Source organism: Shewanella inventionis, from assembly GCF_014641855.1.
Taxonomy (GTDB): domain Bacteria; phylum Pseudomonadota; class Gammaproteobacteria; order Enterobacterales; family Shewanellaceae; genus Shewanella; species Shewanella inventionis.
Map to the genome: position 1 here is coordinate 75,770 of NZ_BMII01000016.1, position 48,209 is coordinate 123,978.

Genomic DNA, 48,209 nt, shown 5'->3' on the forward strand with positions numbered 1-48,209 from the left:
TTCGCTGCTAGGATTTAGGGCGTGACTGCGTCACTGCTAGGGCGCTACGCTGCTAGGATTTAGGGCGTGACTGCGTCACTGCTAGGGCGCTACGCTGCTAGGATTTAGGGCGTGACTGCGTCACTGCTAGGGCGCTACGCTGCTAGGATTTAGGGCGTGACTGCGTCACTGCTAGGGCGCTACGCTGCTAGGATTTAGGGCGTGACTGCGTCACTACGAGGACGCTAAGCTGCTCGACTACGTCGTTCCGGTGACGCTGTTAAAGCCGGAACCCAGGTGTTGCTTTAAGGCTTAAAGCAAAATCAAAAGAAACACCTAGATCCCTGATAAAAGATCTCAGGGATGACAACCGGGTAGATTTAGACCCTAGAAGGACGCTACGCTGCTCGACTACGTCGTTCCGGTGACGCTGTTAAAGCCGGAACCCAGGTGTTGCTTTAAGGCTTAAAAGCAAAATCAAAAGAAACACCTAGATCCCTGATAAAAGATCTCAGGGATGACAACCGGGTAGATTTAGACCCTAGAAGGACGCTACGCTGCTCGACTACGTCGTTCCGGTGACGCTGTTAAAGCCGGAACCCAGGTGTTGCTTTAAGGCTTAAAAGCAAAATCAAAAGAAACACCTGGATCCCTGATAAAAGATCTCAGGGATGACAACCGGAAAGAATTTAAATTATAGAAGGACGCTGCGCTGCTCGATTACGTCGTTCCGGTAACGCTGTTAAAGCCGGAACCTAGGTGTTGCTTTAAGGCTTAAAGCAAAATCAAAAGAAACACCTAGATCCCTGATAAAAGATCTCAGGGATGACAACCGGGTAGTAACCTAGAACCTAGAAGGACGCTCCGCTGCTCGATTACGTCGTTCCGGTAACGCTGTTAAAGCCGGAACCCAGGTGTTGCTTTAAGGCTTAAAAGCAAAATCAAAAGAAACATCTGGATCCCTGATAAAAGATCTCAGGGATGACAACCGGGTAGATTTAGACCCTAGAAGGACGCTGCGCTGCTCGACTACGTCGTTCCGGTAACGCTGTTAAAGCCGGAACCCAGGTGTTGCTTTAAGGCTTAAAAGCAAAACCAAAAGAAACACCTGGATCCCTGATAAAAGATCTCAGGGATGACAACCGGGTAGTAACCTAGAACCTAGAAGGACGCTCCGCTGCTCGATTACGTCGTTCCGGTAGCGCTGTTAAAGCCGGAACCTAGGTGTTGCTTTAAGGCTTAAAAGCAAAATCAAAAGAAACACCTGGATCCCTGATAAAAGATCTCAGGGATGACAACCGGAAAGAATTTAAATTATAGAAGGGCGCTGCGCTCCTCGATTACGTCGTTCCGGTAACGCTGTTAAAGCCGGAACCCAGGTGTTGCTTTAAGGCTTAAAGCAAAATCAAAAGAAACACCTGGATCCCTGATAAAAGATCTCAGGGATGACAACCGGGTAGATTTAGACCCTAGACCCTAGACCCTAGAAGCTAGAATCTAGAAGGACGAAGTCCGCTCTCTGGCGAGCATGCGAGTTCCTAGAATCTAGCCACTCAGGCGAGCTTGCGAGTTCCTAGAATCTAGATCCTCTGGCGAGCCTGCGAGTTCCTAGGTCTTAGCCCTTCCATTCATAAATTCTAGTTAACTTGACAACCTCATTGCGCTCTATAAGCTTATGGCTATTAACGTATTGTTTTTGGAGTCTGTCATGAAAAAATTGTTTATCGCCGCCGCGGTGTTAGCATTAAGCGCTTGTAGTACCTTAAAATCGAGTTCAGACTTCGACCCATCGGTATCATTTGAGCAATACAAATCTTACGCCTGGGTAGAAAAAAAGAACGACGAAGTTGGCTACCATCTTGACGGCCTTATGGACCAACGCGTTCGTACCGCAATAGAAAACCAATTAAGCCAGAAGGGCATTAGCAAAACAGATAAACAAAATGCTGATTTGCTCGTAAATTACATTACAAAAGTCGATAAAAAAATCAATGTTGATACATTCAACAGCCACTTTGGTTACAACCCATACTATGGACCTCGCTGGGGGCTAGCAGGCTCAATGCAAACAGAAACCATAGTGCGTGAATACGAAGTTGGCACTTTAATGGTTGATTTAGTTGATAACAAAACAGGTAAGTTAGTATGGCGTGGTACCATTGCCGACACGGTAAGAGAACAAAGCACGCCAGAAGAACGCATCGCAACCATTAACCAGGCCATTGGTAGTGTAATGATGAATTACCCACCTAAATCGGGTCAATAACAGCGCAGTACCTACATAACTAAAACCTCGGTAATCTATCGAGGTTTTTTTATATCTAACAATTATAAACCGTCACCAAGCCTATAAAGGCACCATGATTTTTTCTGCCCCTATAAATCAATGTGTTAGCCATATTGAAAAACGGTTCTTTTAATCAGCGAAGCATTAATGTCTTAAACTGGTGTATTTCTAGGCATTTGAAGGCAAAACGCATTCAAAAGAATGATCAAGTTTGCTATTATCTCGTGTCGTGAATGGGACGTCACTTACTCAGACAATTGAGTAAATTTAAACAAGCGAGTAACAATGAAATCTTGGTATCTACTTTATTGCAAACCACGTGAAGAACAGCGTGCCCAGCAAAACTTGGCTTTACAGCAAGTCGAAAGCTATTTACCTATGATAACCCAGCAAAAAACTATCCGTAACAAAAAGCAAATGGTTACGGTACCGCTATTTCCAAGCTACCTTTTTATCTACTTCGACCCAGAATTAACAAGCGTGAGCAAAATCCACAATACCCGTGGCGCTAACCGCATTGTTGGTTGTCGAGAAGATATGACGCCCATAGACGACAGAATTATTTCGGCGCTTAAACGTCGAGTGAGCGGCCACATACCCGAAGTCGAAAAACCGCTAACAAAAGGCGATAAAGTCAAGTTTGTCGACGGCCCATTTAAAGATCTCGAAGCCATTTTCGATGAAAACAATCCAGACAAACGTTGCCACGTGTTGTTTACCATAATGGGGCAGCAAAAAAGAATTTTAGTAGAACTGACAAACCTTAAACCGATAGATAAAACAAATGAAAACTAGTCAGTTCAGTAAGGGACTAGGAGCTCGCAGGCTTGCCATAGGGTCTAGGTTCTAGGAACTCGCAAGCTCGCCTGAGAGCGGACTTCGTCCTTCTAGAACCTGTAAGCGCAGCGTTCCGTTATCCGTAAACGCTTTACGCTTTTATAGTTTCTAGCAGCGAAGCGCCCTAGCAATCTAGACTCTAATCTTAAGAACCTAGAACCTAGCCGAATGATAGACGAATTATAAGATTTTAGCTCGATGATTTGTAAGACATTGTCCATTAAGCTATCTAGGTTTAGTTTGATATTTAAGCAAAATGAGTCAGAAATTGCTCTGAATGTAATCATTTTGTGTTTTTTAAACGATTCTGAAACATTTTTAATAAATGCCTCGGAGATAACTCAAGCATATTGATGTATTTTTGGGTATAATTGCGCGCCGCTTTGAGCCTCTAAAGCGCCAAAGTGATTAAATGTAATCGTAAAAAATTGAATTTTCGCACTGCGAAGGGCAAGTTGGAAGCCGCAATCCATGGGCGGTAGCGTGTCTGAAAATAATTGTCAGGAACAATTATTAACAGCTTCAGCTGGCCCGAAGGGGAAAATACAGGACGTATTTTATAAAGGCAAAAGACAGAATAGTTTCTGTCTTTTAGTGTACGCCGAAGGGCGTCTCGCCCGCCACGCGGATCGGTAGCGTGCCTGAATAGGACGCTTCGCTGCTAGGTACTAGGGCGTGACTTCGTCACTGCTAGGGCGCTACGCTGATAGGTACGAGGACGTTACACTGCTCGACTACGTCGTTCCGGTAGCGCTGTTAAAGCCGGAACCCAGGTGTTGCTTTAAGGCTTAAAAGCAAAATCCAAAGAAACACCTGGATCCCTGATAAAAGATCTCAGGGATGACAACCGGGTAGAATTAGAACCTAGTACCTAGAAGGACGCAGTCCGCTCTCAGGCGAGCTTGCGAGTTCCTAGTACTTGAAACCGTAAGCGAAGCGTTCTGTAATCCGTAATCCGTCAACGCATTTAGAACCTAGAAGGACGAAGTCCGCTCTCTAGCGAGCTTGCGAGTTCCTAGAACCTAGAACCTAGACCCTCTAGCGAGCCTGCGAGCTCCTAGTACCTACTCTCAAAACCTTTTTTAAATAATATTGGAGATACCTGGTGTTGCATAAAACCAAAAACGTGTTAATTGCTGGCTTATCAGCCCTTATTATTTTCAGTACGCAAGTGCAGGCTGTAACGCCGTCGCCGCAAATGATTGAGCAATTCAAGCAACTGCCTAAATCAGAACAAGAGCGTATCGCCAAGCAATACGGTATCGACCCATCAATGCTGTCGACTTCAGCAACTGCAACCAAAATTGAAAACCCGCAAGTTGTAGAGTCGCGCAGCACAGAAAATAATGTTCTTGACCAATCAGAAGATGAGTCATTAACACAGCAAACTAAAACAGCTGCAACAGTAGACGCTATAGAAAGCCAAAAAGAACAACAACTCAAACCATTTGGTTACGACTTGTTTGCAGGTTCTCCAACGACCTTCGCACCAGTATCAGACGTACCCGTCCCAGCTGAATACATGGTAGGCCCTGGAGACACTATTAATGTTCAACTCTACGGTAAAGAAAATAACAATTACCAACTAGTTGTAGGGCGTGATGGCGCTGTCCAGTTTCCTGATTTAGGTCCAATATCGTTAGTTGGCCTTTCTTTTGCTGAGGCAAGAAACTTACTACAAGATAAAATTGCCCAAAGCATGATAGGTATTAATGCTAACATCACCATGGGTGAACTGCGTTCAATTCGCATTTTTGTCGCTGGTGATGCATACAAGCCAGGTTCATATACGGTTTCAAGCTTATCAACTATCACTCAGGCGTTATTTGTGTCTGGTGGTGTAAATCAAATTGGCTCTCTTCGTAACATTCAACTTAAACGCTCAGGCAAAACAGTAGGCACATTAGACTTATACGACTTACTCATGCGCGGCGACGCATCAGGCGACAAACGCTTACAATCTGGCGATGTTGTGTTTATTCCGTCAACTGGTGGTACCGTAAGCGTAATGGGCGAAGTGCGTCGCCCAGCAATATACGAGCTTAAAAGTAACGAAACCATGGCAGATGTAATCAAAATGGCCAGTGGTTTAAATCCAGGTGCTTACCCTAAATCAAGTGTTGTAGAGCGTTACAGCGACAAATCAGTTAAAACCGTTATCAACGTTGATTTAACTGCAAATAGTGGCTTGTCTACACTAGTTAAAAATGGCGACGTGCTAAATGTAAAATCAGCATCAAATAGAATTGATAATGCCGTAACACTCGCAGGCGCGGTAATTAGACCTGGTAAATACCAATGGAAAAACGCACTTAAAGTTGCCGATTTACTGCCTTCAATCTGGGGCAATTTAACCATCACAGCAGATTTAGACTACTCATTACTTGTGCGCGAAATCAATCAGCGTGGCGACATAGAAGTGCACCGCGTGGCGTTGGGTAAAGCCATTACCGATCCATTTTCTCTACACAATGTAGTATTACAACCTCGCGATACACTGTTGGTGTTCGACTACGAAGATAGAGAAAAACTACTCGAGCCAATCATCACTCAGTTAAAAAACCAAAGCCGTTTTGGTGATGCAGCCAAACTTGTTAGCATTAATGGCAATGTGCGCTTTCCTGGTCAATATCCTCTAACCGTTAATGCAGATGTTAAAGAGTTAATTATAGCTGCCGGCGGCCTAGAAGAGGGCGCTTATACCATGGCTGCAGAGCTTACACGCCAGGAAGTATCGCAAACAGACGGCGTAACAATACAGCATCAACAACTTAGCTTAAACGATGTAATGAACAACCCTTCATCAATTGTTGAACTGCAAAGCCGAGACATCTTAACAGTAAGAACCTTACCAGACTGGCAAGAAACCCGTTGGGTAACAGTTAAAGGAGAAGTTAAATTCCCTGGCACTTATTCAATTCAACGTGGTGAAACCTTAAAAGGGGTTATTGCCCGTGCCGGTGGTTATACCGATAACGCGGCTTTAAAAAGTGCAGTATTTTTACGTCAATCGGTTAAAGACAAAGAACGCCTAGAATTAGCCAAACTTTCAGACGAGCTACGCCGCGAAATTGCAGCAAAAGCATTAACCAAAGACACACCAACAGTGGGTTATGCCGACGCACAATTGATGTTAAAAGAGCTTGAAAATGTTGAAGTGGTTGGCCGCTTAGTAGTGGACTTAAACGCCATAGAACTTGGTATAGACGAAGCAAACCTTGACCTAGAAGACGCCGACGCGCTTTATGTACCGTCAAAAAATCAAACCGTATCGGTAATGGGCCAGGTACAACACCCAAGTACTCACCGCTTTAAAGCCGGTCTCACTTTTGACCAATATTTAGGGTTATCTGGTGGCCCTCGTAAACGTGCCGATGAAGACCGCGCCTATATTATTAAAGCCGACGGTTCAGTAGCCATGCCAAACGAGTCTAGCTGGTTTACCAGCAGCACCCAAATGGAGCCAGGCGACACAATAATCGTACCGCTAGATACCGAATACAAAGACAGCCTAACCTTATGGCAGCAAGTCACAACCATCATCTACAACAGCGCCATCGCAGTAGCAGCAGTAGCAACGTTGTAAGAAGGTTCTAGGGGCTCGCAGGCTCGCCAGAGAGCGGGCTTCGTCCTGCTAGGACGCTACGCTGCTAAGATTTTATAGCAGGCCGTAGGCCGCTCTAGCAGCGAAGCGCTCTAGATTCTAGATTCTAGATTCTAGGAACTAGGTACTAGCAGGCTCGCCAGAGGGCGGACTTCGTCCTTCTAGGACGCTACGCTGCTAAGATTTTATAGCAGGCCATAGGCCGCTCTAGCAGCGAAGCGCTCTAGGTACTAGGTACTAGGTACTAGGTACTCGCAGGCTCGCCAGAGGGCGGACTTCGTCCTTCTAGGACGCTACACTGCTAAGATTTTATAGCAGGCCGTAGGCCGCTCTAGCAGCGAAGCGCTCCAGATTCTAGAAACTAGATACTAGAACATAGCCACTCAATTTCAGAAGGAACTGTTATGCGTTTCGAACAGCTGGAAGTATGGAAAAGAGCTTCTAGATTGTCGTGTGATATTTATAAGTTGACTGAGTCAGTGAGTAACTGGGGTTTTAAAGATCAAATTACACGTTCAGGCTTATCTGTTCCCTCAAATATAGCGGAGGGAGAAGAGCGTGAAACCCTAAAAGAAAACATAAGATTTCTATATTACGCAAAAGGTTCTCTAGGTGAGCTTGTTACTCAACTGTATATCGGAGCAGAAATCGAATACATAGATAAAAAAATGGCTATGTCGATGGTAAAAGAAGCTAAAGAGCTAGCCAAAATATTAGGTACTCTTATTAGACAAAAACAAACAAAGTTAAAAGAAGATAGACCCGAATACACAATAGAGTAAGCAAACGAATCGCATATGCTTTTATAGCCGCGAAACGTCATAGAATCTAGGCTTTTGCTTTTGACACAACCAGCAACAAACGAACACATAGCAGATTTCTGCTGGTATCTTTTGACTTTATAGCAGCGTAGCGCTCTAGCCGCGAAGCGTCCTAGAATCTAGCAACTGCTTCCCAGACAAAATAGAATTATGAATAACCAAAATAATCAATTAAACCCAGATGCACAATTTCAACCCTACACCACCCAACCAATGGGAAGCTTGGCGGACGACGAAATCGACCTTCGTGAGTTGTTTTCTGTCATCTGGCAGGGCAAATGGCTAATCATTGCCATTACCTTTGTGTTTGCAGTGGCATCAGTTGCTTTTGCAATTAGCCAACCCAACATATATAAGTCAGAGGCGCTGTTATCACCGGCCGACGCAGAGCAAGGTGGTGGTGGATTAGCAGCACTAGCTGGTCAGTTTGGTGGTCTTGCATCTATGGCGGGTATTAATTTAGGCAGCGGTGGTGGAGTAGATAAAACTCAAATGGCCATCGAGGTGATGAAGTCACGCCAATTCGCCAGTGAGTTTATTCAAAAGCACAATATATTGGCTGATTTAATGGCTGCCGAAAAATGGAATATGGCAGACAACACATTGTCTTACGATGCTGAAATATACGACGTATCGCAAAACAAATGGATACGCGAGGTTGAAGCACCTTTTAAGCCAGAACCGTCAATGCAAGAGGCATTCAAAGTATTCAGTAAAATCATCGCGGTAAATGCAGCAAAAGACACAGGCATGGTAACAGTATCTGTAGAGCATCTTTCTCCATCCGTTGCCCAGCAATGGGTTAATTGGTTAGTGCAAGACATCAACACAGTAATGAAAGAGCGTGACGTTGCAGAGGCCATTAAAAGCACCGAGTTTCTAGAGTCAAAAATTCAACAAACCAACGTTGCTGATATCCGTTCGATTTTATACAAACTAGTCGAAGAGCAAGCTAAAACAATTATGTTTGCAGAAGTACGCGACGAATATGTATTTAAAACAATCGACCCAGCACTAATACCAGAAGAAAAAGCCAAACCTAAACGTGCGCTAATCTGCGTATTAGGCACCATGCTCGGTGGCATGTTAGGTGTCATGTTCGTATTAATTCGTTATTTTGTAAAAAAAGAAGATTAAAAAATTAGCCTATTGGGACTGTTTTAAGAAAAAACGAAAAACCAAGGCTCTATAAGGGATAGCGACAAATCGACTGTCTCAAAATGGATAAAATGTGTCTCAGCTTGAGTTGAAAGGCTGAGATTGGAAAGTGTGATTATTCAATTCACAACGTCTAAATTAAACTTGTTTTTAGACAGGTAATACATCTTGGAAACATAAAAATGAAAATTTTAGTCACAGGTGGAGCTGGTTTCATTGGCTCTGCAGTCGTACGTCATATCATCAATAATACACAAGATAGTGTTATCAATGTCGATAAATTAACTTACGCTGGTAACCTCGAGTCGTTAGCGAGTATTGAGTCAAATGAACGCTATGTGTTCGAACAAGTTGATATTTGTGACCGCGCTGAATTAGACAGAGTTTTCGCACAATGCCAACCCGATGCAGTTATGCATTTAGCAGCAGAGTCACATGTTGATCGTTCTATCACCGGTCCTGCAGATTTTATTCAAACAAATATCGTGGGTACTTACACTCTTCTTGAAGCGACAAGAGCGTATTGGAACACATTGGCTGAAGCTGCTAAGCAAGGATTTCGTTTCCATCATATATCGACCGATGAAGTTTATGGTGATTTACCTCATCCTGATGAACAAGATGGGCAGAGCTCAAATGAAGCGCTGCCATTATTTACTGAAGAAACATCTTATGCACCAAGCAGTCCTTATTCAGCATCTAAAGCATCAAGTGATCACCTAGTCAGATCGTGGTTACGTACGTACGGATTACCAACCGTTGTGACTAACTGCTCTAACAACTATGGTCCCTATCATTTTCCTGAGAAGTTAATCCCGTTAGTGATCCTGAATGCGTTAGAAGGGAAACCACTTCCTATTTACGGTAAAGGTGACCAAATTCGTGATTGGCTCTATGTTGAAGATCATGCTCGTGCACTCTATAAAGTAGTGACGACGGGTATAGTCGGTGAGACTTACAATATTGGTGGTCACAATGAGAAACAAAATATTGAAGTGGTCAAAACCATTTGCAGTATTCTAGATACCCTAGTGCCTAAAGACACGTTATACGCTGAGCAAATCACTTATGTCACAGACCGACCTGGTCATGACCGTCGTTATGCAATTGACTCAAGTAAAATGAGTCATGAGCTTAATTGGCAACCAGAAGAAACATTCGAAACTGGCTTACGTAAAACAGTTGAATGGTATTTAGCTAACCAAACCTGGTGCCAGCATGTACAAGATGGTAGCTACCAACGGGAACGTTTAGGCATCTAGCTTTTTATTTTTTGGCCCTATTTTTTCTAGAACCTAGGGCCTATTTATCTAGGGACTTATTTATATATGAAAGGCATCATTTTAGCCGGTGGTTCTGGTACTCGCTTGTATCCAATTACAAAGGGAATATCTAAACAACTATTGCCTGTTTACGACAAACCAATGATTTACTACCCAATATCTGTACTGATGTTAGCGGGTATACGTGAAATTTTGATAATTACTACTCCAGATGATCAGTCTTCTTTCCATCGTTTGCTCGGAGATGGCGATGATTTTGGTATTAAGCTCGAATATGCTGTCCAGGATAAACCGAATGGGTTGGCAGAAGCTTTTCTTATCGGTGAATCTTTTATTGGGAAGGAAAGTGTATGTCTTGCATTAGGCGATAATATATTTTGGGGGCAGGGTTTTTCTCCAATTCTTAAAAAAGCGGCATCTAGGCAATCAGGAGCAACAGTGTTTGGTTATCAGGTCAAAGATCCCGAGAGGTTTGGTGTTGTTGAATTTGATGAAAACCAAAAAGCGATAAGTATTGAAGAAAAACCTAGCATACCAAAATCAAATTTTGCGGTTACTGGTTTATATTTCTATGATAATCGTGTTGTAGAAATTGCCAAAAATGTTATGCCATCACCAAGAGGCGAATTGGAAATAACAAGTATTAACCAAGCTTACCTAGAACTTGAGGATTTACATGTTGAGTTATTAGGGCGTGGTTTTGCCTGGTTAGATACTGGAACTTATGACAGCCTATTAGAAGCGGCAACATTTGTTGAAACTATAGAAAAACGACAAGGTTTTAAAATTGCTTGTCTAGAGGAAATCGCTTTTCGGCAAAAATGGCTCACTAAAGATGAAGTGTGTGCAACAGCTAAATCATTAAGTAAAAACAGTTATGGTGAATATTTATTCCAGTTAGTTAAGGATTAATGATGAGTTTGATTAATGTAATAGATTTGAAGTCATTAGGTGACGAACGTGGAGAATTAGTTTCAATTGAAGGAAGTGTAGATTTATCATTTGAAATTAAGCGTGTATATTTTTTATATAACACATCGTCTAATTGTGCAAGAGGTTTCCATGCACATAAAAATTTAAAGCAATTGGCTATATGTGTTAGTGGTCAGTGTGATTTTATTCTAGATGACGGAAATAGTAGGGAAACCGTAAAACTATCTTCGCCTACTAAAGGCTTACTCATTGATAATATGATTTGGCGAGAAATGCACAATTTTAGCCATGATTGTGTACTAATGGTACTAGCTAGTGAGTTGTATAATGAGTCCGATTATATTCGGGATTATTCAGGTTTTTTAAATAGCAAGAGTTGTAATAAGGAGACGAAATGAAGAAAATTATGATCGCGGGTGCTGGCGGAGCTCCTTCTGAAGGTGTTATCAACTCATTGCTTAAATCTGGGAATGAAATTATATATGGATTAGGCTCGGAACCAACAGATTTAATTCTTTCCAATGCGGAAAGAAAATTTTTTGTACCTTACGCTGATACAATTGAGTACAAACCTGCGCTTTTGAAAATATTAAATGAACAAAAACCCGATTTACTACATTTTCAAAATGATTTGGAAATATTTCATGCATCATTATTTCGAGATGAGATATTGAAAACCGGGGTCAAATTATTTATGCCAGAACACAATGTTATCGACACTTGTGTACACAAACATAAATCATATGAGGCTTTTAAAAATGCAGGTGTAAAAGTGCCTCGTAATATATTTATAAATAATGAAGAAGATCTAAAACAATCTTTTATCGAACTTGCGGATAACAATGGAAAAATCTGGTTAAGAGCGTCTTCAATTGGTGGCGGAGGTAAAGGTGCTATTCCAACGTCTGACTATGCACTTGCAAAATCTTGGATAGACCACTACAACGGATGGGGGGATTTTGTTGCTGCAGAAATGCTTTGTGCAGATACAATTACATGGTTATCAATTTGGCATAACGGCGAATTAGTTGTTGCTCAAACTCGAGCTCGAAAAGGTTGGACACATGGGAATAGAAGCATTTCTGGTGTAACAGGAGTTACAAAAGTTGGTGTAACCTGTTCAGATGATTTGGTGAGTAAGATTGCAATCGAAACTGTTAAATCAGTAAGTGATAAGCCTCATGGAATATTTGGGGTTGATATGGCTTATGATAAAGGTGGTATACCTAATCCAACAGAAATAAATATTTCTCGATTTTTTACTACTGTTCAATTTTTTACAGAAGCAGGTTTGAATATGCCTGAAATATTCAAAGATATTGCACTTTATAATAAATTTCCAACTCTTAATAAAGTGATTAATCCATTACCTAATGACTTGTTATGGTTGAGAGGAATGGACACTAAACCTAAATTAATGACTGCTGATGAAATTGAAAGTGGAATTATATTTTAATGAAAGTGCTTTTGACTGGTGTAAATGGATTTATTGGTTCGAAGTTGACTAGGAAATTATTAGATAATTTGGGTCCAAACAATATAATAGCTTTAACATCTAAAAAGCATTCCGAAGTCAAAGCAATCCTCTACGATGAATTCTTTGATGTTAGTAGCGAAGATGAACTATTATTTTCTGATGTGGAAATAATAGTTCATGTCGGATCATTTACACCGAAGGATAGAGCGGATTCGAATTTGATCATGAAATGTAGTGAAAACATCATATTTACCAGTAAACTACTGAGCAGAGAGTTTAAGAATCTGAAGAAAATTATTTATTTTAGTACTCTTGATGTTTATGAAAACTATAACTTATATACAGAGAACACTCCGATTAAGCCAATTAGCTTATATGGCGAATCGAAATATTATTGTGAAAAAATGATAGAATGTTTTTGTAAGGAAAGGAATGTTGATTGTAATATTTTACGTGTTGGACATGTGTATGGTCCTGGGGAAGAAGCTTATAAAAAATTCCTACCCATTGCGATACAAAAGATTCTATTAGGGCAAGAAGTTGAACTCTGGGGGGATGGGGGGGATTTGCGAAGTTTTATTTATATTGATGATGTTGTTACTGCTTGCATTAATTCAATGGCTAAACCTAAACTCCCTAAAGTAATTAATGTTGTTAGTGGTTTTTCTATATCAATGAAGGAACTGTTGTTTAAAATAGGTAAGCTTAGCAATCGTGATGTTAAGATAAAAAGTATTGAAACTTCAAATGCGAAAAATGACATTGTTTTTGATAATAGGTTATTAAAAAAATATTTGCTCCCTACTGAAACTGACTTTGATATAGGTTTATTAAAAGAAGTTGAATACTTTAAGAGAAAGCTATGAATATAATATTTGATTTTGATGGAACCATTCTGAACTCAAAACGACGATTGTATGAACTTTTTCAGCAACTGTTTATTCGTTCAGACTTAAGTTTCGAAGAATACTGGTATTTTAAGCAAGCAGGTATTTCAAATCAGGAAATTTTAAGCAGAGAATTTGGTTTGTCTGTATTAAAACAAGCTGAATTTACTAAGAATTGGATGGCGTTGATAGAAACAGAAAAGTTTTTAGATTTTGATTTATTATTCTCAGATGCTAAAAAGGCACTCACTGAACTAGCTAGTGAATATAGTTTACATCTTTGCACCGCAAGGCAAAATGAAAAGGCAGTTAGTCTTCAGTTAGAAAAGTTCGGGATTATTAAACTTTTTGATAATGTATTAGTAACTAAGCAGCAAATGAGTAAGAAAGAACTTATTGAGCAGAATATAATAGATATAGATAGAAACGATTGGCTTGTTGGTGATACAGGTGAGGATATTAAAGTTGGAAAGTCCCTTGGAATACGTACTTGTGTTGTCACATGTGGTTTCTTGTCTAGAGAATTATTAGAGTTATATCAACCTGAATTGATTATTAACTCTGTAGGTGATTTTTCCTCTTTTTTGAAATAAAAGTCAGTTGGCTAGGCTTACTTTGGGGGTTAGATGTATGATATTAAATTCAATTTTTTTTCCTTTAAAACAAATGATTATGCTTTGTCTAAACACAAAGGTTACTGTTAGTGGACAACTGAAAATTTTAGGTGGAATACCTTACTTTAAAATACCTAAGAACGGTGAGGTTATTTTTGGTGATAATGTCGTTTTGAACTCAGACTTTAAAAAATCAAACACCGCACTAACTTTTCGCTGTAAATTTATAACTGGTTATAATGGTAAAATAATTGTTGGTAAGAATACCATGTTTAATGGTGTATGCGTGGTTTCTTATGATGAAGTAATAATCGGGGACAATTGTCAGATTGCTTCATCAACTATGATTGCAGATACTAATTTTCATCCGGTGGAACCTTTTCAACGAGAATTACAAGTAAGTGGAAAACCTTTCTCACTTGAAAGTGTTAAACATGAAAAAATCTTTATTGGAAATAATGTTTGGATAGGATGGAATTGTACCATTTTAAAAGGTGTAGAAATTGGGGAAAATTCTATTGTAGCAGCAGGAAGTGTCGTTACGTCAGGTAAGTACCCTTCCAATTGTATAATTGCAGGCAATCCAAGTAAAGTTGTCAAATTAATATAAAGTAGATAATTATGATTAAATTTTTAGATCTAAAAGCGGTTAATGCTCAATATGAACAAGAGTTGAAAGATGCATGTTCTAGGGTTATTGATTCTGGTTGGTTTATTATGGGTAGCGAACTTTCAAACTTTGAAACAGAATTTGCTGATTTCTGCGGAGTCAAGCATGCTATAGGAGTTGCTAACGGCTTAGATGCATTAATATTATCTATTCGTGCATGGAAGGCGTTAGGAAAGTTAAATGCTGGAGATGAAGTTATTGTTCAGGCAAATACTTACATTGCATCAATTTTAGCGATAACTGATAATGATTTAATACCTGTTTTTGTTGAACCAAACCCCGTAACTTATAATCTGGATGCTGTAACAGTACGTCAAGCCATTTCTTCAAAGACTAAATTAATCCTCCCTGTACACCTTTATGGCCAAATTTCTCCAATGCCTGAATTAATGAATCTTGCAGAAGAGTTTGAACTTTTGGTACTTGAAGATTGTGCTCAATCTCATGGGGCTGAGCTAAATGGTAAACGTGCCGGGAGTTGGGGGAATGCTGCTGGATTTAGCTTTTATCCTGGTAAAAATCTGGGTGCAATTGGGGATGCAGGCGCAATTACTACTGATGACGACATTTTTGCAGAAACAGTTAAAGCCCTTAGAAATTATGGTTCACATAAAAGATATGAAAATATCTACAGAGGTGTGAATAGTCGACTAGATGAGATTCAAGCCGCAATGTTAAGGGTTAAATTAAATTTTTTACCAAAAGAAACCTTAAGACGTCAAGAAATTGCATCAAAGTATATGGCGAATATAAAAAATTCATTAATATGCCTTCCAACGCGCTCAATAGAGTTGTCACATGTTTGGCATTTGTTTGTAATTCGTTGCGTTAAAAGAGATGAGTTGCAGGAGTTTCTAAATGCTGAAGGAATACAAACTATAATACATTATCCAATTCCTCCACATAAACAGAAGGCATATTCAGAGTTCAATGTATTAAATTTGCCTTTAACAGAAACTTTACATCGCGAAGTACTATCAATTCCGTTGGACCCAACAATGACTGAAATTAGTGTCGATACTGTAATAGAAGCACTAAATAGGTTTACAATTTGAAAAGGTTGCTGAAAGTAACAGCTATGACAAGTATGCTAACTTTGCTTAGAATGGTTATGGGTTTTGTCATCGCAAAGTTTATTGCTGTATATACTGGACCATCAGGTCTAGCTATGCTTGGCCAAATTCAGAGCATGGTTGTGAGTCTTAATGGATTGATCAATGCTCCTGCTGGTAGTGGGGTTGTTAGATATACATCAGAAAATTATAGAGACGGTTACCAAGCTTGCGCACCTTGGTGGCGTGCGTCTATACAATGGATTTTGATAGTTTCTGCTATTGTGATCCCTATAGGGTTTGTTTTTTCTGAATATTTATCTAATCAATTATTCCAAGATCCTTCTTTTAATTGGCTGATTGTAATAACTGTATGCCTATTACCTTTGGCAGCATTAGGGACAATATGTAATTCAGTTATTAATGGTCAGCAGCAGTACCGTCGTTATGTATCTCTTGGAATGGTATCTGTAGTTGTTTCTAGTTGCTTAATGGTTTTGCTTATTATTACGGCAAATATAGAAGGAGCATTATTTGCTACAGCTATTCAGTCTGGTTTGATAGGTTTGATCATGCTGTTGTTAAATTTTAAGCAGCCATGGTTTAAGTTTCAATATTGGTGGGGGAAAACAGACCTAATAACTCGTAAATCTATCGGTGGTTACATGTTAATGGCTATAACGAGCGCATTGACAGTGCCGGTTTCTTTGATTTTAGTAAGAAATATGGTGATTGATCAACTTGGATGGGAAGCTGCTGGTTATTGGCAAGCTGTGTGGAGAATCTCTGATGTTTATATTACTGTTATTACGATGGCGTTAAGTACATATTATCTGCCAAAACTATCTTCTTTAGTCGGTGTGGAATGTATTCTTAAAGAAGTGCGTAAAACTGTCAGTGTTATAATCCCGATAGTGATTGTTTTATCTTTAATTGTTTATTTTTTACGTGACTTCGCGATAGCTATTTTATTCACAGAAGAGTTCAGCGCAGCTCGTGATTTATTCGCCATACAACTAACTGCTAATGTAATAAAAATAACTGGTTGGCTATATGCGTATCCAATGTTATCGAGGGGCGCAACTAAATGGTATATTTCATCGGAGATTTTTTTCTCAATATCAATAGTTCTACTTAGTTACTTGTTCATCACTGGTTTTGGACTAAAAGGTATTGTTTTTGCCTCTTTGTTAAATAATTCAATATATCTTTTTTTTGTGATGTCTAATATTAGGACATTTTCTAGATAATAAAATTGATTAATTAGGGAAATTGGCTAATGTCATCATTTATTTATACGTGTGTATATCAATTATGTTTTTCTTTTTAGAAAACTGAACAATTGGTCGAAAATAGGCCTATGCAATTCTAATATTTATAATTTAAGAGTCTAAATGAAGATTTTAATTTATGGCGAATTTAGTGGTTACGGGAATTCTCTTGCAAGCGGTTTTAAGGAACTAGGTCACACTGTTAAGGTTTTTTCACCTACAGGTGATGGGTGGAAAAACATTCAATCAGATTATACTTTGAAAGGTCTATCACGTTTTAAAAGAATTAATGCACTTTTAAAATTAATACCAAATTTCTTAAGTTTTGATAAAGTGTTTATATTGAACCCAAGCTTTTTTAGTTTTGGTTTGCTCGGGCCTGTTTTATTATGTTTATTTTTTTTAAAAAAAATTGATGTCAGCTTACTTTGCTGCGGTGATGATGTAGAGTATATTAGGGCTGGTGAGTCTGGGCTGATTAACAAATACATATATTCAGATCATTGTTATCCAAAAGAAAAGTATTTCAAATCTGTTGAGGAACGTTTCGTTAATTGGTTATGTGCTTCAGTTGTAAAACGAATTATACCAACTATGTATGATTATGAATTAGCTTGGCTTAATAGTAAATTTCATGAAAAAGTCACAAAAGTAGTTCCTTTAGCGTGCTCAGGTAAAGTTGTTGAACAACCCAAAAAATTAAATTATGAAGAAATTATTATCATGCATGGTATAAATCGACCAAATGTAAAAGGAAGTGAGTATATTATTGATGCTATGAACAGGATAACTGCTGAGTTCGAAAATGTTAAAGTGTTTTATCCAGAGAAAATGCCATTGGTTGAGTATTTGTCATTATTTGATAGAGTAGATATTTCTGTTGATCAGTGTAAATGCCATAGTTATGGTATGAACGCTATTTATTCTATGCTTCATGGACATGTAGTTCTAGCACCAGCTGATTATAACCACGAAAACTCATTTAATATTACTAACACACCGATTGTTTCTATTTCAGCTAATAGTCAGAGTATATATGACAGCCTAAAAAAATTGATAAGCTCAAATGATTTAGACGACTTGAAATTGAAAACTGTCGCTTATGCAGTTAAATATCACACTCCGAGGACAGTCTGTAAAGAATTGTTATCTTTATAATATATACAATAGATGAGGTTCTTTATGAGTGCGAATCTAGCAGTGTCATTATCAGTTTTTTTTTCTTTAACGTTTTTTTTTATTTTTCACATTATACTTAAATCAAGGAATTTGCCACTAATGGGATTTGGCGCCCATCCTTTAGGTCTGTTTATTTTTCTGCAAATTTGTTTGTTCTCATTACCAGGCGTTTTGTTAATTTCTTTTTTTAATTTTGAATCTTGGAGATACAATAACATCAATCAAGATTTAAAGTTTGAAGCAGGACTTTGGTATTTTTATTCAATTATAGTTATATTTTATATACTATCAATTATGGTTTTGGTGACTAAATTAAAATCATTTAATGATTTAAAGTATCAATTTTTAGTGTCAGAATCTGATTTTGCAAAACTGTCAAATGTTTTAATATTAGTATCTTTTTTATATGTTTTATTTCTCTTTGTTTTAAATGACTCATTACCCATCGCTGTTCTTTTTCGTGACGGATTGGTCAGTGGTTATCTAGCAAGAGTTGAGTATCAGAACAATATGGAATCGTTCAGAATTCCATATGTTTCTGATTTAATGGACCAAGTCGTACAGTATCAGTTTCTATTTATAATAGTAGGAGCAAAGCTATTAAATATTAAGATTTCAAAATCGAAATTATTTTTTTCTTTTCTATTAGTTTTTCTGTTACTAGCTATCGATTTGCAAAAATCTCCTATTATTATATATTCCTTGCTCGTTATTTATGTTTTTCATTCTTTTTCGGGTAATTTTCGCAAGTTATTTTTATTAAGCTTAATGATTATTCCGTTTGTAGTTTTAATATACCTAGTTACGACAGAAATTCCTATAGACTACATATTAACCTCTATTTCAGATCGGTTGTTTTTAGGTCAAAACCAAGGCTTTTACCATATTTTAAATTCAATATCTCCAATGGATAAGTATATGTGGCAAGGTTTTCCATTCTCATCATTTTTTAATCTAGAACAGTATAGAGCTGATATAGATATTTTGCCAAAAATATATGACAAATCAGAATATATGAGTATGGTTAATGCTAATAGTTTCTTTCTTGGTCAGGCTTGGTCAATGTATGGTTATTTAGGCCTTCTAATATCTCCTTGGATTGTAGGTTTTTTAATTTCTCTTTACGTGAAATTTTTTGATTTTTTAATTAGCAAAAACATATATCTTTTTTTACCCATGAGTTTCTTACTAATTCCTACATTAAAAATAAATCAGTCATTTACTTATTTTTTGTTCCCAAAGCATATTATTTTTAATTTTTTGTTCTTATCCACTTTCATTATTTTATTATGTTTCATTTTTAAATTTAAGGTTGTCAAGTTTGAAAATATCAATTTTAAGCGGTAAATTGTCAGGTGGTGGTGCTGAGCGAGTTGCTTGCGTTTTAGCAAATAAATTGTCAGAAACTACATCTGTCAGTATCTATAGAGGCGATTCCAGTGAGCGAACTTCTTTTCACATATCTGAATCCATTAACTTGTCAGATTTGCATTTTAATTATAATACAAATAGTTTTTTTGATAAAGCAGTTGAATTTTTAAAGCGCCTTAAAGTGGTTAGGGAAAAAATTAATGTTGATAATTCAGATTTTGTCCTTGGAATTAAAGAAGATAGCTCTATAAGAGCAGCTTTGGCATGTATTGGTAAAAATACTAGGGTAATTGCGTGTGAGCATAATAATTATTATGCGATGAAAAATATATTTAAAAGATTATTTAGGAACTTCGTTTATTATTTTTTGACACATCGTATAGTTCTTCTAACTGATGACGACATTAAAAATTATCCTAGATACCTTTTTAATAAAATATCTGTAATCTCTAACCCATTAGGAATTAATGGATATGAAATTTCTAGAAGTGAGAGAAAAGGCAATGTAAGGCTTCTTTCCGTTGGTAGATTGACTGACCAAAAGGGTTATTATCGGATGATTGACTTAATTTCAGATCTTATATCTAGTAATGTAGAGACATTTCATTTGACTATTGTTGGTGATGGGGCACTTCGGCTTGATATTGAAAAGTATATTTCAGAAAAGCAGTTAACTAACTATATAACAATTTTTCCGTATACGAATGATATATCTACTTTCTATTGTGAAAGTGATATTCTAGTTATGACATCCCTTTGGGAAGGATTGCCAATGGTTTTAGGTGAAGCGATGAGTTTTGGTGTTGTACCGATAGCATATGATTGTCCTACAGGACCATCAGTTTTTATAAATAATAAAATCAATGGTTTTTTAGTGCCTGATTCAGATAATAAAAAATTTTTACAGCGTCTTATAGAATTAATTGAGATGGTAAATAATGAAAGAATTGAATCATTTTCTTTAAATGCTAGAGAAAGTAGTCAGCGCTTTTCTGTAGAGAATATAATAAATAAATGGAACGAAATCTTACTCAATTAATAATGTACGGATTGTAATTTTTCAGTGATTGAGTTTTATATTTTTTAATTAGATTATATTTTGATAATATCTAAGGTCTGTATGTATTATTTTAGAATGCTCTTGCGATGGACAAATATGTTTCTTGGAAGGAGTCAATTTCATCAAGAACAATCTGTTGGTTTATTTTTAGAAAATGATGTGTATTTTGGGTACCCATCTAATTTAATCGACAAAACAAATTGGGATGGTTATGTTGATCAAAATGGAATTATTAAAAATAAATTAACCAGTGGGGATTTAATATATTTTCCTATAGCAATTGCCCAAAAAGCCCTTGGCCATTATGATAAATTCATTAGGGATGGACTTGAGGATGACAAGTGTCATGTTATTAATTACGCAGATTTTTTAATTAAACTAATGACGGATAAGGGACTTGTTTCAAACTGGCATCTTCAGAATAGAGCTGTACTCAATAACTATTCCGCAATGGCGCAAGGTGAAGTTATTTCAGTTTTATGTAGAGCTTTTATTTTGACAAGTAATGAAAAGTATTTATCCTCCGCAACTTTAGCTAGTCAATGTTTATTATCTGAGTCTGACTTGAAACTTTTAGTAACGATTGATAGCTTTTCTTTGTTATCCGAAATGCCTAATGATGAAGGGAATGTTATTTTGAATGGTTGCTTTTTCTCTTTGTGGGGCTTAATCGATCTCAATCGAGTTAATCCTAGTAAAGTTTTAACTGATAAAGTGGACTACTATATTTTCTCTTTAAAAAAATCTATTGAAAAATTCGATATAGGTTATTGGAGTCTTTATGATTTAAATGGTGCTTTAGCTAGTCCATTTTACCATAGGCTCCATATAAACCAATTGAAAGCAATGAGTTTAATAACTGGCGATAGTTATTTTTTGAATGTTGCTAATAAATGGTCTAAGTACGAGAAAAATAAATTTTATTATTTTAAGGCTCTTTCTATAAAAAGCATTCAAAAATTGAAGTCAAAACGGTATAATGAATTTATATGAATATTATGAATATTATGAAAAAAAAAGTATTAGTTATTGGTCCTTTGTCTAGTGGACACATACAAAATTGGCTAGGTCATTATGAGGAGAATAATGTTAGGATTATTACTTGTCATAAGTTTCTTGGGGATTGTAATTACGACTTCAGATGCTCTTTCTTCATTAATCAATTCATTAGCTTTTTGCTTTTCCCTTTTTATTTGCTTTATCAATTCTTGTTTTTTAGACCAAATATAGTTCACGTACACTTTCTTTCTTCTTATGGCCTATTGTGTTGTTTTCTTCCAGTTAAGAAAATAATATCTATTTGGGGCACTGATTTTAATGGCCGAATGTCCAAAAATAGATTTTTAAATAGGCTTTATTGTTTTGTTTTAAAACGATATGACATTATTAATGCTCCTTCCACTTTTATCACAGATAAGTTAGTGTCTTATGGTTTTGAATCAAAATCCATTTTAACTCTTCAATATGGAGTTGACATTGACTTTTTGTCCTCTTTTATATCTGAAATCAAACATGATGAAATAATATTTTCATCCATTAGGAATTGGGATAGTCTTTATCAAATTGAAGAGCTTATTAAGGTTTGGGAGGATATTGCACTACCAAATTATAAGCTTAGAATATTTGGTAAAAGTAATAATCCTAAAATAATAAAAAAAATTTCTCAATTAGTTGAAAATTCCAGTGCTAATATAGAGTTAGTTGGTTTTTTAAAAGGAAGTCAATTCTACAAACTGTTGTCAGAATCAAGAGCATTTATATCAATTCCAATAATGGATGGAATCCCATTGTCTGTACTCGAGTGTATGGCTCTAAAGTTAGTGCCCATTTTAAGCGATATTCCTGCTAATCATGAGATAGCGTGTACTCTTCATAATGTATTTTTAGATACTCCTTTAAATGCACAGCAATTAAAAGATTTAATTCTTAAAATTGTTTTAGAGTCTGATCTTGATAATGTTATCAATGTTAATCATGATTATGTATGTAAGAATGCAGACATAAGGGTTAACAGACGTAAAATGTTCCAATGTTATAATGATTTAATTAAAAAGGTTTGAGGTATTTATATTGTTTTTTATATTGATATATCATTAAGAAATTGGAATGCAACTTTAATTATAAAATTTCGTTATTTATCAATTGAACCATTATTTTCAATCAATTAGTATGTTAATTAAATTGCACTATAACTTAAACTTATTCTTTAAAACCTTACTGAAGTTTTTAACTCGCTAGCCTACTTACATCAAACTAGTACATTGGGGCGATGACCTTTTTTAGCATAGTAGTTAGAGTCATTGAGGCAATTTAACCAAATTTACTTAGCGGTGATATATTCCATTTTATGACTTAATTCAAATATTGATGATTAGATAAACCAGGGTAAGTTCGTGAACGTTTTTTGAACTGCTGAGATTGACACACAATCTGTTTGACGCCTTGGTTTTGCTGTGAGCTTATACTCTCTTTTAGGAGAGTAAATTATGTACCTTGAAGACTTCACAACCTTTTTATGTGAGTTTACCGACACTCGTCAATCGGCTAAAATCACTTATCTTATCGAAGATATTTTACTTGTTACTCTCTGTGGTGTTATCGCTGGAGCCGAGGGCTGGAGCGAAATCCGAGATTACGCTGATGGTCATCTTGATTGGTTTCAACCGCATTGATATTTAAGTGATAGTGTCCCTGTCGATGACGCCGGTGGTGAGCATCGAAGAAACGGGCATATTTAATTGCTCAGGTGAGAAATGATAAGACGAGTTATCGAACCCATGATGACGCATTGTAAACCAAAGACTCGACATCAAAAGCCAGTAGCGTCTAAGACTGGTGATAAATTTACAGGTTGCTCCGAAGGCTGTGTAAGTGGCGTGATCTCATTTTCAGGCTCTTTTCAGGTAACCGTTCACCAAGGCGACTTGACTTGATATTAACGGGAGTTAAGAGCAGCCTATAGATTAAAGACGTTGGGGTACGGTCTCTTCGCCACAACAGCCTTGAAGATCTCACTTAACACTGACATCGCAGATAGACCACGTTTTTTACATGTTTAGATGAGTGTATGGATCCGGCTGCGGAATTTATCACCTGCATCTGAGGTCGTTCCGAAGCTGATTTTCCTTTGGATCACAAAGCCTCGAGTACAGTGCTCTGCTTCATTGTTCGTCAAGGGTATCGAGGTTTGTTTCAAGAAAACCCACAAGCTCTATCTATGTTTGATGAGTAGCTGACATCTACCTCGATACCGTTTGACCATGACATCTGTCCCTTTGGTCAACCAATGATCGAATGACTTTTGTAGTCTACGCATTCTGTGTAAATACTGTGAGTAATCCAAATCACTTTGTTCATAACGATGTCGAGTATGAAAAATGGCATTCGTTAGTAAACAGAGATGTTTTCCAATATAAGCGGTGTGCCCACCACCACTATAGTCAGCCATTTGCTGAAGGTTACGCTTAACATTCGCCCAGCATAATTGATGGCGATCTGCTGCTATCCAGTTATAGCTAGGGCACAGGTCGCTGACCACGATACCGGCATAGTTTTCATCAATAACCTTTTTCGCTGATGAGGTCGAGCGAGAATAAAGTATTTGTTCATACACAAGATCATTACTTGCGACTAACCAAAACCAACGCAGACTTTGTTCATCATTTCGATGATGAGACGTTTCGTCAGCGTGAATCAGTGGCGCTTTCTTTAATGCTTGTTTTATCGCTTGGTGCAATGGTGTCAACATTGAAGCCACTTTTGTCTGCGCTTCGCTAATCTCACCAACAGAATACGTTGTTCCAAGCTGGTCTTTAAGTCGTGATTGGATTTTTCGAATACTTATTGTGATATTGGCCAGCGAGAACGCCGATATAACTTAATAAGTTTGGACCGATAATGCCTTGTGATGCATTCTCTGGTTTTTGTGCTTTAACGGTTTCTTTGCAGTGTCGGCACTGACCAGTGAATAAGCGGTACTCGGTAATATCAACCATGGATTTAGGGATATCAAACACCTGATGGCGGTAGTAAGGGCCCCCTTGAGTATCAATTTCAGATTGAGCACAGCAAGGACAAACTTCAGGAAAACAGTCGATAATGACATCAGTGTCCTTTAACTGTGCGAGTTTTGTTGATGCCCTGTGTGGCCTTCTTTAGCTCCTCTCGAATTGCCACCACAAGAGCTTTCATCTTTTTTCGCTCATAACGATCTTTAGGGGTATCTGACGAGGGAGATTTTGAGGAATTTTTGTAGCTAGTACTTAGCTTATCTTCGTAGTGACGAAGCTGTTCCCATAGTTCATCAATAAGCACCTTAGCCTCATTCAAATCTGAGACTTCAGGTGGTGCTTCTTGGTATTTAGGCGCTTTTATTCTAGTCATGCAACTATGATGAAGCTATAAAACGAGCACTCAATACCTAAAGTGGGATCAAGTGCTAGAGATCACAGTTTTTATGTCAATAGGGTTTGGTGAACACTTACAAAAATTAGATATTCATGCGTTCACCCGTGGGCTAATCAATTATACCATGCCGGACAAACCTGTCAAATGCATAAAAATTCAAACTTAAACCAAGTATTTAGTGTAAACAAAAGAAGGCAATTATAAATACCAATGACATTGACTAAGTTTCTACAGGACTTAAGGTGTAGTGTTTTTCTAATGAGTATCGTTCAGAACAGTTTATAATATTGTATTCAAACTAGGTTCAATATTTTTTAAAGGATATAACAAGAAATATATGAAAGTATCAATTATCACTCCTACTTATAATTCAGCTAATTGGGTGTTGAAGACATACGAATCAGTACATAAGCAGACCTACAGTAATTGGGAATGGCTAGTAACTGATGATTGCTCTTCTGATGAGACGCTAATTATTCTAAATAAGTTAGCTAATGAAGATCCTCGAGTTAGAGTATTTAGCAATGTTGCAAATAGTGGAGCAGCAGTTTCCCGAAACAATTCAATAAAAGCTGCGCAAGGTGAATTCTTGGCATTCATAGATAGTGATGATCTGTGGTTTCAAGATAAACTTGAAAAACAGCTTGCATTCATGGGGGAGTCCATTGATTTCTCATTTACAGCTTATGAACTTATCGATGAAAATAATACAAGGCTAAATAAATCTGTTGATAGTACTCAGCAAGGCTGTTTTTCATATCAGGATATGCTAAGAAAAAAAGCAACACTTGGGTGTTCTACCGTTATGCTGCGAAAATCAAGTTTTGATGATATTACTATGCCATTGATTAGAACAGGTCAAGATTATGCATTATGGCTTAAACTATTAAAAACTGGTAAAAAAGCTCACTTGTTAAATGAAGTTTTAACCCTATACCGTATTTTGCCTGATTCAATTTCACGAAACAAAATAAAAAAAGCCAAGCGGCAGTGGCAAATCTATCGTGAAATTGAGTGTTTAGGTTTTATTGAATCATCTATCAACTTTTGTTTTTATGCTTTTCGAGCAGTATTTAGGAAATCATGATGAAAATCACTATTGCAGGTACAGGTTACGTTGGACTCTCGAACGCGATGTTATTGGCACAGCATAATGAAGTTGTGGCTGTTGATATTGTTGAGGAAAAAGTTTTTTTATTAAACAACAAAAAATCTCCGATTGTTGATGCAGAGATTGAAGACTTTTTAGCAAATAAATCGTTGCATTTTACCGCTACGCTAGATAAGCAATTTGCTTATCAGGGTGCTGATTACGTAGTTATTGCAACACCAACTGATTATGATCCTCAGACTAATTACTTTAATACCAAGTCTGTTGAGTCGGTTATATCAGATGTGTTATCAATAAATCCTAATGCGGTTATGGTTATTAAGTCCACAGTTCCTGTGGGTTATACCAAAAGCGTTCGTGAGAAGTTTAACACTGACAATATTATTTTCTCTCCTGAATTTTTACGCGAGGGTAAAGCACTGCACGACAATTTGTATCCATCACGTATTATTGTCGGTGAACGCAGTGAACGCGCAAAAATCTTTGCAGGGTTATTATTGCAAGGCTCGGTAAAAAAAGATGTCGAAGTACTGTTTACAGACTCTACTGAGGCTGAAGCGGTTAAACTGTTCTCAAATACCTATCTTGCAATGCGTGTTGCCTACTTTAATGAGCTTGATACTTATGCTGAGTCTCATGGGCTTGATGCAAAGCAGATCATTGAAGGTGTGTGTTTAGACCCACGTATCGGTAATCATTATAATAACCCCTCTTTTGGATATGGTGGTTATTGTTTGCCCAAAGATACTAAGCAGCTACGTGCAAACTATGCTGACGTGCCTAATAGTATTATTGGTGCGATTGTAGATGCTAACTCTACTCGTAAAGACTTTATTGCTGAGTCAATTTTAAAGCGTAATCCTAAGACTGTTGGTATATACCGATTAATTATGAAGGCAGGCTCAGATAACTTTAGAGCGTCCAGTATTCAGGGGATTATGAAGCGGATTAAGGCCAAGGGTATAGAAGTTATTGTGTATGAGCCTGTACTTGATGACGATGATTTTTTTCACTCTAGAGTGATTAAAGATCTTAATGAGTTTAAAGCGTTCTCTGATGTGATTGTATCTAATCGAATGGTCGAAGAAATTAGTGATGTTGCTGATAAGGTTTATACGCGTGATTTGTTTGGTTCCGATTAATTCTCTGCATTTTTGGGGCTTTAATATCAAATAGTCAACACTATTGGGCTGAAATGATATTGTCTTAATGCACAATGTGATATGAAATGGGTGAGACGTTTCAGAGACACTTTTTTGTTTTGTTCTCGCCCTTTTTTTGCGTAAACTACCCATTTATATATTTAATCCAACATCATTGTTATGGTCAGCACAATCAGCCTCTTTTGTGTGCTTAATTTTTCGTCAGTTAGAGTCATTTATGTCCATTAGTACTTCAGTTGCTTTCGTTTTTTGCCTTTCTTTTATGAGTTTGTTTGTTTTCAGAAAATGGGCCAAACGTGTCGGTTTAGTGGACAAACCAAATGAGCGCAAACATCATGTGGGCCAAATCCCGTTAGTGGGCGGTATTTCGATATACAGCACACTCATGATCGCCTTATTTATGCTTTTCCCGATCACCAACGCCTTACTCCTGTATGTTGCATGTTCAACAGTGCTTATTGTGCTAGGTGCGCTTGATGACAAGTACGATTTAAGCTTTAAATCGCGCTTGATTGTTCAAGCGGGTATTTCCCTAGCGATGATGTTAATTGGCTACAAGAGCTTGCATTACCTTGGGGCCATGTTTACTGATACGGCTTTAGTTATTCCTACATACGTAAGCTACATCGTGACTATTTTTGCTGTGATTGGGGCAATCAATGCTTTTAATATGGTCGATGGCATTGATGGGCTGCTCGGCGGGCTTGCTTCGGTTACATTCTCAGCCCTTGGTGTGATGTTTTATCTTGCTGGCAATGCAACCCTTGCCACTTTTTGCTTATTATTTGTTTGTGCAATGCTCCCATACATTATGCTTAATTTAGGTTTTCCTCTAGGCCGCCGTTTTAAGGTGTTCATGGGGGATGCGGGAAGCATGTTTATCGGTTTCACGGCGATTTGGTTATTGATTGATGCAAGCCAGGGGCAAGAGCAGCTGGTTATTCGGCCTGTGACAGCGTTATGGTTTATTGCATTACCATTAATGGATATGGTTTGCATCATGGCGCGAAGGATCAAAAAAGGACAGTCACCTTTTAAACCTGATAGAGAGCATTTACATCATATTTGCCAACGCATAGGCCTTTCACCTGCTCAATCTTTACTTTTTATTTGTTTTTTATCGGCTGTGATGGCTGGGGTAGGGGTGTTGTCAGAGCTATATAGCGTGCCTGAATCCATTATGTTTTTTTCTTTTTTGTTTACATTTGCTATTTACTACAGTGTTATCGCCAATATTTGGCGAATAATTGCGCTTTTACACAAACACTTCCAGTTTACAAAGCCGTCACATGAATGACATATTGCTTAAGTAACCTCGTTAGTACTCACAAAGTTAATTATCGCAATTTTGAAAGAAGTGTTAGTATTGTAAAGATTGACCTTTAAACCTGTTACTGTGTTTTTCTATAACACCTTAAGGATGAGATAATGGATTATTTTATTCCGTTTATTACCGCTTTTATGCTCAGTTTTGCTGCGATTTTAGTCTTTAACCCGATTGCTGCAAAAGTGGGTTTGTTAGATCTCCCAAATGAGCGAAAATGCCATGAAGGTGCCATACCACTCATTGGTGGTGTGTCGATCTTTTTCAGTGTTCTTTTGGCTTCCAGTCTGTTTATTCAAGAGAGCCAGACCCTCAATTTGTATCTTATTTCAGCGTCATTAATTTTATTTATTGGTGTGCTGGATGATCGCTACGACCTTTCTGTTCGTGTTCGCCTTGTCGCGCAAGTCATTGTTGCTTCTATACTCATATTTGGTGCTGGTTTTTATTTGAGTAGTTTGGGTGACATCTTCTACTTTTTTGAGTTTAAGCTGGGATATGTTGGCATTCTTGTCACCGTAATTGCTGTTATCGGGTGTATCAACGCGTTTAACATGGTTGATGGCATTGACGGCCTTGCAGGTATGCTAAGCCTGGTGACGTTTTCATCCTTAGCGTTGCTATTTTATCGTGCTGATAATGAGTGGTTTTTAATTCCGTTGCTGTTTGACGCAGCAATTATTGCCTATTTATTTTTTAACCTGCGCTGGCCTTTTGCTTCGCTACAAAAAATCTTTATGGGTGATGCAGGCAGCATGCTAATTGGTTTGACTGTGGTGTGGTTGTTAGTGCTTGGCACTCAATCCAATAATGTGCATGGATTGACCGCATCGAGTGATGTCATTTTCTCTCCTGTCACCGCTTTGTACCTGATTGCCATTCCATTAATGGACATGGCAGCCATTATGTATCGACGTGTGAAAAAGGGGCATTCGCCGTTTAAACCTGACAGAGATCATTTGCATCATATTTTTGAACGTGCAGGCTATAACCGTAAACAAACACTGATCCGCATCACGTTATTGTCTTTGCTTTTGGCCTTGTTCGGGATAGCTGGCGAGTTTTATTCTGTTCCTCAATGGGTTATGTTTTCTGTATTTATTGCATTATTTATTGCTTACAACTGGGCCTTAGCACATGTTTGGCAAATTATTACCTGGTTGAAACGTAATGACTAACTGTTAACGTTATGCGTCTAAGAATTAATATATAAGGTTTTATTGATGAAAGTTGTTATTCCTGTGGCGGGCCTTGGGACTCGCATGTTACCTGCAACCAAAGCGATTCCTAAAGAGATGTTGCCTTTGGTTGATAAGCCGTTAATCCAGTACATTGTTGATGAGTGTGTGGCAGCGGGCGTTAAAGAGATTATATTGGTGACGCACGCCAGTAAAAATGCCATTGAAAACCACTTTGATAAGTCTTTTGAACTTGAGTCAACGCTAGAGAAGCGAGTTAAACGTCAGTTACTTGAAGAAGTGCAGGCCATTTGTCCAAAAGATGTGACCATTATGCACGTGCGTCAAGGTGAGGCGAAAGGCCTTGGTCATGCGGTATTATGTGCGCAACCTTGTATTGGTAATAATCCATTTGCAGTAGTGTTACCTGACGTGATTTTAGACGCGTATACAGCAGACCCAAAAACTGAAAACTTAGCGGCAATGATTGCCCGTTACAGAACCAGTTTTGCTAGCCAAATTATGGTTGCGCCAGTGCCTGATGATGAAGTAAACAAGTATGGTATTGCTGATTGCAATGGTGTTGAGATTGCCCCTGGAGATTCGGCAAAAATTTCTGCCATGATAGAAAAACCAGCCGTTGGCGAAGCACCATCTAACCTTGCTGTGGTTGGTCGTTATGTATTGTCAGAAAAAATCTGGCGATTATTAGCTAAAACCCCAGCCGGTGCAGGGGATGAAATTCAATTAACTGACGCCATCGATATGCTGATTGAGCAAGATACAGTTGAAGCCTTTAACATGACAGGCAAGTCACACGATTGTGGTGACAAACTTGGTTACATGGCCGCATTTGTCGAATACGGCTTACGTGACGCCAAACTCGGTGCAGAATTTAAAGAACGTATCGCAAAAATGCTCTAGCTGGGTGCGAGGTCGCTTCGCTGCTAGGTTAACAGAAGGGCGCAACTCTGCTAGAACCTAGAAGGACGAAGTCCGCCCTCAGACGAACTTGCGAGTTCCTAGACCCTAGTACCTAGAAGGACGAAGTCCGCTCTCCGGCGAGCTTGCGAGTTCCTAGAACCTAGAACCTAGAACCTAGAACCTAGAACCTAGAACCTAGAACCTAGAACCTAGAACCTAGAACCTGACTTCGTCACTGCTAGACGCTTCGCTTATAAACGGTAAAAATAGGATGGGGATGATAGATTTTATCGTTAACTTAGCCAAGCTTAATGAAGACATTGAGCTTGTATGGTTATATGGCTCTCAAGCTCAGGGAACCGCACACTCAGAAAGTGATGTTGATTTAGCCATAGCGTTTAAGAATCATACTCTCCCTGCTTTATCACTTAAATCTCGCCCCGAATGTATAGCAATAGAGTGGGCAGAAGAGTTAAACATGCCTCTCGATAAATTGAGTATCGTTGATATTAATCGCATACCTATTGCGCTCGCTTTTAATGTGATTGAATATGGCCAATTGGTATACAACAATAACCCACTGCGCGTTTATCAAGAAGAAAACCGCATTCGTTCTATGTTTGAGTATCAATTGATGCAAAGCAAACGCGAGGCAGAATGATGAACAAAGGTATTGAGCTATACCTCAATGAAGTCAAAATGCACAAAGCAATGTATCTCAAAGAACTCGATGAGCTTCGCTTTGATTTAATACATTCAGAACTTAAAAAACGTGACTTCTTAGCGACTGAACGTTTACTGCAAGTTTTCACAGAAATGTGCATAGCGCTAGCCAAGCATATGGTGAAAAAGATTCAGGGTCACAGTGTGACCGAAGCTTATCAATCATTCTCCGTTTTAAAGGTGCATAACCTGATATCCAGTGATGAATTACGAACTTGGAAACAGATCATTGGCATGCGTAATGGTTTGGTGCACGATTATTTGAATATCGATTTATTGATTATTGAAGATATTTTGCGCCAAAAGCATTATCAATCCTTGGCCGAATTTACGGATAAGGCTATTCCTTTTTTGCTTTCCGAGTAACCCTCACATCGTCGGGGAGGCTAGGGCGTGACTGCGTCACTTCGAGGGCGCTTCGCTGCTAGATTCTAGAAGGACGAAGTCCGCCCTCCAGTGAGCTTGCGAGTTCCTAGTACTTGAACCCGTAAGCGAAGCGTTCTGTAATCCGTAATCCGTAATACGTACGTCAACGCATTTAGAACCTAGAAGGACGAAGTCCGCTCTCCGGCGAGCCTGCGAGTTCCTAGAACCTAGACCCTCTAGCGAGCTTGCGAGCTCCTAGACCCTTCTTTATTTTTGGAGTTTTTATGAGTCGTAAATATTTTGGTACCGATGGTGTGCGTGGAAAAGTGGGGACTTTTCCAATTACACCTGATTTTGCAATGAAGCTGGGTTGGGCTGCGGGTACAGTGCTTGCCTCAACTGGTACCAAGGAAGTGTTAATTGGTAAAGACACTCGTAGTAGTGGTTATATGTTTGAGTCGGCTATTGAGGCTGGGCTTTCTGCTGCCGGTGTTAACGTGGCATTAATTGGCCCTATGCCAACACCTGCGGTGGCGTATTTAGCCTCAACCTTTAGAGCTGATGCGGGTGTGGTAATTAGCGCATCGCACAATCCCCATTACGATAACGGCATTAAGTTTTTCTCTAACTCTGGCACTAAGCTTAATGACGAGCAAGAGCTTGAAATCGAGGCGCTACTCGATCAGGCGTTAAACCACAATGCAATGCAGTGTGTGTCTTCTGAGTTACTCGGTAAAGTGCGCCGTATTACCGACGCCGCAGGCCGTTATATTGAGTTTTGCAAGGGCGTATTTGCTAAAGATTTAACCTTAGCGGGAATGAAGATTGTGGTCGACAGCGCCAATGGTGCGGCTTACCACATTGCGCCGAATGTTTACCGCGAGTTAGGTGCTGAAGTGATCAGCATTAATGACAAACCGGATGGGGTGAACATTAACGATCACTGCGGTGCGACCCATCTAGACAGCCTACAAACCGCAGTAATGGTTCACGAGGCCGATTTAGGTATTGCACTTGACGGCGATGCTGACCGCATTATGTTTGTTGATCACAACGGCCATGTGGTTGACGGCGACCAAATTTTATACATCTTAGCCCGCGCCGCTAAACGTAAAGGTACATTACAAGGCGGGGTTGTTGGCACCTTAATGTCTAACCTTGGCCTTGAATTGGCGTTAAAAGAGATGGACATTCCTTTTAAACGCGCCAAAGTGGGCGACCGTTATGTGGTTGAGCAATTAAAAGAAACCGGTTGGAAACTCGGCGGCGAAGGCTCTGGCCACATTTTGCACCTTGATTACGCCTCAACGGGTGATGGAGTGGTTGCCTCATTATTGGTACTGCAAGCAGTATTAGAGTCTAAACAATCACTAGCAGAACTGGTTTCTGGTATGCAAAAACTGCCACAAGTGCTACTTAACGTGCGCTTAACCGCAAACAATGCTGATGAGATTTTAGCGTCAGTCGCCGTTAAACAAGCGGTTATCGAAGCTGAAACCGTTTTAGGTAACAACGGCCGCGTGTTACTGCGTAAATCTGGCACCGAGCCATTAATCCGCGTAATGGTTGAGTCAACCGACCCAGAAATGTCGCAAACACAGGCTGAGCACATAGCGAAAGCTGTTCGCAGTTAGGTTCCAGGGCGCTTCGCTTCTAGGTGCTAGGACGTGACTTCGTCACTTCGAGGACGCTGCGCTTCTAGATTCTAGAAGGACGAAGTCCGCTCTCCGGCGAGCCTGCGAGTTCCTAGCACTTAAACCCGTAAGCACAGCGTTCTATAATCCGTAAGCCGTCAACGGTTTTAAGACTTACAAAAACACCTGGATCCCTGATAAAAGATCTCAGGGATGACAAGCGGGTTGAACCTAGAACCTAGCAGGACGAAGTCCGCTCTCTTGCAGTTCCTAGAACCTAGTTCCTAGAGCGCTTCACATAAAACATAAAAACAGGTGATTGCTTAGCAATCACCTGTTTTTGTTTGTGCGCTTTTAAACAAAAAATTTATTACGATGATATTTACTCATGCTGCTCTCAATAGTGAAACGATAGTGCAATTATTCGGGCAATTAAGAAAAAATATCCATTCAATTACAAGTAGCACTCGTCAGCTTTACGCGATCGAATCGAAACCTAGCGCAGATCTGATTATGGCCTTAACTTTCAGAACCGTGCAAAATTAACAGTGTTAGCCAGTTACAAATATGTACTTCTCTTGGAAGGGATACAAATGAAAGATCTTCACTATTGCGAAAACATGAAATTAGTAGATGCTTGGTATGAACATGACGAAGGTTGCTTCATTTTAAATTTAAATAGAGTGGCAACAGAAATTGATCTTCAGGAAAATCACTACTTAGAAGAAGTTGGCCAAATTATCGAAACAATAGCAATAAAAGTACGCTATTGTCCCTATTGTGGAAAAAAGGTTGATGGAGCCAGCACTTCATTGTCACCTTCATTCGTGCACTATGACTTTTCTAAGTGGTAATTAAACAATGTGTGTAATCCGCAGCTGTGTTTGTTGGCTACGCCGTTGGTCATCCCCCTCTAAAAAAACGATTTCACTAAGTTGACGTCTCTATACTTCAATATTAGGGATTTCAACTGCTTGAGCTTTTAAATACTCGGTTCTTGTCAGTATGTTGTCACTCAGTTGCTGAAAATACTTAATATCATTATCAGACAAATGAGATTGAGTTTGTAAACTTTTAATCAACGACCCAGTCGATAGTTGTTTTATCAATTTATTTGCTAATTCAATCAATAGCCTAGATAACAGTTTCTTATCGATATCACATGTTTCTGCGAAATCAGCCAGTTGATACGCATGAATATGGTCGGGGTCAAACTCATCACCTATAGCCATCGCTAACCTGTGTTTAAATTGAGGGAACAAAGCGATATTGACGAGATCATAAGCTGGAGTGAATCGTGCATTATTTCTATCAAAGAATAATGAAACGTTCTTGCCATGACTGTCGTAGTTGCTGATCATTAAATTAAACAGTTGCCAGTTTATAAGCCATTGCTTACTTTCAATTGGGGAAGACATATGTCCAGTGAATTCAAATAACTTTTCTAAGCTAGCGCCATCTCGAATATGTTGAACATCTCTTCCATCACCCAAGTTTCGCTCATATTTGTAGTCTCTTGGTAAATTCAATGCCTGGCAGCCATCGATAACATGACGTCTCATTACTTTGTTGGCGTCGGCAACATATTTGCGGTCGAATCGTTTTACGATGAGTGATGGGTGAGGTCCAAAATGTCTATACTCAACATCAGCAGTTGGCAATCCAACTGCACTAGAGAGCTTCATACAAAAAAACTCGTTTAAGACGAGATTTGGACAGTTTCTCTTTTCAAATTTTATAATATGGGTAGAGCAGAGTGACCCATCTCCAAAGCCAATATTGCCTTTCTCATCAATAAAAACATTTAGTTTATCTTGAACTCCGGCCACGCTGAGACGTGGCTTATCGTCCCATGTGAGTAGGCCCAATTCTTCTTTATTGTCGAGTCTTGTAATGAGCTCTTCTTCTTCAAGTATTCTAAATGACGGCTGGTTGTGTTCTTCTAATGACGGTAAAAATGTCACTGCGCCTGCTAAGTCATTTCCAATGGCACGGACTTGTGAATAAACATTTTTCTCTGAAACACCCAGATTTTCAGCCAAAAGTTTTCTTGCTTCACCTTCAGGCAAGGCATTATCTAGAAAGCTGTACGCGACTTCTGGTGAGTGTTGATTATCCAGTGATAAATGGGGGGAGATAGCAAAACCTTCGGTTTGCCACAGTGGTGAATAACTCAGTTTTAATAAGTTGGTCGTGTTATCTAAAGATAAATGTCCAATCACTTGATCAGCGTATTTGATGTCTAGCCTGTATGCGTTAGCTTTTATCATATCTAAACCCACTCATCAAAAGGTGATGATATCTTTTCTAAAGGGGTTAATTCTTTAGAGGTTAGCTTAATACCTAATCCGTTTAAAACAGAAAATACCGCTGATAAAGTACAGTTTGAATTTCCGTTTTCAATACGTGATAAAGTATTAATACCAATTCCGCATAGCGCGGCGCAGTCTGCTAACTTTAGGCCGAGTTCAGTTCTTTTTGCTTTGATGAGTTGGCCCAGAACGGCTGCATTATCTATGAATGCAGCGCTAGGCATTTTTGAAGCTGTTACTTTCTTAGCCATCAATCGAACCTTACTAAAAATAATCACCGATTTCAGTGATTATAGATCGATTTCAGTAACTTTTAAATATATTCACCGATAAGGGTGATTATATTACTCTCGTGAAATGCACCACCAATAAATAACCGATAGTGGTGATTAATTGGCTGTTCAACAAATATTCACTCCAGCGGCAATCTATTTCAATGTTGATTTTTGTTGAGTTGCTTTAATTTAATATGTGAGAGGGAAGAGGCGGCAACGCCTCACCCTACTCGATGTGCGCTTTTAATACCAATCGGCACAAAAACGTGATCATACTTACTGGTTAACATCGCTTATAACTTCGTAAGAAATTTTGAAGTTAGAACAACTACCTAGCTGCAATTTCTGCCTTGTTCTAAGCGATTTTTCCTACGCAATCTCTGATCACTTATTTATCCTGATTGGTATAAACACAAAAATCAATTAAGAGGTTATCTGCTTGTGCTGTTGCTTTGGAACGGGATACTCCTCACCTATCGCGTTTTCAAGCTCGATAAAGCCGATTGATTGAGCATGTTCCATTGTATTAACGTAGTTTTTGATAAATGGAATAACAAACAGTCTTCTATGCCAGTCGTTGCACATGATCTCAGTGGGATTGCTGCTGAGCATGCTATTTTCAGGCACATTGTCATTACGCATTAATAAGGGATTATTGTTTGGATCTTTTAGCCCATTTTCTAATCGACCTAACGTGCTATTAGCCCACCCGTCATTAAAAGGCATTGGGGTTGAAATCAACTCAACTTTTGCTTCATTCACCACAATTTGATGTGATCGACAATACTCTAATTGACGGCTCATGACTGATTGCGTTAATTCTTCAATGTTGTACTTCTCTGTATCAGACCAGTCAAAGCGGCATACTCCAAATTTATAAATCACTTCTCTTGTATGCGCGGTTTCAATAATGCCACTCCAGACATAAAAGATAATATGAGTGTGGGTGAACTTATGGTAAACACGGCTGATTTTTTCTTCAGAAGGCAACAATAATGTGGGCTGCTCGACGCAAGGGGAATTAGAAAAGTTTCTGAGGTAACACTGCTGGCCATTATTGTAGGTAATTTTGACATGGATCCGCTGTTTACCTGTGCTTTCTCTTTCACCGCGTTCAACCGTTGCCCATTTTATCGGGAAAGGTTTTAGCTTATTCGGTATTTTGTACAGATCATTAATGATAAGGATATCGTTGCACATCATGTCTGTCACTTTTCCGCCTGGGTTTCTTTTTTGGAGTGAAGACAGGCATGTTCTGGCAATAAATCGATCTGCGATGACGATATCGATAGGGTATTTGTCTTTTTGCTTATAATCACGTCGAAAATTATTGCGTTGTGATTCAGGGAAATACTCAGACGTATACACTTTAATGTCGGTAACAAATTCGCTGTCTCTGAACTTTTGCAGTTCATGGTAAACCTGTGCTTTAAAGTCGGTAATTTTTTCTTCGGTATCCATGTCTTGTAGATCATATGACAAAGCGTGGATGACCTTTGCTCGTTTGAGCAGTTTGTCAGACGTATTAAAGGTACGCGTTTCGATTTTATTTCGTGCGACTAAAAATTCTGCACTCAGGATAAAGTTGTAATCAAGCTTTGAGTGAACATAGTCGACTTTTACCTTTAATGACACCAGGTTTTTGTCATGTTCTCTTCTCACAGCCAAAATATGATTAAGCTTATTTTGAAGCTTGTGTTGCTCCTTTAAGCCCCGATTTATTTTGAGTTGAGTAAATGCACAAGGGCACAGTGTTAAATGACATTCTTGCATAATAAATTGAGCAAAAAAGCGTAATTGCCGAGCTCGCAATGATTGATAATCAGACAGCTCATCTGTAAACCCTAAAAAACGTGCAAGCTCTTTATAGCAAGGCTGATTGAGGTTAGAAGATGAACTCGGTATGGCTAACGGATATTTTTTAAAAAACTGAATAATGGTTTGTGATGAGATATTGTCATCAAACAGGTTAAACCATTCATTTTTGTTGAGCGATACCGACGGCATTTCACGTAATTTAGTAAACGAGAATGATGCAATGTCTAAGTCGTGTGTAAATTGAGCGTTAAAGTGCTCAGTGATGCCTGATAGACCACCCTTAAAACAGTTAATACAAATCATAAAGAACCCCTTGCTGATACAAGTTATTGTGACTTCATTGTGCGAGCAAAATGCTGCACAGGTATGTGAAGCATTGTCGAATTAAGCTAAACCTTCATTGCGCATTAATGATTCAAATGCACTGCCATCAAGGCGTGACGCATTGGCCACATAAGGTGCGTAGACATCAAACAGTAATCGCGTGTCGCTGTGCCCAAGCATTTGAGAGATGTACAAGGGATTTTCGTGCGCGGCGATATGAAGTACAGCAGCAGTATGACGAGTCTCATAAGGGCGACGTGCTTTTAAGCCTGCGGCTTTTAGCGTCGGGAACCATAATTTGCGGCTGACAAAGTGAGTTGAGGGGGGGAGTCCTGTGGGGGACACAAACACAAAGTTTGAGTGTTTAGGTTTTACTGCCTGAATACGTTTAAACGCATCAAAAACGGTGTCGCACATTTTTAATTCGCGGCGTGATTTTGGTGTTTTTACATCACAGATTTCACCATTGACCCAGTTTTGACGAATTCGAATTAAGCGATGGTTGAAGTCGATATGTTCCCATTCGAGGCCATGCACCTCACAACTGCGCATACCGGTCCAGAATCGAATGATAAAATAGTCTTTCCATTTTTTAGGGGCACACGCAAGAAACTTGCGCACCTCATCGATGGTCATGGGGTTAGACTCGGCTTTTTCTTCTTTTAGTGCTTTGTAGCGGCGTAACGGGTATTCGAATTTACATTCATCAGCGGCCAGGCTTACGATGGCAATCAAAGGCCACAGAATAAAATTAATGCGCCGATTCGACATCAGGCGTGAACCGTCTTTTTTCTCGCCTTCTTTTAGTGCCTGCCGAAAATAATCGACCTGCGACAAGGTGACTTCGTTAATGAGGGTATTACCAAAGGTGGGGATGAGGTATTTGTCTAATGCTGTACGAACCATGGCTTGGTAGCTGTTTTTCCAGGTGGCTTTTTTGCGTTCAAACCATTGGTTGGCAACATTATCAAAGAAAGGATATTGGCGGTCGGGGTGAGCTGCGCGTTGTAGCGCTTCAAACTGTGCCACTTTTTTACTGCTTGGAAAGTAGTCGCGATATTGAAAGGTGCCTAAGTCGATTTCAGCACTCATTTTCTTGAGTGTGGCTTTGGCATTGGCAAGGTTTTTAGGTGTGGCCATCAGTTTGGTGCCTTCACGAAAACGGCAGCCATAAAGATGTATGTCGAACTGAATACGCCCATTGGGGCGAACACGAATTTGAGCCATAAGAGGCCTCCATCAAATAGATCTATCCCTATCCGATGGAATTCGTTAGAATTTAGCCATCGGCTGGGTACGCTTAAAGGTCGGAGCAGCCGGTACGGGGGAGAGTGGTTGCCGCCACTCTCTCCCAACTGCTATTTTAGGGTAACTCAACTTGCCAATCGCGCAAGTTAACCACCACATTGTGTTTCCCAATAGGCTGATGTTTTAGCTTATTAGTTAACCACCTCTACTTTATACAACTACCACTGTGTATTTGTCCAGTGTTTTATTGTAATTATTCAAACAACACACCAACACATTGTGTCACGTCCGTTTTATTCCGCTATTAAACGTCATTAAAACCAAATAAATCTTTTTGGCTGTCTAAATCCCCATTCGCATTTTTCTGTTTTAGCATCGTCTCTAGCTTGGTTTTTGATTGCAGTATCAGCTCCATTTTCGGGGAAGCGTATTCGATATCAGTGACACTGTGGTAAGGCTCGGTATTATCTCTGTCGTTATAAAACCCCAACTTTAGTTCGCCTTTATCGTTAATTAATACCGCTATTTTCATTTGTTCAGCCTGGGTAATATCTTTAATTGGCACTCGGCTTAGCTGACTTAGATTGATGCTGTATAACGAGGGTTTGGGGCAATCTATGTGTTTTGTGCGAATAAAACGGTTACTGCCTGTCTCTTCAACTAAGCTAGCAAGCATGACATAGTCTTTATCGATATAGAGTAGTGCTTGGTTGGCTTTTTTTAGCGGCATAATTGACAAATATCTTTTGAGATCGGCTTTAAAATCATAAATGTTGATGATAATTTTAACCTCTGTACTATACGCTGTTTCTTTTTTTAATCGATATTCACGCAGTGATGCTAACGAGCTTGAACTCACGCAGTTACCATCACTAAATATTGCGCGCTCATCATCCAGATAATACTGGATCTGTTCTGCATCAGTGTTACTACAAATCCTATCCAGTTGTACCACGCTTTCTTTGTTGAGCAATATGCCATGTGTCACTTCCATATTCTCGGGTAGGGCACAGGTTTGAATATTGTTGTCACGCTCAATACGGACTTTTTGTTGCTCTTTATTGAGCTCAAACACATCAAACGGCTTATGGGCCTCTGCGACTTCAAGGATCACTCTGGCTGAATCAGTGGGTAAAGATTGGTAAGCTTGGTTTTTGTGCTGCACAAGAAAGGCAAGATGCTCCTCGATTGGCGGTTTAGCTTGAATGTATAGACGAGATACTTGCGCCATCAAGCCGTTGAGCGATGGAAGATCTTGCTGTTTACCATATTCAACTTCAATAGTGATTGGGCCTTTATTTAACGTGTTCTTTAACTCAGCCTGCCACCATGTACTAAAGCTACTTGCACATAATGACCATTGACCTTTTTTGAGCCCCCATTCACTGTTAAGTGGCAATTGAACCATCGAGGGAAAGTCGCTCTGCCCTCCGATTAAATAACCGAGCTCTTTGGTCTCTATCACCACAGTGACATAAGGAATACAATCTTTATCGTTGATCGCGTCAACTAAGTGGCTAATGCCTTGTTTACGGTCGGTATGAAATTCAAGTTTTGGCATTGTGAGATCCTTTTAAGTGGTTATAGCTAATATGCCGGTAAAATATTGAGCGAGTGGACGCTTGAATATGGCTGCTGAAAATGGCGTATGTAATGTGATGTTCAAGCTTGTGCCACCAAGAGGGATCTTTTTAAGCAACACGGTGTCTTGTTTGCGAGCAAAGTCTTTTTTGACCAAATCAAGTTTATGACTCTTAAGACTTTTTCTGTTTTGAATTAAAGTCAGTGTTGCATTAAATGATTTAAGTGGTCCTAGATGACATAAACTCTGAAATGCTTGGAGTGTGCGTTGATTGCAGGGGCAATTAAATACAATATCTAGCTGGCTTGGCTCATGCGGTCTTGCTGAGTCTTCACTTATGCATGTTTCTGTAATCATTGCTCCGCCTAAGTGCTTTATCGCGGTGCATTGCTTTTTATCCAACACTAACCCTTGATGTTGTCCCAACAGCATCCACGCTTGGCTCAGGGACCTCATTGTAAGCTCTCCAGTTGTTAACTTGCGCATTGCTTGACCATTTATGAGATTAAATACTTGCCCGTTGTGCCATTCTCCAGGTGCGTAAGCAGTCCATATTTTTAACCAGTCATTTTCATTCCATTCCTGTTCAAGTTTAGAAGTACGTTGTTTGGGGGCGATTTTTTTGAGTAGTTGTGTCTCGCTAAAGTAGGGTTGATAGTGCTTTTTGGCTTGCTCTGGCAATGCAGCATACTCAGGACAGAGCTCTGCAAGCACCCTGGATAGATCATTTGAACCAGTGGGCATATCCAAAATGTAGCGCAATTCATCACGGCTATAGTGACGCTTGTGTGGCTTAAAAAGCGGGATGATCCTTTCAAGTCCATGTAAGTAATGACGTCGAGTCGTTGCATATTGAGCATGTCCAAATTGAGCGCTAATCACATCAAACAGGAGGCTATCGTTTACCTCGCTAAAATCGCGTCCCTCAAGCCAAAAGCTAAAGCGTGCTAAGCAAGTCTGCTTGGTCAGCATTGTTTGCATTGCTTTGTCGTCGAGCAAAGTTGCCAAATGGTTATCTTCTTGATCATATGCTAAATGCAACCCCTGCAGATAAGTGAGCTCAATACCTGAATGACGTAAATGATGGAAGCGTACCTGTTGGCCAAATAATCCTTTAAGCACCTGTGTCACTGGATATAAATAATGGCTTGCGCGTGAAGCTATGGATTCACCACATAATGCTAATAGCGGTTTTGCGTAATCACTCTCTGCATTGATCTTAATCGTTATGCGTACAAGCTTTGCTGCCACGTTCGGCATGACAATATAAACATGGCGAGTTTGCCCGTTTTTTGTACTGCCTTCATCTGTTTTTGTGATAGTCAGTACAAAATGGTTATTTTGATTGGCGACTTGGCGAATATCACCCACTCTAAGGCGTAACACTTCACCGCGACGCAAAGCACCATAAAACGCGAGTAATGCAGCGACACTGGCAAAGAGTCGTTGCAGAGCGTGACCATTGTTGTTCGATAATAAGTGTTTGATAACTAAGTGTAACTGAGAAACACTTAGCCGAAATGGATCCACTCGTGCAGGTAAACTAGGCTTCTCAAATTGACTCAAATCTAAGTGATCAGTTAATGGTTGCTGTGACACACTGCGTAAAAATTGGTAGAAATGCCATGATTGCGAGTCTTTCTCATCAAGGGTTTCAAAAGCTTGCTGCGCCCATAATGCTAATTTATCGGGTTCGCTGGCCGCTTGATACGATAACGGAGCAAGGTTTTTGTAAAAGTTACTGTATCTGTCGACAGTGTCTGCTGGTAGGTTGTCACGTTTAATACCTCCGTCAATAAAGAGTGACTCACAGTAATGAAACAGAAGCTTAGGTAAGATGTTTTCTTGAGTCCAACTGGGCACTAATGGCATGACTGCTGACGCGTTTTTTTTACGGCGGTAAAACTTGATTAGCTCTTTATGAGGCCAATAGAGCTTGCCCGAGTTTGATTTAATGCCATCTTGATTTTCTTGTCGTTGAAACACGATAGGTTGATAGAGCGATTTTTTGATTGCAAGTGGTAAAGTTGAGTTGAAATGTTGAGGTAAGGTCGCGACATGACGTTGAGGTTCTGAAATATCGCGCAACAGTTCGGCTGGTACTTGATAATGATGGTGCCACAATGACTGAAACGTTCGTTGCCACTTCGCTTCTGAGCGGGGAGCAAGATAATAAGGCTGCGCAGATAATACACTATTCAATGCTTTTAAAAGGATACTTTTCGTTGGCGGCTGAGATTTCAGCTGCAAATATTGTTGCAATATCCGATAAGCAAACAATGGCAGTGTTAACCGTGTAAAACTGGGCTGATTGTCGTTAGCAAATGCCGCGATAGGCGTTGGATGTGGCACCTTTAGGGTATATTGACCTTCAAAAAATGCGATTGGATCAGCACTACTGAGAACCGCTTGCCAGTAGCTTAACGGCAGAGGAGCGACATCAATGTAGAGCACGAGCAATAACCAAGCCAGCCCATCCTTAGCTCCACTGTTTGGATTAGCAATAAAGCGCTGGCGTTGCTGAGTGTAGCCTCTTAGTACTCTGCCAGCATCGTCGTTAAAGGTCTGTATTTCACGCATCCACTCGAGTGCACTATCTTGACAGCGCGTTTCTTGTTTTGGTGGTAGTGCCCAATCACAGACATCATGAAGATAATGTAATACTTGATCTAGTGCACGCTTGAGTCGACGTTGTTGTCCTGTAGGAATGTTGTTTATAGCATTACTTATTTGTTTGAGACTGACTTCACTGAGTTTACGTTGGCTGGCGTGTTGATCAATCTGTTGACATACCCAATCGATATCGCTGCGTTTTTCTATTGTTTGTCCTAAGTCGTCATGGTACCGCTGAATTGTACTGTAACTGAGCATATTACTGCTCCTCCATGATCGGTGCTAGCTGTAAAAAATGATTGATACCGTTGAGGTGTTTATTGAGTTTTCTTTGTGAAGCTGGGAAATGCATATCACTGCCAAGGTGCTCACCAAAAGAAGAATGCCCCATGAGTTGATCAACATCTTGAGTTGATAAGACGGGATCGAGTGACGCCCTTGCGTGCTGAGCAAAAAAATGACGCAACTGATAGGGCACAACCTGAACATTTGGGATACATTCTGACCAATATTGCTTCATAAAATAACGCAATGTCCTTGCTGTCAGAGGCTGCGGCTCACCCATTTCATTGATCTCAAACCACAACATTGGTGAGGGGGTAAACTTTGGGAAAAGTTGATTGAGTAGCTGTTTGAACCGCTCAAATCGCTGGATTGCTTGTTGTAGATAATCTGGGAGCATCAGACTGCGCCAGCGTCCCTTGTCGCGAACAATAGCGTGTTGAAAGTTAAAGCAGTAAGCCTGTTCAAGCGTAATCGCATGCGTCGGGCGAGCACCTGTTAATACGATGAACAGTAATGCAAGTTCGTTTGCACGAAAATTGACTAACTCGCGTAAGCTATTTGTTGTGTATTCCGGGAAAGTCAGTTTTTGTCCCTGTTGATGTAAATGACGGAAAAAATGCCGAACATTGTCTACCTCAAGCATACGCTGTGAGCCAATAAAAAGTGCTGGCATTTTGACATAAGTTTTGGTTGCTTCAGTGAGATCGAGGTGAAACGCTGCAATGTGGCCTGCAACGAGTAAATGCTCGGGTAGCGGATCATTTTTATGTAGCAGCGATCGCAAATTGGCGGTAATTGGAAGCGGTACATTGAGCATAGGTTCGAGCTTTGGATCCATCAGTACTTGGCGTAATCTATCTAGATATCGAGTTTGTGCATGAAAGATTTCGTAACGTAACTGTTCGCTGTCTTGGCATTGATATGCGCTGGCAGAGTGATGATGCAATCCTTCCTCACCGAGCAATACACGTTTACTGAGTGTTGATAGGCCACTATCAAGATTGGCTAACGTTTTGAAGTAGCAAAAAAATCCATCACGACGTATGCGATAACGTCCCAATAACGAGGTTGGCGTTCGCCATTTTTTCGTTAACCAGCAAATGAAAGTCTCTTTCTCTTGATTAGAGAGTTCCCAATGTTCGGTAGACTGAGTTAATGCATGACTGAAGTAAGCATTGAGTCCATTTGGTAGCGGCTGCCACTGCCATTTAATGCCATGTCGTGTGTCGTGTGCCAATGCATACTCGACCCAAGAAATATTATTCATACGCACCCGACGTATTGCATTTGCTCTACATTGTTCACTGCCTGTAAGAATGCCAATTGTCGGGATATCGTCAGTGGTTCTGCAATTCACAAGCTCGCCAGTGAGCCACAGATAGACAAAATAAAATAGATGTCGATCGTACGAGTTGATTTTGTTGCTCACGGTAGGTTTTATGAACGACTTTAATAGATGCAATGCGGTAATAAGTGTTAAAGCTACGCTCATTGGCTCAGGATTAACGCCGCCGCTGTTTCGTTGACGCGCTTTGCGTTTGATAGCGCTGAGTTTACTCATGCTTTACCCTTATCGTCATTGCGGGCGAGTTTCTTGGTGTCTGATCGTATTGCCGATGGAGATACTCCTGCAAATAGTGCCAATTGACTTTTCTGTGGAATAAGATTGGTTGGTAGCGCTGTGTTGGATTTAGCAATATTGAGTCTACAAGACAGCGTTTTTAAGATTGAAGAATGATGCTTATATTGCAATGCTGGAAGCGTGAGCATTAATGTAGTGATTGTTTGCTCGATGTTATCTGCAGATTGTTGGTATTCACATATGCTGACTTTTTGTGATTGAACACTTGGATGTTGCCGTAACAATACAAACAGTGGGTCGGGCGCTAAAAGTAGGTAATGCGCTTGAGTTACAGGCATGACATGAAGAGTTATCGTTTTCAGTAAGATATGAATTTGATGCTCAAGAATATGGTCAATCACACTGGCGTTGTACTGCACCGTTATCTCCTCGCGGAGTAAAGGTGCGACAGAAGGATGATATTCGAGGGTAAAACTGTTAATCATGCGCTGTTTTGTTTTCATTTCTGCTTTACTGTACTGTTTGTTCTGTAATGTTCTGGGTTAATTTTTGACAAGTTTCGTTTGCATATATCAAATGATACTGACTAAATTAACTTTTTATTTTTATTACTGTCTATTTGTACAGTTATTTTTGGAGGTTGCAACAAATATAAGATTAATATTTGTTCATAAATCCTTTACTATTTAGTTGTTTAAGCAACAAAAATGTTGTTATTTTATTATGAAATAAACGGTTTAAGTGGTGTACTTTCGGGCCTTTCCCATATTGTGACAGGACATTTTTGTAATGATGCATTGAGCTTGAGGCTATATCTACATGGTAGTGAGCTGTAAAGTGGGAGCCTATATAAAAAACTGATCCCTTCACTAGGCTAAGGCAAGCGAGAATCAAATCGAAGTGTGATTGCTATCCAAAAAGGTGACCGATTGTTTTTTATAGATGGCTGGCGAAAAAAAATGCCCCAAAAAAAGGCAAAGAGATCCCTGACAAGTTAAATGAAACCTATAAATTAATTGGTGATAGCTTCCTGAGTTTTACAGACGAACAAATAGAGCAGCACATCTTAGATGGCCTGCTAAGAGAGGTTGGGAATGACTGATAAACGTTTATAAAACAAGATATTGTGAAGCGCTTTAGTGAAGATGGCTCTGTTGATCAACTCACCATGCGTAAAATTGATGCACTCGCGATGAGTGCCAAGAACACATGACCGCAGCTAGAATTCAACTAATACGAAAACGAGAGCACATTAGCCAAGGCGTGCTTGCTACTGTTCTCAATATGAGTAGCGAAAGTGTTCAGAAGTGGGAACAGGGCAAAACCAAGCCTCAAGGGGCTGCATTGCGCCTATTAAACATTATCGATAAGAAAGGCATTACGGCTGTTATATAGTCATATTGGATTTAAAGGCCCATCAATAGCAGCTAAACGATAAAGGCTCCGACAAGGAAGCCTTTATCAAGTAACGCTAATCACGAGCCGACGGATGTGTCTTATTATACACTTCACGTAATTCCATCATGCTTACATGAACATAAACTTGGGTAGTCGATAAATCCGCATGCTCCCAAAAGGCTTGTACATGACGAATATCAGCGCCGTTATCTACCATATGAGTCGCCGCAGCATGGCGATATTGATTTCATGCTCCACTTTTGCGCATATCGGCGAGCTTAATATATTTAGCCATAAACTCTGACAACTGAGCAGCGCGAAATGGTTTGCCACAATTGGCACGAAACAACCCCTTTCCTGAAGACTCATTTGCAACCTTCACTCGCTGCTAAGGGGAAGGTTGAAAGCAAGCGGTGACAAGCACTGTGCCATTTTCCACTTACTGGAATTTCTGGGTTTGTAATCAAAGTTTGGTGTGGGAACTGAAAAAAAAAGCAACCTACTCTTTAAAAACTAGATTGCAGAAACCCATTGATCGACACGAAGTGCGTCGGTGGGTAGTTCACCTCAATTTGTGTATTTAAAAGGACATTTAAATAACAATAGTCGTAAAACGCTGCTAAAAAGGTGACAAGATTAATGACTTGGCACGTGACGTAACCATTAACGTGTGTGGTAAATGACGCCAATCTGTTATCTGTCCTGCATCGCCGCATTCACTTTTTTGTAGGACTAAATTCCTATTATTTGCTTGAATATGGGGATATAGTCCTATAGTGTACTCTGCTTCAATTTGCCAATTCATAATAGTTGGACTATATTCCTATTATCTTCTTTAAAATGAGAATTTAGTCCTATTCTGGGTGATTTTATGGCAAGGCGAGACTTACACAGCGTTCTGTTTCCAAAGCAGCTCAAAATTCTCACTCTCTTTGGTGAAGATTTGTTGCTTGCGTTGAAGCGACGGGGATTGACAAAAAAAATGCTCTGCGAGCGAACCGGGTTTGACCATAAAACGGTGAACAAGGTATTTGCTGGTGATCCTGGTGTTGCGATTGGTACTTATTTGAAAGTTATGGCCGTGATGGGCATGGAGAGCAACTTCTCTGAAATGGCAGCGCATGATGAATTAGGTATCAAACTCCAAAACATCAAACTTCTGGAAGGGTGAACTACTCGCAACTAAAGCAGCGAGCTTCCAAGACAACAGCCTAAGCTGCTAACTTTTCTTTTTTGACGCTTCGCAGGGTACTGCGAGCTGAGCATTTGGCTCGACTCGACTTACGGTTCCCTCCACGCCCACTATCTGATCTGAGTCGTAAAACTCCATCATCAGACAACACCGTTCCAGTGTCTAAAATTAGATTAATTGCCCGTTTTTTAATGACCAATGATGCGTTGCTATCTGCATTGTCAGTGTGTCCACATTTACCGCACACAAAAAGTGCCTGTGATTTAC

General features: G+C 39.4%; 39 protein-coding genes and 3 pseudogenes. 32 read left to right on the plus strand and 10 right to left on the minus strand.

Features of this window, described 5'->3' with window-relative positions; translation table 11 throughout:
• Positions 1–1,687: 1,687 nt before the first annotated feature.
• The 20 genes and pseudogenes from IEW93_RS10810 to IEW93_RS10905 form a co-directional block, all read left to right on the plus strand.
• Positions 1,688–2,245 (plus strand): DUF4136 domain-containing protein, encoded by a 558-nt coding sequence (locus tag IEW93_RS10810; RefSeq protein ID WP_188739339.1) that lies wholly within the window; start codon positions 1,688–1,690, stop codon positions 2,243–2,245.
• Between the two features lie 306 nt (positions 2,246–2,551).
• Positions 2,552–3,061: a transcription/translation regulatory transformer protein RfaH gene (gene rfaH / locus IEW93_RS10815; protein ID WP_188739340.1), complete on the plus strand. Its 510-nt coding sequence runs from the start codon at positions 2,552–2,554 to the stop codon at positions 3,059–3,061.
• 1,147 nt (positions 3,062–4,208) lie between these two features.
• Positions 4,209–6,689: an SLBB domain-containing protein gene (locus tag IEW93_RS10820; protein WP_188739341.1), complete on the plus strand. Its 2,481-nt coding sequence runs from the start codon at positions 4,209–4,211 to the stop codon at positions 6,687–6,689.
• 422 nt (positions 6,690–7,111) lie between these two features.
• The gene (locus IEW93_RS10825; protein ID WP_188739342.1) at positions 7,112–7,489 is read left to right on the plus strand and encodes a four helix bundle protein; all 378 of its coding nucleotides are present in this window, start codon (positions 7,112–7,114) and stop codon (positions 7,487–7,489) included.
• A gap of 189 nt (positions 7,490–7,678) precedes the next feature.
• Positions 7,679–8,665: a Wzz/FepE/Etk N-terminal domain-containing protein gene (locus IEW93_RS10830; protein WP_188739343.1), complete on the plus strand. Its 987-nt coding sequence runs from the start codon at positions 7,679–7,681 to the stop codon at positions 8,663–8,665.
• A 203-nt stretch (positions 8,666–8,868) separates the two neighbouring features.
• A complete protein-coding gene (gene rfbB / locus IEW93_RS10835) occupies positions 8,869–9,948 on the plus strand; it encodes a dTDP-glucose 4,6-dehydratase (RefSeq protein ID WP_188739344.1) in 1,080 nt (359 codons plus the stop codon).
• 66 nt (positions 9,949–10,014) lie between these two features.
• The gene (gene rfbA, locus IEW93_RS10840) at positions 10,015–10,881 is read left to right on the plus strand and encodes a glucose-1-phosphate thymidylyltransferase RfbA (protein ID WP_188739345.1); all 867 of its coding nucleotides are present in this window, start codon (positions 10,015–10,017) and stop codon (positions 10,879–10,881) included.
• Positions 10,881–11,300 (plus strand): sugar 3,4-ketoisomerase, encoded by a 420-nt coding sequence (locus IEW93_RS10845; RefSeq protein ID WP_308419215.1) that lies wholly within the window; start codon positions 10,881–10,883, stop codon positions 11,298–11,300. Before rfbA ends, IEW93_RS10845 begins: the two co-directional genes overlap by 1 nt.
• Entirely contained in the window at positions 11,297–12,358 is a 1,062-nt protein-coding gene (locus IEW93_RS10850) for an ATP-grasp domain-containing protein (RefSeq protein WP_188739346.1), read from the plus strand. The genes IEW93_RS10845 and IEW93_RS10850 overlap by 4 nt, the downstream gene beginning before the upstream one ends.
• Positions 12,358–13,245 (plus strand): NAD-dependent epimerase/dehydratase family protein, encoded by an 888-nt coding sequence (locus IEW93_RS10855; RefSeq protein ID WP_188739347.1) that lies wholly within the window; start codon positions 12,358–12,360, stop codon positions 13,243–13,245. The genes IEW93_RS10850 and IEW93_RS10855 overlap by 1 nt, the downstream gene beginning before the upstream one ends.
• Positions 13,242–13,859 (plus strand): HAD family hydrolase, encoded by a 618-nt coding sequence (locus tag IEW93_RS10860; protein ID WP_188739348.1) that lies wholly within the window; start codon positions 13,242–13,244, stop codon positions 13,857–13,859. Before IEW93_RS10855 ends, IEW93_RS10860 begins: the two co-directional genes overlap by 4 nt.
• 37 nt (positions 13,860–13,896) lie before the next feature.
• On the plus strand, positions 13,897–14,490 hold the full coding sequence (locus tag IEW93_RS10865) for an acyltransferase (protein WP_229706670.1): 594 nt from the start codon (positions 13,897–13,899) through the stop codon (positions 14,488–14,490).
• An 11-nt stretch (positions 14,491–14,501) separates the two neighbouring features.
• Positions 14,502–15,605, plus strand: coding sequence for a DegT/DnrJ/EryC1/StrS family aminotransferase (locus IEW93_RS10870; protein ID WP_188739349.1), 1,104 nt, complete (start codon positions 14,502–14,504; stop codon positions 15,603–15,605).
• Between the two features lie 23 nt (positions 15,606–15,628).
• Entirely contained in the window at positions 15,629–16,852 is a 1,224-nt protein-coding gene (locus tag IEW93_RS10875; RefSeq protein ID WP_283104448.1) for an O-antigen translocase, read from the plus strand.
• Between the two features lie 144 nt (positions 16,853–16,996).
• Positions 16,997–18,031, plus strand: coding sequence for a hypothetical protein (locus tag IEW93_RS10880; RefSeq protein WP_188739351.1), 1,035 nt, complete (start codon positions 16,997–16,999; stop codon positions 18,029–18,031).
• A 120-nt stretch (positions 18,032–18,151) separates the two neighbouring features.
• Positions 18,152–19,399, plus strand: a complete 1,248-nt coding sequence (locus tag IEW93_RS10885) for a hypothetical protein (RefSeq protein WP_188739352.1) — start codon at positions 18,152–18,154, stop codon at positions 19,397–19,399.
• Positions 19,374–20,462 (plus strand): glycosyltransferase family 4 protein, encoded by a 1,089-nt coding sequence (locus tag IEW93_RS10890; protein WP_188739353.1) that lies wholly within the window; start codon positions 19,374–19,376, stop codon positions 20,460–20,462. Before IEW93_RS10885 ends, IEW93_RS10890 begins: the two co-directional genes overlap by 26 nt.
• A 117-nt stretch (positions 20,463–20,579) precedes the next feature.
• Entirely contained in the window at positions 20,580–21,476 is an 897-nt protein-coding gene (locus IEW93_RS10895; RefSeq protein ID WP_188739354.1) for a D-glucuronyl C5-epimerase family protein, read from the plus strand.
• Positions 21,473–22,543, plus strand: coding sequence for a glycosyltransferase (locus IEW93_RS10900; protein ID WP_188739355.1), 1,071 nt, complete (start codon positions 21,473–21,475; stop codon positions 22,541–22,543). Before IEW93_RS10895 ends, IEW93_RS10900 begins: the two co-directional genes overlap by 4 nt.
• 426 nt (positions 22,544–22,969) lie before the next feature.
• Positions 22,970–23,152 (plus strand): annotated as a pseudogene (locus IEW93_RS10905) (transposase family protein); the annotation flags it as partial.
• A gap of 287 nt (positions 23,153–23,439) precedes the next feature.
• Here IEW93_RS10905 and tnpC read toward each other — a convergent pair.
• A pseudogene (gene tnpC / locus IEW93_RS10910) lies at positions 23,440–24,866 on the minus strand (IS66 family transposase).
• A gap of 361 nt (positions 24,867–25,227) precedes the next feature.
• Here tnpC and IEW93_RS10915 point away from each other — a divergent pair.
• From IEW93_RS10915 to IEW93_RS10955, 9 genes are all read left to right on the plus strand, one after another.
• Positions 25,228–25,977, plus strand: a complete 750-nt coding sequence (locus IEW93_RS10915; RefSeq protein WP_188739356.1) for a glycosyltransferase family 2 protein — start codon at positions 25,228–25,230, stop codon at positions 25,975–25,977.
• The gene (locus IEW93_RS10920) at positions 25,977–27,143 is read left to right on the plus strand and encodes a nucleotide sugar dehydrogenase (RefSeq protein ID WP_188739381.1); all 1,167 of its coding nucleotides are present in this window, start codon (positions 25,977–25,979) and stop codon (positions 27,141–27,143) included. Before IEW93_RS10915 ends, IEW93_RS10920 begins: the two co-directional genes overlap by 1 nt.
• 238 nt (positions 27,144–27,381) lie before the next feature.
• Positions 27,382–28,461 carry a UDP-N-acetylglucosamine--undecaprenyl-phosphate N-acetylglucosaminephosphotransferase gene (gene wecA, locus IEW93_RS10925; RefSeq protein WP_188739357.1) on the plus strand — a complete coding sequence of 360 codons (1,080 nt, stop codon included), beginning with the start codon at positions 27,382–27,384 and terminating at the stop codon, positions 28,459–28,461.
• 131 nt (positions 28,462–28,592) lie between these two features.
• Entirely contained in the window at positions 28,593–29,666 is a 1,074-nt protein-coding gene (wecA, locus tag IEW93_RS10930) for a UDP-N-acetylglucosamine--undecaprenyl-phosphate N-acetylglucosaminephosphotransferase (RefSeq protein WP_188739358.1), read from the plus strand.
• A gap of 45 nt (positions 29,667–29,711) precedes the next feature.
• A complete protein-coding gene (gene galU, locus IEW93_RS10935) occupies positions 29,712–30,590 on the plus strand; it encodes a UTP--glucose-1-phosphate uridylyltransferase GalU (RefSeq protein WP_188739359.1) in 879 nt (292 codons plus the stop codon).
• A 277-nt stretch (positions 30,591–30,867) separates the two neighbouring features.
• The gene (mntA, locus tag IEW93_RS10940) at positions 30,868–31,251 is read left to right on the plus strand and encodes a type VII toxin-antitoxin system MntA family adenylyltransferase antitoxin (protein WP_188739360.1); all 384 of its coding nucleotides are present in this window, start codon (positions 30,868–30,870) and stop codon (positions 31,249–31,251) included.
• Positions 31,248–31,679: a type VII toxin-antitoxin system HepT family RNase toxin gene (hepT, locus tag IEW93_RS10945; protein WP_229706671.1), complete on the plus strand. Its 432-nt coding sequence runs from the start codon at positions 31,248–31,250 to the stop codon at positions 31,677–31,679. The genes mntA and hepT overlap by 4 nt, the downstream gene beginning before the upstream one ends.
• Before the next feature lie 284 nt (positions 31,680–31,963).
• Complete coding sequence (glmM, locus tag IEW93_RS10950) at positions 31,964–33,313, plus strand: phosphoglucosamine mutase (RefSeq protein ID WP_188739361.1); 1,350 nt, start codon at positions 31,964–31,966, stop codon at positions 33,311–33,313.
• Positions 33,314–33,906: 593 nt separating this feature from the next.
• The gene (locus tag IEW93_RS10955; RefSeq protein WP_188739362.1) at positions 33,907–34,167 is read left to right on the plus strand and encodes a hypothetical protein; all 261 of its coding nucleotides are present in this window, start codon (positions 33,907–33,909) and stop codon (positions 34,165–34,167) included.
• Between the two features lie 90 nt (positions 34,168–34,257).
• Here IEW93_RS10955 and IEW93_RS10960 read toward each other — a convergent pair whose 3' ends face one another.
• The 8 genes from IEW93_RS10960 to IEW93_RS10995 all read right to left on the minus strand — a co-directional run bounded on the left by IEW93_RS10960 (position 34,258) and on the right by IEW93_RS10995 (position 45,855).
• Positions 34,258–35,583 carry a HipA domain-containing protein gene (locus IEW93_RS10960; RefSeq protein WP_188739363.1) on the minus strand — a complete coding sequence of 442 codons (1,326 nt, stop codon included), beginning with the start codon at positions 35,581–35,583 and terminating at the stop codon, positions 34,258–34,260.
• A 2-nt stretch (positions 35,584–35,585) separates the two neighbouring features.
• Positions 35,586–35,876, minus strand: coding sequence for a helix-turn-helix domain-containing protein (locus IEW93_RS10965; RefSeq protein WP_188739364.1), 291 nt, complete (start codon positions 35,874–35,876; stop codon positions 35,586–35,588).
• Positions 35,877–36,323: 447 nt separating this feature from the next.
• Positions 36,324–38,021, minus strand: a complete 1,698-nt coding sequence (locus IEW93_RS10970) for a hypothetical protein (RefSeq protein ID WP_188739365.1) — start codon at positions 38,019–38,021, stop codon at positions 36,324–36,326.
• An 81-nt stretch (positions 38,022–38,102) separates the two neighbouring features.
• On the minus strand, positions 38,103–39,269 hold the full coding sequence (locus tag IEW93_RS10975; RefSeq protein WP_188739366.1) for an Arm DNA-binding domain-containing protein: 1,167 nt from the start codon (positions 39,267–39,269) through the stop codon (positions 38,103–38,105).
• Between the two features lie 325 nt (positions 39,270–39,594).
• A complete protein-coding gene (locus tag IEW93_RS10980; RefSeq protein WP_188739367.1) occupies positions 39,595–40,851 on the minus strand; it encodes a hypothetical protein in 1,257 nt (418 codons plus the stop codon).
• A gap of 12 nt (positions 40,852–40,863) precedes the next feature.
• Positions 40,864–43,743 carry a site-specific integrase gene (locus IEW93_RS10985; protein WP_188739368.1) on the minus strand — a complete coding sequence of 960 codons (2,880 nt, stop codon included), beginning with the start codon at positions 43,741–43,743 and terminating at the stop codon, positions 40,864–40,866.
• Between the two features lies 1 nt (position 43,744).
• Positions 43,745–45,331 (minus strand): site-specific integrase, encoded by a 1,587-nt coding sequence (locus IEW93_RS10990; RefSeq protein WP_188739369.1) that lies wholly within the window; start codon positions 45,329–45,331, stop codon positions 43,745–43,747.
• Positions 45,328–45,855 (minus strand): hypothetical protein, encoded by a 528-nt coding sequence (locus IEW93_RS10995; protein WP_188739370.1) that lies wholly within the window; start codon positions 45,853–45,855, stop codon positions 45,328–45,330. Before IEW93_RS10995 ends, IEW93_RS10990 begins: the two co-directional genes overlap by 4 nt.
• Before the next feature lie 706 nt (positions 45,856–46,561).
• Here IEW93_RS10995 and IEW93_RS11000 point away from each other — a divergent pair.
• The gene (locus IEW93_RS11000; protein ID WP_229706672.1) at positions 46,562–46,747 is read left to right on the plus strand and encodes a helix-turn-helix domain-containing protein; all 186 of its coding nucleotides are present in this window, start codon (positions 46,562–46,564) and stop codon (positions 46,745–46,747) included.
• 76 nt (positions 46,748–46,823) lie between these two features.
• Here the strand turns inward: IEW93_RS11000 and IEW93_RS22005 are convergent.
• Positions 46,824–46,982: pseudogene (locus IEW93_RS22005) on the minus strand (tyrosine-type recombinase/integrase); the annotation flags it as partial.
• A gap of 639 nt (positions 46,983–47,621) precedes the next feature.
• On the opposite strand from IEW93_RS22005, the gene IEW93_RS11010 reads away from it, so the two are divergent.
• Positions 47,622–47,921 (plus strand): transcriptional regulator, encoded by a 300-nt coding sequence (locus tag IEW93_RS11010; protein WP_188739371.1) that lies wholly within the window; start codon positions 47,622–47,624, stop codon positions 47,919–47,921.
• Positions 47,922–48,016: 95 nt separating this feature from the next.
• Positions 48,017–48,209 (plus strand): hypothetical protein (locus IEW93_RS22010; RefSeq protein WP_229706674.1); only part of this gene is annotated, 193 nt, incomplete at its 3' end.

Excerpts from the sequence above, each read along its gene's own strand:
- IEW93_RS10885 (WP_188739352.1), top strand. The coding sequence starts at position 18,152 with ATGGGATTTGGCGCCCATCCTTTAGGTCTGTTTATTTTTCTGCAAATT.
- IEW93_RS10830 (WP_188739343.1), top strand. The coding sequence starts at position 7,679 with ATGAATAACCAAAATAATCAATTAAACCCAGATGCACAATTTCAACCC.
- mntA (WP_188739360.1), top strand. The coding sequence starts at position 30,868 with ATGATAGATTTTATCGTTAACTTAGCCAAGCTTAATGAAGACATTGAG.
- rfbB (WP_188739344.1), top strand. The coding sequence starts at position 8,869 with ATGAAAATTTTAGTCACAGGTGGAGCTGGTTTCATTGGCTCTGCAGTC.
- rfaH (WP_188739340.1), top strand. The coding sequence starts at position 2,552 with ATGAAATCTTGGTATCTACTTTATTGCAAACCACGTGAAGAACAGCGT.
- IEW93_RS10985 (WP_188739368.1), bottom strand. The coding sequence starts at position 43,743 with ATGCTCAGTTACAGTACAATTCAGCGGTACCATGACGACTTAGGACAA.
- IEW93_RS10955 (WP_188739362.1), top strand. The coding sequence starts at position 33,907 with ATGAAAGATCTTCACTATTGCGAAAACATGAAATTAGTAGATGCTTGG.
- IEW93_RS10810 (WP_188739339.1), top strand. The coding sequence starts at position 1,688 with ATGAAAAAATTGTTTATCGCCGCCGCGGTGTTAGCATTAAGCGCTTGT.
- IEW93_RS10975 (WP_188739366.1), bottom strand. The coding sequence starts at position 39,269 with ATGGCTCAAATTCGTGTTCGCCCCAATGGGCGTATTCAGTTCGACATA.
- IEW93_RS11000 (WP_229706672.1), top strand. The coding sequence starts at position 46,562 with ATGACCGCAGCTAGAATTCAACTAATACGAAAACGAGAGCACATTAGC.
- IEW93_RS10880 (WP_188739351.1), top strand. The coding sequence starts at position 16,997 with ATGAAGATTTTAATTTATGGCGAATTTAGTGGTTACGGGAATTCTCTT.
- glmM (WP_188739361.1), top strand. The coding sequence starts at position 31,964 with ATGAGTCGTAAATATTTTGGTACCGATGGTGTGCGTGGAAAAGTGGGG.
- IEW93_RS10920 (WP_188739381.1), top strand. The coding sequence starts at position 25,977 with ATGAAAATCACTATTGCAGGTACAGGTTACGTTGGACTCTCGAACGCG.
- hepT (WP_229706671.1), top strand. The coding sequence starts at position 31,248 with ATGATGAACAAAGGTATTGAGCTATACCTCAATGAAGTCAAAATGCAC.
- IEW93_RS10965 (WP_188739364.1), bottom strand. The coding sequence starts at position 35,876 with ATGGCTAAGAAAGTAACAGCTTCAAAAATGCCTAGCGCTGCATTCATA.
- IEW93_RS10860 (WP_188739348.1), top strand. The coding sequence starts at position 13,242 with ATGAATATAATATTTGATTTTGATGGAACCATTCTGAACTCAAAACGA.
- wecA (WP_188739358.1), top strand. The coding sequence starts at position 28,593 with ATGGATTATTTTATTCCGTTTATTACCGCTTTTATGCTCAGTTTTGCT.
- wecA (WP_188739357.1), top strand. The coding sequence starts at position 27,382 with ATGTCCATTAGTACTTCAGTTGCTTTCGTTTTTTGCCTTTCTTTTATG.
- IEW93_RS10970 (WP_188739365.1), bottom strand. The coding sequence starts at position 38,021 with ATGATTTGTATTAACTGTTTTAAGGGTGGTCTATCAGGCATCACTGAG.
- IEW93_RS10900 (WP_188739355.1), top strand. The coding sequence starts at position 21,473 with ATGAATATTATGAATATTATGAAAAAAAAAGTATTAGTTATTGGTCCT.
- IEW93_RS10995 (WP_188739370.1), bottom strand. The coding sequence starts at position 45,855 with ATGAAAACAAAACAGCGCATGATTAACAGTTTTACCCTCGAATATCAT.
- IEW93_RS10825 (WP_188739342.1), top strand. The coding sequence starts at position 7,112 with ATGCGTTTCGAACAGCTGGAAGTATGGAAAAGAGCTTCTAGATTGTCG.
- galU (WP_188739359.1), top strand. The coding sequence starts at position 29,712 with ATGAAAGTTGTTATTCCTGTGGCGGGCCTTGGGACTCGCATGTTACCT.
- IEW93_RS11010 (WP_188739371.1), top strand. The coding sequence starts at position 47,622 with ATGGCAAGGCGAGACTTACACAGCGTTCTGTTTCCAAAGCAGCTCAAA.
- IEW93_RS10990 (WP_188739369.1), bottom strand. The coding sequence starts at position 45,331 with ATGAGTAAACTCAGCGCTATCAAACGCAAAGCGCGTCAACGAAACAGC.
- IEW93_RS10870 (WP_188739349.1), top strand. The coding sequence starts at position 14,502 with ATGATTAAATTTTTAGATCTAAAAGCGGTTAATGCTCAATATGAACAA.
- IEW93_RS10915 (WP_188739356.1), top strand. The coding sequence starts at position 25,228 with ATGAAAGTATCAATTATCACTCCTACTTATAATTCAGCTAATTGGGTG.
- IEW93_RS10845 (WP_308419215.1), top strand. The coding sequence starts at position 10,881 with ATGATGAGTTTGATTAATGTAATAGATTTGAAGTCATTAGGTGACGAA.
- rfbA (WP_188739345.1), top strand. The coding sequence starts at position 10,015 with ATGAAAGGCATCATTTTAGCCGGTGGTTCTGGTACTCGCTTGTATCCA.
- IEW93_RS10960 (WP_188739363.1), bottom strand. The coding sequence starts at position 35,583 with ATGATAAAAGCTAACGCATACAGGCTAGACATCAAATACGCTGATCAA.
- IEW93_RS10875 (WP_283104448.1), top strand. The coding sequence starts at position 15,629 with ATGACAAGTATGCTAACTTTGCTTAGAATGGTTATGGGTTTTGTCATC.
- IEW93_RS10865 (WP_229706670.1), top strand. The coding sequence starts at position 13,897 with ATGATATTAAATTCAATTTTTTTTCCTTTAAAACAAATGATTATGCTT.
- IEW93_RS10895 (WP_188739354.1), top strand. The coding sequence starts at position 20,580 with ATGTTTCTTGGAAGGAGTCAATTTCATCAAGAACAATCTGTTGGTTTA.
- IEW93_RS10980 (WP_188739367.1), bottom strand. The coding sequence starts at position 40,851 with ATGCCAAAACTTGAATTTCATACCGACCGTAAACAAGGCATTAGCCAC.
- IEW93_RS10850 (WP_188739346.1), top strand. The coding sequence starts at position 11,297 with ATGAAGAAAATTATGATCGCGGGTGCTGGCGGAGCTCCTTCTGAAGGT.
- IEW93_RS10855 (WP_188739347.1), top strand. The coding sequence starts at position 12,358 with ATGAAAGTGCTTTTGACTGGTGTAAATGGATTTATTGGTTCGAAGTTG.